Raw genomic sequence first — 56,975 nt, 5'->3', positions numbered from 1 at the left:
GCAGCAGCTTTCACGAGCTGCAAGGCGCGATAGAGATTGGATTTTCCAGCACCGTTTTCACCGACAAAGACCGTGACCTGCCCCAGATCAAACCGGACAGACCGAAGCGAGCGATAGCCTTTTGCCGAAAATGAAACGAGCCGCATGATTTCCTCAGCCTAGAGTGCATCCCGAAAAGTGCGAAGCGGTTTTCGGAACAAGATGCGCGCAAAAACAAAGAGATAGAGCATTTCCAATGATTCAATAAAAACCGGAAATGCTCTAGATAAACGAAAGGCGGCACAAGATGCGCCGCCTTTTCAAACTCAATCAAGCTGACGCGCTCAGAGCTTCGACATCTGCATTGCAAGTGCGAGATAGATCTGCTCGGCCAGTTCTTCAGCTGCACGCTTGGTCGCATCACGCTGCGCACGCAGGTTGGCGAATTCCTGACGCGGACGGTCGAAAGATGCACCAGCGGTACGTGTGCCGGAGACAAGAGGCTTGCCATCCTTGTCACGCAATACGTAGCTCGACGTAGCCTTCACGATACCAGCGGATGGACGGCCGGTACGGTCGGTCTGATCGCCGATATCGACACTCACGGCATTCAGCGTATTTGCGCTGAGACCAAGGCTGAGACGATAGCTCGGAGTCGCAGGTTCGCCAGCACCACCTCCCAAAAGGAAGATCAGGCGATTACGAACCTGTTGCTGGAACACATTGCCTGCCGGGTCGATGGCAATCGACGCGAGCTTGCTGCGCATATCGGGTGCAACACTGCCACCGATCGTGCCACCGGCACCACCTGACGAATAAAGCGGATGCACTGTACAGCCTGCAATCAGAACCGCTGCTCCAAGAGCAGCGATTGCGACACGAAAGGCCTTAAATGCTGAAATAAAGCGATCAGGCAACGACATTGACGATCCTTTGCGGAACCACGATGATCTTCTTCGGCGAGCCCCCTTCGAGCGCGGCCTTGACGAAGTCAAGTTCGAGCACCGCCTGCTGGATTGTAGCTTGATCAGCGTCGCGCGCGATTGTCAAATCCCCACGCTTCTTACCGTTGATCTGAACCGGCAGCACGATCTCGTTTTCCACGATCAGAGCCGCGTCGAACTTCGGCCATGCTGCGCGGGCGACCAGTGTTTCCTGACCGGCAATTTTGCCACCCAGTTCAATTGCACACTGTTCAGCCAGATGCGGCATCATTGGTGCAAGCATCATAACCAGCATTTCGGTCGCTTCACGCAATGCAGCTTTCAGCTCGCCGTCAGCCTTACCGGCTGCAACCTGTTGTAGTGGCGCTGCAAGTGTGTTGACCAGCTCGTAAAGACGGGCAACGGCACGGTTGAAGGCGAGCTTTTCGATGTCGTCACCAACAGCCTGTACAGTCTTATGCGCAGCCTTTGATACGGTGAGCGCATCGCCCTGTGTGCCAGCCTTCGGCGCTATATCCTTCAAGCCAGCGGCAGCTTCCGAAACCAGACGCCAGACGCGCTGTACGAAACGATGCGCGCCTTCGGCACCGGCTTCCGTCCAGATGACGTCGCGTTCCGGCGGGCTGTCTGACAGCATGAACCAGCGCGCAGTATCTGCGCCGTAAGACGAGATAATGTCGTCAGGATCGACCACATTCTTCTTCGACTTCGACATTTTTTCAATCGAACCGATTTCGACCGGTGCGCCGCCTTCGATGAGCGTTGCGACGCGCTTGCCGTCAACGTCTTCGATGCGGATATCGGCAGGTGCAACCCACTGACCATCGGCCTTATAGGTTTCATGCACCACCATGCCCTGCGTAAACAGGCCCTTGAATGGTTCATCAATACCGACATGACCTGCCACTTTCATGGCGCGGGTGAAGAAGCGCGAATAGAGCAGATGCAGGATCGCGTGCTCAACACCACCGATATACTGATCGACAGGCAACCAGCGATCAGCAATCGCACGATCTGTCGGCTCGTTTTCCCACGGCGCAGTGAAGCGCGTGTAATACCAGGACGAATCGACGAACGTATCCATCGTGTCCGTTTCGCGACGAGCTTCGCCACCGCATTTCGGGCACTTCACATGGCGCCAAGTCGCATGACGGTCGAGCGGATTGCCCGGACGGTCAAACTCGACATCATCCGGCAGCTTGACTGGAAGATCGGCACGCGGCACCGGATTGACGCCACAGCTTTCGCAATGGATCATCGGGATCGGGCAACCCCAGTAACGCTGACGCGAAATACCCCAGTCGCGGAGACGGAACTGAACTTTGCGTTCAGCCTGCGGGCGGCCATCGAGCTCGGTCTTTTCCAGACGCTCCGCCACTTCGGCAAAAGCTGCTTCAGGCGTCATGCCGTCGAGGAAGCGCGAATTGATCATCACGCCATCGTCGGTAAAGGCCGTTTCGCCCACACTGAAGCTCGCAGCGTCCTCGCCCTTTGGCAGAACAACCGGCGTCACTTTCAGCGAATATTTATTGGCAAAATCCAGATCGCGCTGATCATGTGCAGGGCAGCCGAAAACAGCGCCCGTGCCATATTCCATCAACACGAAATTGGCGATATAGAGCGGCAGTTCCCAATTCTCATCGAACGGGTGCTTGACCTTGATGCCGGTATCGAAGCCCTTCTTTTCAGCGGTTTCAAGCGCCGCGAGCGACGTGCCGTGCTGATGGCATTCATCAATGAAACCGGTGAGCGAAGCATTGTTTTCTGCAAGCTTCTTCGCCAGTGGGTGATCGGCAGAAATGGCCACGAAAGCCGCGCCGAACAGTGTGTCCGGACGGGTCGTGTAAACTTCAACTTCTGAGAAGCCAGCAGGTGCGGTCGACGCATTCAGCGCAAAACGAACCTGCAGGCCTTCCGACTTGCCGATCCAGTTCTTCTGCATGACGCGGACTTTTTCCGGCCACTGGTCAAGCGTGTCGAGACCCGCCAGCAGATCTTCGCTGAAATCGGTGATTTTGAAGAACCACTGTGTCAGCTCGCGCTGTTCGACCAGCGCACCAGAGCGCCAGCCACGACCATCCACCACCTGCTCATTGGCAAGCACCGTGTTGTCGACCGGGTCCCAATTGACCTTGGACGTCTTACGCGTCACCAGACCTTTTTCAAACAGATCGATGAACAGCATCTGCTGACGATGATAATATTCGACATCACAGGTCGCAAACTCACGCGACCAGTCGAGCGACAGGCCCATGGATTTCAGCTGACGCTTCATCGTGTCGATGTTCTGGTAGGTCCATTCCTTCGGATGCACCTTGTTCTGCATCGCCGCGTTTTCCGCAGGCATACCGAACGCATCCCAGCCCATCGGATGAAGCACGTTGAAACCCTTGGCGCGCTTGTAACGGGCAACAACGTCACCCATCGCATAGTTGCGCACATGACCCATGTGAATGCGCCCTGATGGATAAGGGAACATTTCTAGGACGTAGTACTTCTCGCGGGGATCGCTGTTGTCGGTTTCGAAAGTCTGGTTTTCTTCCCAGATTTTCTGCCAATGAGCTTCCGCCACACGCGGATTATAACGTTCGGATGCCATGAGCGTATTTACTCGTACGAAGGTGATGCAATAAGGAGAGTCGATATTTAATGGCGACCTTCACCACGTATTGGCGAGAGCGTCAACCTTTTGCGGACTTAAAAGCCTGAAAGCGAGAATTCCATGTCAGATATTGGGTCAGATATTGGTGCGAACCTGAACACGGTCAAGACCGCGATTGCCAATGCAGAAAAAGAAGCGCTGCGCAAAAAGGGCTCCGTAACACTGGTGGCGGTTTCAAAAACCTTCGAAGCCGATGAAATTCGCCCGGCACTTGATCTCGGCCAACGGATCTTTGGTGAAAACCGCGTTCAGGAAGCTCTAGCCAAGTGGCCCGGCTTACGTGAAGCCTATTCGGGCATCGAGCTGCATCTGATCGGACCGCTGCAATCCAACAAGGCAGCAGACGCCGTGGCCCTCTTCGACGTGATCGAAACCGTCGACCGCGAAAAGATCGCCGCCGCCTTAGCCGTCGAGATCAAAAAGCAGGGCAAAAGCCCGAAGCTCTATGTACAGGTCAATACCGGCCTTGAAGAACAAAAGGCTGGCATCCCGCCAAAAGAAGCAGTCAGCTTTGTCGAACGCTGCCGCACCGAACATGGCCTATCCATCGAAGGCCTGATGTGCATCCCGCCTGCAGATGAAAATCCGGGGCCGCATTTTGCACTGCTTGAAAAGCTTGCCCGCGCCGCAGGCGTTGAAAAGCTCTCCATGGGCATGTCGGGTGATTATGAAACCGCTATCGGTTTCGGCGCAACTTCAGTGCGCGTGGGGTCGGCGATTTTCGGCAGCAGAAGCTATTCGCCTTCTGCTTGAGGCCGTGGAGGCTGCCGGTGCGCACGCACCTTCTCAATAAGCTTGGTGTAAATCCAGGCCAGAATGATTGCGACCACGCACCCGAGCGCTATTTCGATGAGCCGCGATAGTGCGAGCAGAAGCTCTTCATTGCGCGTTTGAGCAAAGCGTCCCGCATCCATCACAATCACCACGGTTGCGGGCGCCAGACGCCAATTGACCGGATAACGGTCGATCATCAGGATCACGAAGACGGTTAATGCTGCTCCAAACAGACTGGCAACCGGCGAATATCCCACGAGCCAGATCGTGATCATACCGATCATGCATCCCACTGCCGTATTGATGGCGCGTGCTTGCGAAAGCGCAAGCGTGGTGCGGACATCGGGATCGGAAATGATGAGAACGGTAATCACCGCCCATATCGGGTGCACAATCCCCGCCCATTGCAATCCAAACCAGCAGATCAGACAGCCAAGCAATGTCTTGGAGGCGTAGAGCAGCGCTTTTTCCGGGTGAGAAAGATGCACAAACGCCATTTGATAAGCCTTAATCCTCGCTGAAATCAGACCATGATGCCGATCATAGAGGAGCTTCGGTCAATGCAAAAGCATCTCTCCCTGCAAATGTTTCCAGTCAGACGGACCAAGCAGCTTGCAGTGAACATAGACCACTGAATGCAGCGGACCGTCGATCTTCTCCTTCCAGAACTCGATGAAGTGGTGCAGCACGGGAAAATCTGGCGCAATATCATAATCCTGCCAGACAAAGAGCTGCAACAGATGCGGATGATCGGGCATGTGGTAGAAAAGCTTTGCCGTTGTCAGACCGTAACCGGCAAGCTGGAGCTCAAAAGCCGACTTCGCACCGAGGGCTGGCTTTGAATTAAAAGCGGATGTCGTCATAGCGATTTCCCCTTTTTATAGGGAGCCCATTGTGAACACTGAGAGGCTCCGACAATAATTATACTCGTCAAAAATAGTTTTTAAATAGTAAAAACAATATGTTAGCACCATATCGAGATGAGTGCTGCCACGTTGATCATATTTTTGTGCTGCGTCACTCTGGACCATAGTCGATCCCAATGTCTAATTTACGTTTAGCCAGACGGAATGTAGATGAGTCTGGCGATAGCTTCGCCCCGATGCGAGCTATCGATTACGGCGGGAGGATCGCCGTACAGCAAGGAGGATGACATGTCGGAAAAGCTTTACCCTGTTCTGCCGGGGGCAAAGAAGAACACGCTCATAGACAACGAGAAGTATCTCGAATGGTACAATGAGAGCGTGACCGACCCGGATGGATTCTGGGCCAAGCACGGCCGACGGATTGATTGGTTCAAACCCTTCACCAAAGTCAAGAACACCGATTTCAACGGCGATGTTTCGATCAAGTGGTATGAGGATGGCGTCACTAACGTCTCCTACAACTGTATCGACCGTCATCTGAAAAGCCGTGGCGATAAGGTTGCGATCATCTGGGAAGGTGACAATCCCTATATCGACAAGAAGATCACCTATCGCGAGCTGCATGAAAATGTCTGCCGCCTTGCCAATGTGCTGAAGAAGCACGGCGTCAAGAAGGGTGATCGCGTCACCATCTATCTGCCGATGATCCCGGAAGCAGCTTACGCAATGCTCGCCTGCGCACGTATTGGTGCGGTGCATTCCGTCGTCTTTGCTGGCTTCTCGCCGGAAGCACTGGCCGGTCGTATCGTTGACTGCGAATCCACTTTCGTCATCACGGCGGATGAAGGCGTGCGCGGCGGCAAGCCGGTCCCACTCAAAGAAAACACCGATACCGCTATCGACATCGCTGCCAAGCAATATGTGATGGTCAACAAGGTCCTGACTGTGCGCCGTACCGGCGGCAAGGTCAGCTGGGGACCGGGCCGCGATCTCTGGTATCATCAGGAAGTCGCAAGCGTCGAACCGACCTGCGAACCGGAACCAATGAACGCGGAAGATCCGCTGTTCATCCTCTACACTTCCGGCTCAACCGGCAAGCCAAAGGGTGTGCTGCACACCACCGGCGGCTATCTCGTCTACGCTTCGATGACCCATCAATATGTCTTCGACTATCATGATGGCGACATCTACTGGTGTACCGCGGATGTGGGCTGGGTCACAGGCCATTCCTATATCGTCTACGGACCGCTGGCCAACGGCGCCACCACACTGATGTTTGAAGGTGTGCCGAACTTCCCCGATCAGGGTCGTTTCTGGGAAGTGGTGGACAAGCACCACGTCAACATCTTCTACACCGCACCAACGGCGATCCGCGCATTGATGGGCGCTGGCGACGAATTCGTCACCCGCTCATCGCGTTCAACGCTGCGCCTTCTCGGCTCGGTCGGCGAACCGATCAACCCGGAAGCTTGGGAATGGTATTACAACGTGGTCGGCGATCAGCATTCGCCAATCGTTGATACATGGTGGCAGACGGAAACCGGCGGTATTCTGATCACGCCATTACCGGGCGCAACGGACCTCAAGCCAGGCTCTGCGACGCGTCCATTCTTTGGCGTGAAGCCGCAGCTGGTGGACAATGAAGGCGCGATTGTCGAAGGTGCGGCCGACGGCAATCTATGCATCATCGATAGCTGGCCGGGCCAGATGCGTACCCTTTACGGCGATCATAAGCGCTTCATCGAAGCCTACTTCTCGACCTATAAGGGCAAGTATTTCACCGGCGACGGCTGCCGCCGTGATGAAGACGGTTACTACTGGATCACAGGCCGCGTCGATGACGTGCTCAATATTTCCGGCCATCGTCTTGGCACAGCGGAAATCGAGTCGGCACTCGTCTCGCATCACTCGGTTTCGGAAGCCGCTGTTGTCGGCTACCCGCACCCGATCAAGGGACAGGGCATCTATTGCTATGTCACACTGATGACCGGCGAAGCTGTGCAAGACGAAGACGCTCTGCGCAAAGAGCTGGTAAGCCATGTGCGTAAGGAAATCGGCCCGATTGCAACGCCGGACAAAATCCAGTTCTCGCCGGGCCTGCCAAAGACCCGCTCCGGCAAGATCATGCGCCGTATCCTGCGAAAGATCGCTGAAGACGAGTTCGGCTCACTGGGCGATACGTCGACACTCGCCGATCCGGGCGTCGTGGACGATCTGATCGAAAACCGCCAGAACAAGAAATAATAAAAAGCCCCGGGAAACCGGGGCTTTTTCTTTATTACCGGAGGCTGTAAATGCGCCCTAGTTTGATGAGATTTTCGTTCCTGCATGCCGAAAATCGTGGTCTTCGAGAACCGGAGCGGAGTGTACTTTTGGGTACATGAGCACCGGAAGCGCAGAAGAACGCGATTTGCAGGCCGCAGAAACGGAAATATCCCAAACTTAGAAGTCGATGGTCCGCCCTTTAATCTCCCAGTCGCCAAAGCGCGCTGGATCTTTGCCGCCGCGACCGCCAATTTCACGCGGTAGCTTTTCGGCATTTTCACTCGCGCGGCGCTCTTCCGCTTCTTTCAGCGCGCGCTGGGCTGCCGGTGGCAAATCTTCAAACTTGCGTGGTTCGGCATTATCGTCGTTGGCGGGTTCGTTGAACTTATCGGTCATCTGTTTGCGATCCGTTATTAGAGCCCATTATTGAAGATCAGGCATTTCATACCCATCATATAGTTAAACCTGACGGGGAAGCAAAACCCCGATTAAGTAAACTGTTGCTGAACCGGAGACCTATACGCATGAATATGACGAAAACTGCCATGCTGATTGCTCTCATGACAGTCATGTTCATGAGCATCGGCTATTTGCTGGGCGGCGGCGGCGGCATGATGATCGCGCTGGTGGTCGCTGTTGCGATGAACCTGTTTGGCTACTGGAATTCCGACAAGATGGTTCTGCGCATGTACAACGCGCAGGAAGTCGATGAGCGTTCCGGCTCCGATTATTATCGCATGGTCAGAGGTCTTGCTGCCAATGCAGGCCTGCCGATGCCGAAGGTTTATATCATCCACGAAGACCAGCCCAATGCCTTTGCAACGGGCCGCAACCCGGAAAATGCTGCCGTTGCAGCCACGACCGGCCTTCTCAATCGACTGACACCGGAAGAAGTTGCGGGCGTGATGGCACATGAGCTGGCGCATGTTCAGAACCGCGATACGCTGACCATGACAATCGTGGCCACACTTGCCGGTGCCATTTCCATGCTCGGCAATTTTGCATTTTTCCTCGGTGGAAACCGCGAAAACGGTAATGGGATTATCGGTGTCATCGGTACAATTCTTGCAATGATCGTGGCTCCTTTTGCGGCGATGATCGTGCAGATGGCGGTGAGCCGTACCCGCGAATATGCTGCCGACCGTCGCGGTGCTGAAATCTGCGGCAACCCGCTCTGGCTCTCATCCGCCCTTGGCAAGATCGCCCGCGGCGCTAAGTCTGTTGTCAATGAAGAAGCCGAGCACAACCCGGCAACCGCCCATATGTTTATCATCAACCCGCTGAGCGGACGTGGTGCAGACAACCTCTTTTCTACTCACCCTGATACCGACAATCGTATTCAGGCGCTGGAGCAGATGGCAGCTGAAATGGGCATTCGTTCTGCTGGAATGACGCAGCGCAACACAGCCCCTGCACAAAACAGTGGTCCTTGGGGACAAACTAGTGGTAATGCAGACAAAAATAACAGTGGTGGTTCCGGTTCCAATTCTGGCTACCGAGGCCCGTGGTCGTAGAAACGCATCCCAAGCGTTAGATAAAGTAGAACAGCGTGAACGATAAGAAACCTGCGCCAAAGCGTGGAAATAACAAGCCGCAGACACATGACTACGTCGCAGACCGTGCCGAACAGCAACGGCCCGGTCTTGCCGCACGTCTCACTGCGGCCCGCCTGCTTGGCGCAGTGATTGAAAAGAACACATCGCTCGACGGTCTGACCGATAACAGCCATGGCCATCCGCAATATTTGGCACTTGAGCCACGCGACCGTTCGCTCGTTCGCGCTATTTTGGGCTCGGCGCTACGCAATCGCGGTAGCATTGATCGAGCAATCAACAAGCGTCTCGACCGCCCATTGCCAGAAAACGCGCATGCGCTCAAACACCTGTTGCATGTCGCTGTCGCGCAGATTTTCTATCTCAACCTGCCTGATCATTCAGCGGTTGATCTGGCCGTTGAAGCAGCGAATTATGACCCGCGTAATCGTAAATATGCAGGTCTGGTGAACGCTCTTCTGCGCCGTCTGTCGCGCAACAAAGAGCGTGCACTCGAGCACACATTGCAGCCCGAAAAAAATGTGCCGGAATGGTTTTCAAGAAGCCTTACCGATTCCTATGGCCCGAAAAAAACCACGGCCATTTTGACTATGCATGGCTATGAGCCACCAATCGATTTCACCGTTAAGGGTGATCCGAAGGAATGGGCAGAGAAACTCGGCGGTGTAGCCTTGCCTAACGGTTCTGTCCGTCTTGAAACGGTTGTGGGCAACCTCACCGACCTGCCCGGTTTTGCCGAGGGCGATTGGTGGGTACAGGATGCCGCCGCAAGCCTGCCAGCGCGTCTGATGGGCGACATCAAGGGCAAGCGCGTGGCAGATCTTTGTGCAGCCCCCGGCGGCAAGACAGCACAGCTTGTGCTTCAGGGTGCGGACGTGACAGCCCTTGATATGTCTGAAAACCGCCTCAAGCGCCTTGACGGCAATCTGGAACGTTTGGGCCTTAAAGCCCGCACGGTTGCTAGCAATATGATGGATTTTAAGCCGGATACGTTGTTTGATGCCGTGCTGCTGGATGCGCCCTGCTCATCCACCGGCACCGTGCGCCGTCACCCGGATGTGCCGTGGACCAAGACACCGCAAGATATTAAGAAGCTTGCGACCCTTCAGGCCAAAATGCTTGATAAGGCCATCACGCTTGTGAAACCCGGCGGCACAGTATTGTTCTCTAATTGCTCGCTGCATCCGCAGGAGGGCGAGGACATGGCCCGTAATGCGCTCAAAAATCCGGCCATTGAAGCCTATCCGATTACGCTTGAAGAATGCCCCGGTCTTGAAGGTTTGATCACCAAAGAAGGCTTCCTGCGGTCGACCCCTGCCGATCTGCCCGCTGAAAATTTTGATGGCAATCCGAATATGGCAGGCATGGACGGCTTTTTCGCCGCTCGTTTCAGACGTAAGGCCTAAAGCATGTCGCGGAAAAGTGGGAACCGCCTTCGCGGGGAAATTAGTCCACTGGACTAATTTCTGATCCCGCTTCGATCCGATAACGACATGCGTACAAACAACGACTTAAAGCGCGTCTCTTGAATATGATAAATTGCGACGCGCTTTAATCAGTTAGCAACTGCTGATTAAAATCGATGAATTTGGCATAATGGGTGCCCTGCGCCCATTATGGTTAACACTCGATTCACCATTATCGACGATTCTAAGAATGCATGATTCCGAAATCTGGAAACCGGCATTTCGATACATCATGCCATGAAAGGACGGACCTGCCTTTATCGGGTCCATTGCGAATGAATTTTAATACGGAGAACGAGAGGGTGGCAGTCGCGTTGAGCGAAACCCCGCATCTTTGGGGACTGGCCGTTGCACAGGCTTGGCGCAGGTTCAGCCGCCGTCTGCGCATGGGTCCGCTTTTTCGCTGGCGTTTCACCGGCTTCACACCGGAGCGCATCCTCATTGCACCTCCTGATCTTCGCGTTGCCGACCCGCAGCTGGCCCAAGAGTTCTATCACGGCCGTTTCGCACTGGCCGGTCGCCTCGTCGAAACCGGCGGCATGTCGCCCTTTGCAGTAGAGCCGCCTACTCCTGAATGGGAAGCAGCCCTTCAGGGCTTTGGCTGGCTGCGTCACTTGAAAAGCGCCAATAGCGAGCTTGCCACCGCCAATGCGCGTGCGCTCGTTGACGATTGGATGCGCCTTTATGGCAAACGCATCGGTGGCCTTGCCTGGTCGCCGGAAGTAACGGCGCAGCGCATCATCGCCTGGCTGCAACATTCCAACCTCATTCTCTCTGGCGCAGAGCTGCCTGCCTACCGCAAATTCATGCGTTCGCTTGCCATGCAGGTGCGTTACCTGCGCACCGTCGCCTCCGCCATGGATGACGGCGAAGAACGTCTGCGTGCGCGCATTGCGCTTGCCTTTGCAGCACTCGCCTTGCCGGTTTCACCACCGACCGCCCGCGCCGCCCGTCGCAATCTCGAGTATGAGCTGAAGCGCCAGATCCTGCCTGATGGCGGGCATATCTCGCGCAACCCGGTTACGATCCTTGAACTGCTGGCCGATCTTCTGCCGCTGCGTCAGACCTATGCCAATGGCACGGAATCCCCGCCAAAGGCATTGATCGAAGCTGTCGAGCGCATGTTGCCGGCGCTGCGTTTCTTCCGGCATCAGGATGGCAGCCTAGCGCTTTTCAATGGCGTTGGACCAACACTGTCCGAGCGCATCATTTCTGTTTTGCGTCATGATGAAACCGCAGGCTCACCGCTGACCCACGCGCCTTACTCGGGCTATGAACGCCTGTCGATGGGTGCGACGACCATTATCGCCGATACCGGTCTTCCGCCGCCTGTAACGGCGTCGCGCGATGCCCATGCGGGCTGTCTCGCCTTTGAAATGTCTTCGGGCCGTCAGCGCTATATCGTCAATTCCGGTGTCGACCGTTACGGCCCACCGGAATTTCGTCCGTTGGGTCGCTCGACGGCTGCGCACTCGACTGCCACCATCAATGACACATCATCCTGCCGTTTCAGCCTGAATGCAGGCCTCTCCAACATGATCGGCACGCCGATTATTGCAGGCCCGACAAAAGTTCAGCGCGACCGTGTGGAAGACCTTGGACGTCAAGGCTTTGTCGCAAGCCATGATGGCTATGCCCGCCTTTTCGGTATTTACCATGAGCGCCGCGTTGTGCTCTCGCATAATGGCAGCGTCATTCAGGGTGCCGACCGTTTCTATCGCGGCGATGCCAAGGCTTTGAAAGCCAATGGTCGCGACAATGTCGCGGTGCGCTTTCATATCCACCCATCGGTGGATATCTCGTTTGATGAAAACGGCCTGATTATCCTCAGTGCCCCACATGACGACACATGGGCCTTTTCCTGTTTTGAAGTTGCTCCGCAATTGGAAGACAGCATCTTCTTTGCCGGCTTCCGCGGACCTGTGACATCAAAGCAGATCGTCCTTTCGTTCCCGGCTTCTGAACTGCCGGAAGTGAACTGGCAATTCAGCCGCGTTGCGATTGGAAGTTACGCCTAATCAACAAAGCCCCGATTGCTGGCTTTTAGGGTATGATTCGTGTCTCAGCTGTGCTAACTCGCCATCGTCCCACCCTTCCTGAACGCAAAACGCTTCAGCAACGAAGAGACCGTTTCCTATGGCTGTCAGCTCCAAGCATATTCCCGCTCCCGATCTTCATCGGGTGCGCCGCGCCCTCCTTTCCGTGTCCGACAAGACCGGCCTCATCGATTTCGCCAAGGCACTTCATGCCCATGGCGTTGAAATCCTCTCGACCGGCGGCACCGCCAAGTCGATTGCCGCAGAAGGCATTCCTGTAAAGGACGTTTCGGAAGTCACCGGCTTCCCGGAAATCATGGACGGACGCGTAAAGACGCTGCACCCATCGGTTCACGGCGGCCTGCTTGCAGTGCGCAACGACCCTGAACACGTTGCTGCAATGGAAGCCCACGGCATTGGCGGCATCGATCTGGCCGTCATCAATCTCTACCCATTTGAAGAAGTCCGCTTCAAGGGCGGCGACTACGACACCACTGTTGAGAATATCGACATTGGTGGCCCAGCCATGATCCGCGCTTCGGCAAAGAATCATGCCTATGTCGCAACCGTTGTCGATCCGGCCGACTATGCAGACGTTGTAGCCGAGCTCGAAAAGAACGAAGGCTCGCTACCGATTTCTTTCCGCAAAAAGCTCGCAGCCAAGGCGTTCTCACGTACTGCCGCTTATGATGCAGCCATTTCAAACTGGTTTGCCGAAGCAATCGGTGAGGAAACCCCGACCTATCGCTCGGTTGCAGGCAAGCTGCACTCTGTCATGCGCTATGGTGAAAACCCGCATCAGACGGCTGGTTTTTATCTGACCGGCGAACAGCGTCCGGGTGTGGCCACAGCAACGCAGCTTCAAGGCAAGCAGCTTTCCTATAACAACATCAACGACACCGATGCAGCTTTTGAGCTCGTAGCTGAGTTTGACCCAGCCCGCACCGCAGCCGTTGCCATCATCAAGCACGCCAATCCTTGCGGTGTCGCCGAAGCTGCAACTATCACCGAAGCTTATCTCAAGGCACTGGCCTGCGATCCTGTTTCGGCCTTTGGCGGTATTGTTGCGCTCAACAAGACACTTGATGAAGCCGCCGCTGAAGAAATCGTCAAAATCTTCACCGAAGTCATCATCGCGCCCGACGCCACTGAAGGCGCACAGGCCATCGTTGCAGCCAAGAAAAACCTGCGTCTGCTGGTAACGGGCGGTCTGCCTGATCCGCGCGCCAAGGGCATTGCAGCGAAAACCGTTGCAGGCGGCCTGCTGGTCCAGTCGCGCGACAACGGCGTTGTCGATGATCTTGACCTTAAAGTTGTCACCAAGCGGAGCCCAAGCGAAGCCGAACTCAACGATATGAAGTTCGCTTTCCGCGTTGGTAAGCATGTGAAGTCGAACGCAATCGTCTACGTCAAGGATGGCGCAACGGTTGGCATCGGCGCAGGCCAGATGAGCCGCGTCGACTCGGCCCGTATCGCAGCGCGTAAGGCAGAAGATGCAGCAGAAGCTGCCGGTCTTGCCGAGCCGCTGACCAAGGGCTGTGTTGTAGCGTCCGACGCGTTTTTCCCGTTTGCTGACGGTCTGCTGTCCGCTGTTCAGGCAGGCGCCACGGCGGTTATCCAGCCGGGCGGCTCGATGCGTGACGATGAAGTCATTGCTGCAGCTGACGAGCATGGCATTGCCATGGTGATGACCGGAATGCGTCACTTCCGTCACTAGAGCGCCGTGCGCCCTTCCGGGCGCACAAAGGTCGCTCTAATACAGCAATCTATATTGAACCCGAAAGCCCCGGCAACACTATGTTGCCGGGGCTTTTTCTTTGAGAACTTCATAAATAGGATGGATTTTCGCAAACGAAAGTGTACCCTATTAATTAGCCTGCAAATCTTATCAAAGAGGCGGGATAATCGCTCTAAAATACCCCTATTGCTTTCGTTTGATATTCATATTATTTCGATTAAGTTCATTTAACGCATAAATGAAATAAAGGATGTCAGCGAAAAAGCATTGGGAGTGCTGCAATACGGGCCTGAATTATGTTGAAGTGGCCACCTGCTCAAAAAGAGCAAAGTGGTTTTTGGAGAGACGCATATATTCATTCGAGATTAGCGAAAATGGGTTGCAACGGACATACATATTCGCATCCTGACAAGATCTCTGCCATTCGAGCGGGAGGAGCATAGTAAATGACACAGTTCGTCGGTTCAATCGATCAGGGAACCACCAGTTCACGTTTTATCATTTTTGACCGGAACGGCGATATTGTCGCCATGGATCAGCGCGAACACGAGCAGATCTATCCCAAGGCTGGCTGGGTTGAGCACAATGCCAATGAAATCTGGCGCAACACGCAGCATGTTATCGGCGAAACACTGAAGAAAGCGAAGCTCAAGGCTTCCGATATTGCATCCGTCGGCATTACCAATCAGCGCGAAACAACGCTGCTGTGGGACAGGAAGACCGGCGCACCGCTTTACAATGCCATTGTCTGGATGGACACACGCACGGACGAACTGGTCGATCATTTTGTCAAAGATGGTGGCGCAGATCGCCTGCGCGATAAGACCGGACTGCCGATTTCGACTTACTTCTCAGGCCTTAAACTGCGCTGGATACTCGATAATGTTCCCGGGGCGCGCGAAAAGGCAGAAGCAGGTGATGCGCTGTTCGGCACGATGGATAGCTGGCTTGTCTGGAATCTCACCGGCGGCGCAAAAGGCGGCATTCACATCACCGATGTAACCAACGCGTCACGCACGCAGTTGATGGACTTGTCTACGCTCAAATGGGACGAGGAAATCTTGCAGCTGTTCGGTATTCCCGCAGCTTGCCTGCCGGAAATTCGTTCTTCCAGCGACGTCTATGGCGAGATTACCCTGCCCGCGCTTGTCAGTGTGAAGCTTGCAGGCATTCTGGGCGATCAGCAGGCAGCCCTTTTCGGTCAGGCCTGCCTTGAGCCGGGCGAAGCCAAGAACACCTATGGCACCGGCTGCTTCATGCTGATGAATACTGGCGAAAAGCTGGTTCCATCCACCTATGGGCTTCTAACGACTGTTGCCTATCAGCTTGGTGAGCAAAAGCCGGTCTATGCGCTGGAAGGGTCTATCGCAATCACCGGCGCACTGGTGCAATGGCTGCGCGATAATCTTGGCATTATCAAAACCAGCGCTGACATTGAAACACTGGCGCGCACAGTCGAAGACAATGGCGATGTCTATTTCGTCCCGGCCTTCTCCGGCCTTTACGCACCACATTGGGAAGATTCCGCACGCGGCGTCATTGCTGGTCTGACGCGCTTTGCCAATAAAGGTCACATTGCCCGCGCCGCCCTTGAAGCAAGCGCCTATCAGGTGCGCGAAGTGCTGGAAGCCATGGTCAAGGATTCAGGTGTAGAGATTACTGAACTGCGTGCCGATGGTGGCATGACCATCAACGAGCTGCTCATGCAGTTCCAGTCCGACATTCTGAATGTTCCGGTCGTGCGTCCGAAGATCATCGAAACCACAGCCCTTGGTGCCGCTTATGCGGCTGGGCTTGCCGTGGGCTATTGGAAGTCGACAAACGACATTATTGAGAACTGGCAGGTCGGCCAGCGCTGGCATCCAAAGATGACGGCAAAGGAACGCACCGGCCTGTTCAACGCGTGGGAGAAGGCCGTGCAGCGGTCTCTCAACTGGGTTGATTAAAACTAAAGCATGTCGCGGAAAAGTGGGAACCGGTTTTCCGATAACGACATGCGTAAAAACAATGAGTTAGAGCGAGCGTTGTGGATACAATTAACCGCGACACGCTCTAAGGCTCTCGTAACAGACCGAACTTGAAAACGATCAATGATTATCGACAGCCGGTGAGCACATCCGCTCACCGGGCGGCTTTTTAGTACCTAAATTATTCCCTCGGAGTAGATGATGAGTAATGGTTTTATCGGTGAATTTCTCGGCACGATGGTGCTTATCCTGTTGGGCGATGGCGTGGTTGCAAACGTGCTTCTTGCAAAATCCAAAGGCCAGAATTCCGGCTGGATCGTCATTACCGCAGGCTGGGGCTTTGCGGTTCTCTGTGGTGTGATGGTTGCCGTTGCGGCTGGCAGTGCGGGTCATCTGAACCCCGCCGTGACGCTTGCTTTTTATGCGGCCGGTACTTTTCCGGCGGCTGAAGTAGCTCCCTACATTGCGGCGCAGATGCTTGGTGCTTTCGCAGGTGCAGTGCTTGTCTATCTCGCCTACCTGCCTCACTGGAAGCCAACGGAAGACAAAAGCCTCAAGCTCGGCGTCTTCTGCACCGGACCTGCCATCCGCAACATACCAGCCAATTGCCTGACGGAAATAATCGGCACATTTGTGCTGGTCTTTGTGGTCATTGCCATTGGTGCAAAGGCTGTTGGTGCAACAGGCGTCCTTGGACCACTGATGGTCGGCCTGCTTGTCTGGGCGCTTGGTGTTTCACTGGGCGGCCCCACCGGCTATGCGATCAATCCGGCACGCGATCTCGGACCACGCATCGCCCACGCATTGCTGCCTATTCCGGGCAAAGGCGGCTCGGACTGGTCCTATGCCTGGGTACCCGTAGCAGCGCCGATCATCGGTGGCTTTCTCGCGATCACATGCGCTAAAGCTGCTGGCATGATGTAATGATTGAGCGATGAAATCAGCGCGCCGGGATGCGCGCTGACTTTCCTTATCGATCCGCTGGATAAGGTGTTCTTGCGGCAAGCAGAATGCCAATCGCAAAGAAGAGCACCAGCACCGACATCCCTATTGCGGCTGAATGCGTGATCGCGGTCATTGTTGCCACGAGGAAGGGGCCGACAAAGCTCGTTGCCCGCCCTGCCAAGGCATAGATACCGAAATAACGGCCTGATTCTTCAGGCCTGATGCTGCGGGCAAACCACGACCGGGAGGACGCCTGCACAGGGCCGAAGGCAGCGCCCAGCATGACGCCGTAAACCAGGAAGGCATGTTCCGCAGGGGTCGCGAACAAACCTTGAGCCGGCAAATATTCCAGTGGCATGATGCCGAACATCAGATAATCGCGCCCTGTCGATACAATCCCAACGGACGCCAGCAACAAAAGCCACAGTGAAATCATAACAATGACTTTGGAGCCAAAACGCGTATCCATGCGGCTTGCAACAAGGCAGCTGAAAATCGCCATGACATTGGTGATCATGCCGAACAGGCCGATCTCAGTGATCGACCACTGAAACATGGAGGCGGCATAGCCTGCACCCAGTGCAATGATTGCATTAACGCCATCCTGATAGACCATCCGCGCGATGAGAAATCGTGCGATCCCGGGGCGTTTACGAACCTCACTTAATGTCGCTTTGAGCTCAGACAGACCTTTGCCCAGCGCCTGTCGCAAGGGCTTTCCGCGCGCCTGATCAGGCGTAAAAAGAAACATCGGCAGAATAAATATCAGATACCAGAGCGCGGAGATCGGCCCGGTTATACGGGCATCTTCCCCTTGCACAGGATCAAGCCCGAACAAGGGTTTCATACCGATAATCGTTTTGCCGGTTTCAGGTGAAGCCGCGAGGCAAAAGACCACAAAGATCAAAACGATCATGCCACCGAGATAGCCGAGGCCCCAGGCCAGATTGGAAACGCGTCCAATCTCTTCGCGCGGCACCAGACGCGGCATCATTGAATCGTTGAAGACGATGGAAAACTCTGCCGAAACCATTGCAATGCTGAAGGCAAGCAGAACCCAGAACAGGTTAGCGCCAGGCACTGCCAACCAGAGCGTCATCAGACTGACGATCTTTAGTACGGCAAAGAACCCGATCCACGGCTTGCGAGACCCTGTCTGATCGGCAATCGAACCGAGAATGGGAGAAAGAATTGCGATAGCGAAGCCTGCGGCAGCAAAACCGTAACCCCAGGCGATCTGCCCGGCTTCTGCAGTCTCGGCCATGCGTGAAATGAAGTAAGGACCAAAGATAAACGTGATCACAACTGTAAAAAACGGCTGTGCCGCCCAGTCGAAAAATATCCAGCCCCATACGCCGCGTCGCGAGGCATAACCTCCCGCGCTTAAAGGTTGATCGCTCAACAAATTGCTCCTCGCCCCCGGTGTTAAAAAGCTATTCGGTCATAAATAAGCCAGACCTTATACTGCGGTATCACCACCGACAATAAACAAAAAAGGGCGACCTAAGTCGCCCCTTTAAATCAGAGTTGTCGAACCCTTACTGGGTTAAATCAGACATCAGCCCTGCGGCAACAGCCAGACGCGAAACGGTGAGATCGCCGCCTTCGGTCAGAGCAACCATACGGTTTCTGATCTGGTCGATGCGCGCTGCATCTTCTGCAAACCATGCCGCCGCCGGATCCTTGTCCTTGCCGTGCTTTTTCAGTGCTGCAATCGTGATGCCACGCGCTGCCTGCGTGATCGTATCGCTCGCACGCGATAGTGCCAGACCGTCATAATAGTCGGTGACTGGAATCGTGCGTGCTGCTTCTTCGATACGACCAATGCGGAAGGCTTCCGATACACCGAAATAAGCCTTGGCGGTTGCAACCAGATCGGCAGAAGCCAGATGGGCGATCAATGCGATGTCCGGCATGATGCCTGCAAGCTGCAGATTGGCCAGACGCTGAGCAAGCTTCTCAGGCGCACCCTTTTCAACAAAGGTCGCCTTGTCGGCCTGCACTGCATCAATCAAGTAGTCCGGCATCAGACTATCGAAGCGTGGCTCAAGAGCCGAGCGGGCCGTGGTGATGGTGTTCACCAGTTCTGTCAGATTTGCACGCGTGGTGTCGTTGCGCAGAACCCAGGCGGTCGTCGCAAGCAGCATCTCGCCAACGAGATGATAGAACTGGTTCTGCACATCGCCCGCCACCTTGTTATCGAGCGCATCGATAGCGTCATAGATCGCATTGATCTCAAAGCCATCGCGCACCGCCACATAAGCGCGGACGATATCGGCAGGCGACTTGCCTGTCGTATCGGCCAAACGGCTGATGAAGGTGATGCCGCCACGATTGATGATATCGTTAGCCAGCAAAGTAGCGACGATTTCACGCTTCAGGCGGTGATTGGAAATTTCGTCAGCATAGGTTTTCACCATACGCTTCGGGAAGTAACCAAACAACAGCTGCTCGAAATACGGCTCGTCTGGAAGCCTGCTTGCCACCAGATCATCCGACAGTGACAGCTTGGCATAGGCGAGCAGAACCGCGAGTTCCGGACGCGTCAGCGGCTGTCCTGATTTCTGACGATCATTAAGCACTGCGTCCGATGGCAGATACTCGACCTTGCGATCCAGCAGCTTGCGCGCTTCAAGCTCGGCCATGAAGCGAGCCTGATAAGGCAGCTCCGTGAGGCCCTGACGTTCGCTCAATGAAAGTGCGAGCGGCTGCAGATAATTGTTGCGCAGCACCAGTTCCGACACATCGTCGGTCATGCTCACCAGCAGCTTGTCGCGTGCAGGACGCTTGAGCTTGCCCGAACGCATGGCAGCAGCCAATGCAATCTTGATGTTGACCTCAACGTCGGAGCAGTTGACGCCTGCAGAGTTGTCGATGGCATCGGTATTGCTGCGGCCACCAGTCAGTGCATATTCGATGCGTCCGCGCTGCGTGACACCGAGATTTGCCCCCTCGCCGACAACCTTCGCCCGAACTTCCGAGCCTGTGATACGGATTGCATCATTGGCACGATCACCAACCTGCGCATCCGTTTCAGCACCGGCTCGGATATAGGTACCGATACCGCCGAACCACAGAAGATCAACTTCCGCCTTCAGGATCGCCGTCATAATTTCCTGCGGCGAAGCAGTGGTTTTGCCAAGGCCAATAGCCTTTGCCGCTTCTGCCGACAGCGTAATCGTCTTCTGACTGCGGCTATAAACGCCACCGCCCGACGAGATTTTAGAGCGATCGTAATCCTGCCAGCTCGAACGCGGCAGTTCGAACAGACGTTTGCGCTCTGCAAAGCCGTCAGCTGGAACAGGGCTTGGATCAATGAAGATATCGCGGTGGTCGAAGGCTGCAACCAGCTTGATCTGCTCCGACAGGAGCATACCGTTACCGAACACGTCGCCCGACATATCGCCAACACCTGCAACCGTGAACGGCTCGGTCTGGATATCCTTGTCGAACTCACGGAAATGCCGCTTCACGGCTTCCCATGCACCACGCGCGGTGATCGCCATACCTTTGTGATCGTAACCGGCGGAACCGCCCGATGCGAAAGCATCATCGAGCCAGAAGTCATGTGCCTGGCTGATCGCATTTGCCGTATCGGAGAAGGTTGCAGTGCCCTTATCGGCAGCAACAACGAAATACGGATCGTCATTGTCGTGACGCACCACTTCCGCAGGCGGCACAACATCATTGTCATGAATATTGTCAGTGACCGACAGAAGCGTGGAAATGAAGACCTTATAGGCATCTCGACCGGCTTCAAACACGGCATTGCGATCGCCGCCGACCGGCAGACGTTTCGGATAGAAGCCGCCCTTGGCACCAACCGGCACAATCACCGCATTCTTGACCTGCTGTGCTTTCACGAGACCCAGGACTTCTGTGCGATAATCCTGTGCGCGATCCGACCAGCGCAGACCGCCACGCGCTACAGCGCCAAAGCGTAGGTGTACGCCTTCCACTTCCGGGCCATAGACGAAAATCTCGCGATACGGACGCGGATCAGGCAGACCTTCGACAAGCCGTGGATTAAGCTTGAACGCGAATGTCACGCGTGGCTTGCCTTCAGCATCCGGCTGATAGGCATTGGTACGCAACGTTGCTTCGATCAGGTTGCGGAAACGACGCAGAATCTGGTCATCATCGATGCTTGGAACGCCGAGAAGTGCCGTTTCGATACCGTCGACCAGCTTCTTTTCAGCAGCGTCGCGACGCTTGGCCGATGGGTTGAAGCGCAGATCAAACAGCGAATAAAGATCACTGGCGATTTCCGGATAGCGGTTGAGTGCTGCGGCAATGAAACCTTGCGAATAGGCAATACCTGCCTGTTGCAGATAGCGACCATAAGAACGCAGGATCATGATCTGGCGTGCGCTCAGGCGTGCGGTCTGCACCAGAGCGTTATAACCGTCATTGTCAGCGAGAGCGTCCCAGACATTGCGGAACACATCTTCCAGCATCTCACCATCATCGGACAGATCAACCGGCGCGCCATAGGCGTTCACGAGCTGCATGTCATGCACGTAAACGGCAGCACCATCTTTGCCTGCTTGCGGCAGATCGATGGTCTGCTCGCTAACAACGCGGAAGCCCATGTTTTCAAGAAGCGGAACGCGCTGTGACAGCACAACCGGCGCGCCATGATGGTAGAGCTTGAGCGAAACCGCATCCGGACCATCGGTGCGATAACGATAGAAGTCCACGAAAAGCGGGGCTTCTGCACTCAGGCCAGCAATGCGTTCTGCATCGACCAGCGCTTCCGGAGCCGTGAAGATTTCGCGATAGGATTGCGGGAAGCTCGAAGCCAAAGCGATGGTCTTTGCGTCTGCGCTATCCGAGCTTTCACGCACAGCGTCTTCCCATGTGCGAACGATCGAACGCACTTCTTCTTCCAGCGCATCGCGATCCACATGCGGCGTGGAACGTTCATGACGACGGATGACGAACTGAACGCGCGTCAGACCATTCTGCAGGAAGACTGGATGGAATTCGAAGCTGTCGCCGCTATAAATCTCGACAAGATAACGACCAATCTTCTCACGCACGACAGAGTCGTAACGGTCACGCGGGATATAGACCAGCACGGTGGCAAAGCGGCCAAAGCGGTCAAGACGCGGGATTGCACGAACGCGTGGGCGCTCGCCAAGAGCCAGGATCAGTTCGGCATTGGCTGTGAGGCTTTCCGCATCGATCTGGAAAAGTTCATCACGCGGATATTCTTCCAGCACATTCACAAGCGCCTTTCCGGAATGGTCTTCACGGTTGAAGCCAAGGTGCTTGATAACCGTATCAGCCTTGGAACGGATGAACGGAATACCGGCAACCGAGCTGATATAGGCAACAGATGTGAACAGACCAACGAGACGCAGCTCGCCAATCGCGTCGCCATTCGGCCCAAAAATCTTCACGCCAACATAGTCGAGGTAAGAGCGGCGATGCACCAGTGATAGCGAATTGGCCTTGGTGACGATCAGCGGTTCGCTGCTATCGAGGAACTCTGTAACCTCGCGCGGCGTAACCGTGTCATCGTCGTCCTTGCGCAGAACGCGGACTTCGCTGTCATTGAGGATGCCGAGTGTTTCCTTGACCGGAACCAGCTCACGCTTTTCGCCCTTGCCCTTGAAGGTCAGCTCGCGCATTCCGAGGAAAATGAAGCGATCATCACGCAACCATTCGAGGAAAGCGATTGCCTCCGGCATGGCTGGATCAAGCGTCAGTTCCTGAACGCGCTTATAATCAGCGATGGCGTCATCAAGGCGCCTCAGCATCGGTTTCCAGTCGCTGACAGCAGCGCGAACCTGTCCAAGCACGCGTTTGATAGCGGCGGTCAAATCGGCTTTGGCCTGCTTGTCGAGGGCTGGCAGATGGATCTGCACAAGGCTGACGCGCTCAACGCCCTTGGCGGGTGCGAGCTGCGAAGCTTCGCCCAGAATTGTAAGGCCGTCCTTTTCCCGCTCGATATCGAGAACCGGGTGAACAACCATGAAAATCTGGCTGACATGATCGTTCAACTCACCCATGATCGAGTCGAGCAGGAACGGCATGTTGTCGTTGACGATGGTAATTACGCTGACGGGGCGGCCATGGCGTTCGATGCTGTTATCGACGCTGATGATGCTCTTGCCCTTGCGATAAGATTCAAGCGCTTCATAGCCGTACTGGGCAGATTTATCGAGCGCTGCAGCATCGTAAGCCGCAAGATCTTCGGGCGGTGCCCATTCGAAGAGAAGCTGCGAAAAGGCGATGAGCGCCTTCGACTGTCCTCCCTTCTTCTCCTCCTTGCTTGCCTTGGAACCTTTAACTTTGCTCGACCGATCCTGCTTTGCAGTCACGTCGGATACTCCTGTCATGATGGCAATGCGCGCCAAACTAGCAGATTAGGCACCCGTTTCGATGACAAATCGTTGAAAACAACCAAATATTTCCGTGAAAGCCAGAAAACTCGCATCTAATCCATTTAATTTGGAACAAAACTTCGAAAACCCTTCGGGAAATTTCGAAATATGCCGTTTGGCTTTCCGGAAATGGTCATGCGAGCTTTACGTAAGCGTCATAAAAGCTAAATTTCGCCACAAATGAGCGGCGAATCTGCCGCGCAATTCAACCGATCAAAGCTCGATCAGATGGTCGTCCAGTTCATTGATATTGTGCTCGCCCGCGGGGAAATGATTTTCCAACAAAGCCCCCGCCTGACCAATTGCCAGCACGAAACCTTCGGCCACTTCCGCACGCGAAGCATGATGCGTCAGTGTGGCAACAATGCCGTTCCATTCTTCCTGCTCGACCCGAGCATGAATGCCTGCATCGGCAATCACCTCCGCATAATGTTCAGCCATGGAAACAAACAGCAGAATACCGGTGCGGTGTTCAGTGATGTGGACATTGCGCGCCAGAAACTGCTGTAGCGCATTGAGATGCGCGCGCTTGTAGCGAATGCGGCGCGGCACCAGCAGAAGACGGATTGACGGCAAAAACCGCAGAACCAGCATCGCTGTGATGAATGAAGCCAGCACGGCCAAACCGAACATCGGCAGGCGAATATCAAACCAGTACCAATGCGCAAGAAACGCTGCAATCACCGATGCGATAAGGATGCCGCAGGTCGCAACAAAACCCGCCGCAAAGAAATAATCATCGCTGGTGCGTGCCAGAACCGCGTAGATTTCACCGCTCGTATTGGTTTCAGCAGCACGGATCGCCTCGGCAATGCGCTTGTGATCCTGATCGCTGATAAGGTTTTTGCCTCGCACAGAATTCTCCCCTACCAGCTACCCGAAGCGCCGCCGCCACCCGACGAACCACCGCCGCCAGAAAACCCGCCGCCACCGCTGCTGCCCGATGACCATCCGCCACCACCGCCGGAAAAGCCACCGCCGCCGCCGGAACCGCCACGGGAATTAAAATCCATCACCATGCCAAGCCAGCGATATTTTCCCGGACCGATCTTTTGGCCAAAAATCGGTGTCAGGATTGCCATGCCGAAGCCGCCGAAGAAGATCAGGGCCCAGAAGGTAATGAAAACGACGAAAACCCAATCGATGTCATCGGAACCGGAACTCGTCTGAACATTCCGCTTGGCACGCGCTTCAAGTTCGGCAGCATCGCCGGACAGCACAGACAGAATGCCATCGACACCCTGCACGATACCGTTTGAATAATTGCCGGTGCGGAATTCCGGAATGATCGTGCCATTGATGATGACGCTCGAAAGCGCATCCGTCATCGTGCCTTCAAGCCCGTAACCGACCTCGATACGCACCTTGCGATCATTGGGTGCCACAACCAGCAGAATACCGTTGTTTTCCTGCTTCTGACCAAGCGCCCAGGCACGGAACAAGCGATTGGAATAGCTTTCAATGTCCTCGCCATTGAGGCTTGGAACAGTCACCACGACCACCTGATCGGATGACTTTGCTTCAAAATCCGCGAGTTTCTGGGTGAGCTGCTGCCGCTCAGCCGGATCAATGATCCCCGCCGCATCAACGACACGTCCCGTCAGCACCTGTGCCGGCTGTGCTGCATCCTGCGCATTCGCGCCAACCGCAACAAAACTCGCAAACAGAAAAAACAGAAAAGCCGCAAGCAGTCGTGGCCCATTCAGGCCACGAACGACCGCCTCACGAAAGGGAAGCAACGCTGCCACGGAACGCCCGATCAGTTGTTGAAGTTGACCTGGGGCGCCGACTGGCTTGCAGCATCTGCAGTGAATGTCTGCATTGGCACGGCATCACGATACCAGATCCATGTCCAGATCATCGTCGGCATGGTGCGGATCGCCGTATTATAGACGCGGACCGCTTCGATATAATCGCGGCGTGCTACGGCAATGCGGTTTTCCGTGCCTTCAAGCTGCGACTGCAGTGCAAGGAAGTTCTGGTTGGCCTTGAGGTCCGGATAACGCTCCACCACCACCATCAAGCGCGAAAGCGCACTGGTGAGGTTGGCCTGATTGTCCTGAAACTGCTTGAAGAGCTCTGGATTATTGAGCGTCTCGGGCGTGATCTGCACCTGCGTTGCCTTGGCACGCGCGTCGATGACAGCCTGCAGAGTTTCTTTTTCGTGGGCAGCATAGCCCTTCACAGTCTCAACCAGGTTGGGAACGAGATCGGCACGGCGCTGATACTGGTTCTGCACTTCGCTCCACGCAGCCTTGGCTTTTTCCTCATTGGTGGGAATGGTGTTGAAACCGCAAGCCGAAAGCAGCGGCACAAGCATCACAAGACCCAGAGCAATGAAAATACGGCGAACCGATGCTGGGAACGAGAAAGAACGGATAGCGGTCACAGCCGACATAGTGTTCTCCTGAAAAAGGCGCCTTCGCAGCGCCAGAGACAATCATGGTTGCCCGCATATGCGTGTTCACGAAAATGCGAGCCGTCAAATCAATAAGATAAAGCAATTTCTCGCATCGTCCAGCCCGTTTGCCAAGATGATCGGAGCATCGTCCTGGACGAAACAAACTGACGCTCTTCTATCATGTTGACTCTATCAACATTCAGTATATTGATAGAGTCAACATAACAGGCGACGTGCAAAGGCAGATGCGGGTATGACACTCAATCAAAATCGGGACGATATTAGCAAGCTGCGCGCTTTCAACCGCGTCTATACGCGTCGCTTAGGCCTGCTCAACGCCCATCTCGACAAAAGTCCGTTCACGCTCACTGAAGCGCGCATTCTCTACGAGATCGCACATCGGGCCATGCCGACTGCCGCAGACGTCATGCGCGTTCTCGAGCTTGATCGTGGTCAGCTCAGCAGAACGCTGAAACGATTTGCTGAACGTGGCTTGCTGGAAACATCGCAGCATCCCGATGGTGGCCGTAGCCGTCCGATTGAACTGACCGACGCAGGGCGAAAAGCCTATTCGGCACTCGAAAGCAACACCTGCAAGGCTGTCGGTGGGCTACTCGACGAACTGCTTCCGGACCAGCGCACCAATCTGATGGCTGCCGCAGGCACCATCATGCGCATATTTGATGAGGATCACCGTCCGGAAGCGAAGCTACGAGACTTGCAGGCTGGCGACCTCGGCTGGATCATCCATAGGCAAGCTGTGCTTTACAGCAAAGAATATGGCTGGAACCACGAGTATGAAGCACTCGTCGCCCGTATTCTTGCCGACTACATTGAATCCTTTGACCCAACACATGATGGAGCCTGGGTGGCTGAACTCGATGGTCGCATCATTGGCTCGGTCTTTCTGGTGCGTGGAGACCGGCCAAAACTTGGCAAACTGCGTTTGCTATATGTCGAGCAGGAAGCACGCGGAACAGGTGTCGGGGCGAAGCTGGTAAATGCTTGTATTGAACGCGCCCGCGCAGTCGGTGACGATCAACTCACCTTATGGACGAATAGCGTTTTGACCACAGCCCGGCGTCTCTATGAGCGAGCCGGATTTAAGCTGATCGATGAAGCACCGCACCATTCGTTCGGCGTTGATCTGATCGGACAGACCTGGGAAATGGATCTGAAATAAAATCAGGCAGACCTTTAATCAGAACATAAAAAAGCGGCGGATTGCTCCGCCGCTTTTTCCATTCGCAATGTGCGAAAGATTATTCGCTTGCAGCTTCTTCAGCTGGAGCAGCTGCTGCGGCAGCAGCGGCTTCTGCTTCAGCTGCAGCCTTTGCAGCTGCATCTTCTTCAGCCTGCTTGGCAAGAGCGAGACGCTCCTGAGCCTTCTTACCTGGCAGACCCTTGGTCAGGTTGCTGCGTTCTTCACGCTTTGCAAGACCGGCCTGATCGAGGAAGCGAAGAACGCGATCGGTTGGCTGTGCGCCCTGTGCAATCCAATGCTGGATGCGGTCAGCGTCGAGCTTTACGCGTTCAGCGTCTTTAGCAAGCATTGGGTTCCATGCACCAACGGTTTCGATGAAACGGCCGTCGCGTGGGCTGCGAGCGTCAGCAACAACAACGTGGTAGTAAGGACGCTTCTTGGAGCCAGCGCGGGCGAGACGGATCTTAAGAGCCATTTTTTCTTTCCTTTAGACAATAGTTCTGCCCTGACGGGCAATCGGTTGAACCGCTTTTACGGTGTTCAGTTTCCGCTGTGATTGGCAGCGGCATGCTCATGGTGCCGAATGACTTCCTTCACGATGAAGTTCAGGAATTTTTCGGCAAAATCGGGATCGAGATGGGCATCAACTGCGAGACCACGAAGGCGCTCGACCTGACGCTTCTCACGCGCCGGGTCAGCAGCAGCAAGGCCGCGCTCAGCTTTCAGGACACCCACAGCCTTGGTGCAGCGAAAGCGCTCCGCAAGCATGTGGATCAGTGCTGCATCGATGTTATCGATGGACGCACGCAGTGCGAGAAGTTCAGCAGGTACAGTGTTCTGTTCGTCAGCCATCTTACTCACTTCTTCTTCGGCAAACCGGGAAGACCGCCGCCAAGACCTGGAAGCTTAGGTCCACCTAAACCGGGCAGACCACCACCGGGAAGCCCCGGCAGACCACCACCCTTGGTGAGACCAGCTGCTTCTGCCTGTTTGGCAAGCGCTTCAAGCTGCTTTGGGTCCATTTTGGATAGATCAGGCATACCGCCCATACCACCAAGGCCCATCTTGTTGGCAAGGCCGCCCATCATCTGCTTCATCATTCCGCCCTTGCCCTTGCCCATGACTTTCATCATGTCGGCCATCTGACGGTGCATCTTGAGAAGCTTGTTGATGTCGGCAGCATTGGTGCCGGAACCCTTGGCAATGCGCTGCTTGCGGCTGTGCTTGAGAAGGTCGGGATTGGCGCGCTCAGCCTTGGTCATCGAGCCGATGATGGCGAGCTGACGATCAAATACCTTATCGTCAAGACCGGCTGCTGCAGCCTTGTCCTTCATTCCACCCATGCCGGGCATCATGCCCATGATACTGCCCATACCACCGAGCTTTTTCATCTGGCCCAGCTGGTCAGCAAGATCGTTGAGATCGAACTTGCCTGACTGCATCTTCTTGGCCATCGCAGCGGCTTTTTCCGCGTCGATGTTTTCGGCAGCCTTTTCGACGAGCGAAACAATGTCGCCCATGCCCAGAATTCGGTCGGCAATACGCTTTGGATAGAACTCCTCAAGCGCATCCATTTTTTCGCCGGTGGCGATCAGCTTGATCGGCTTGCCGGTGATGGCGCGCATCGAAAGGGCTGCACCGCCACGACCATCGCCATCCATACGGGTGAGAACGATACCGGTAATACCCACGCGTTCATCAAAATTGCGCGCGAGATTAACGGCGTCCTGACCGGTGAGGCTGTCAGCAACGAGCAGGATTTCATGCGGATTGGCGGCCTTGCGGATATCCGCCATTTCCACCATCAGCGGCTCGTCGATATGCGTACGACCAGCAGTATCGAGGATAACCACATCATGACCGCCGAGCTTTGCAGCCTGAACGGCGCGCTTGGCGATTTCAACCGGCGACTGGCCAGCGATGACTGGCAATGTATCGACAGAGGTCTGGATGCCAAGCTGGCGAAGCTGTTCCTGTGCTGCCGGACGACGCGTATCGAGCGACGCCATAAGCACCTTCTTGCGCTGACGTTCGGTCAGACGCTTGGAGATCTTACCGGTTGTCGTCGTCTTACCTGAGCCCTGCAGACCCACCATCATAATGACGACAGGTGCCGGTGCGTTGAGGTCAATCGAAACGCCTTCAGTGCCGAGCATTTCGATAAGTTCGTCATGGACGATCTTAACGACCATCTGGCCGGGCTTGATGCTTTTCAGAATTTCTGCGCCGACTGCCTTCTCACGAACGCGATCGGTAAACGAGCGAACCACTTCCAGCGAAACGTCGGCTTCAATAAGCGCACGACGCACTTCACGCAGCGCAGCCGTCACGTCGCTTTCAGAAAGAGCGCCGCGTCCGGTAAGGCCGTTCAGAATGGAGCCAAGACGCTCCTGAAGTGATTCAAACATCGAGTTTCCTTTTAATCCGAGAGGAGGCGTAAGGCTTCGTCAGGGATACATCGTTCTTTGATCAGACCAGTTCAAGAAGCAACCAAAGCGATACAGCACCCGAGGGCGCATCGCGCTGTCGGATGTGGACCTCCGGGATCTCTTTATACCAAATGGGTCCCGGTCGGTGGCTCGCGTTCTGAAGATCGCGGATAGATTGGGTGTGGCTTTAGGGGCTTGAGCCTGCAATGTCAAGCAAAAGGCGGGAAACGGCGCTTTGTAACCGGTAATCTGCCTCTTAAACCACGACATATCGCCCCGATTTACCAAAACTTGAAGAATACGTGGAAAAAGGACTATAAGCGCGCCGCTGCGTTGCAGGCCTTCCGTCTCATTGCAGCATGACATTCGGTGTAAAGAATGGCAAATTCGCGCCGAGGTAGAATCAACTCCGAAGGAGAAACGAATGGCATTGGTTGCCAAGGGCCGGTCTTGGACCGCAGCAGCAGTTCTTGCAGTGGGTATGATGACGGGTGCAGGTGTTGCCGAGGCAGCCCAGTGCGGCAACAATGCCGCCGGCTATAGTGCCTGGCTTCAGCAGACGTTGAAGGAAGCACCAGGCCGCGGCGTCGGCAAGCGTGCGCTTGATGCGCTGGGCAAAACCAAATACGCTCAGGCCACTATCAATGCTGACCGCAATCAGAAGAGCTTCAAGCTCTCCTTCGAGCAGTTCATGCAGAAGCGCGGCGCAAACACGATCATCCAGCGCGGCAAATCGATCAAGAAGCAGAATGCAGCGCTCTTCGCCAATATCGAAAAGCGTTATGGCGTTCCAGCTGGCCCGCTGATCGCGATCTGGGGCATGGAAACCGGCTTCGGCGCATATCTGGGCAAGCAGCATACGCTTTCCGCAGTTGCAACGCTGGCCTATGACTGCCGCCGCAGCGATTACTTCACCGAACAGCTCTACGCAGCACTCAAGCTCATTGACCGTGAGGATCTTGATCCAAACGCAGTCGGCGCAATGCACGGCGAAATCGGCCAGACGCAGTTCCTGCCAGTCAACGTCCTGAAATATGGCGTGGATGGTGATGGCAGCGGTCATATCGACATGGCCCGCTCGAAGGCTGACGCACTATATTCGACCGCCAACTTCCTCGTCGGCCACGGCTGGCGTCGTGGTGCTGGCTACCAGCCGGGTGAAGCCAATTATGGCGCAATCCAGGGCTGGAATGCTGCACAGGTCTACCAGCGCGCTATTGCCGTCATGGGCAAGGCAATCGACGAATAATCATACTTATGGCGAAGCGAGAACATTGTTTCGCCATAAAATGAACAGAGAAAAGCCCCCGAAATTCGGGGCTTTTTTCGTCTTATGCTGCTGTTTCCGGTGCTTCTATCACCGAACCTTCAGGTCTTTTGAAGTCACCTGTCTGCTGATCCATCACCCAAAGCTCGCCGGTCGAAATATCGAACCATGCACCATAAAGGGTGAGCTTGCCCTTCTTCTCAAGAATATCGACACATGGGAATGTGCGCAGATTGTTGATCGAGTAGCGGATCGAAATACGCTCCAGCGCGGTCTGACGTTCGGTCGGTGTCATCAGCTGGTTGCCGCTGACGGTTTCTGCCGCTGGCGCAATCAGGCTCATCCACTTACCGATAAAGTCGCTTGGTGAAAGCGGCGCGCTTTGCGTATCAAGCGCTGCTTTAATACCGCCGCATCGGCCATGGCCCATGACAACAATATTCTTCACCTTGAGGCTCTGCACTGCAAATTCGAGTGCCGCAGAAGCCGCATGGAATTCACCATCCGGCTCATAAGGTGGAATAAGATTGGCAACATTGCGCAATACGAAGATTTCGCCCGGTGCCGCGTTGAAAATTGTTTCCGGAGCGGCGCGGGAATCGCAGCAGGCAATGACCAGAGTTTCTGGTGCCTGACCTTTTTCAGCGAGTTCCTTATAACGTGCCGTTTCAGACGCGAAATGCTCGCTCATAAAGGTTTGGTAACCGGCGAGGAGTGTATCTGGAATATCAGCCATGACTTTCCATTATCCCTATCGAAAACGCAGAGCAATCAAAAACGTGAGGCCGCAACTTGCGACCCGTTGCCACTTACAGCGGTTCCAGTTAAGACTGAATCGTTGGAACCGCTGTAACTATTTGTTTTTACGCATTATCCGACGCAAAACCGGTTCCCACTTTTGGCTCGGAAATGCTATAATCCAACTCTTATGCACGCAATCCCTTGGTTGGATGCACCAATCGTCGGGTTTGGACCATCGCCATCGGCGTTGCGAGGCTTGAGGCGTCCGCTTCAAGCATCAGCTCATCGGCACCCCGTTTCGCTGAACGGGCCATGATCTCGAATACTGCCGCCGTCGTTCTTTGCAGCGCCTTTTCTTCTGAAAAGCCAGCAAGCCTGCGCGCCAGAAACACCGCTGATGTCAGATCGCCAAGGCCATTGGTCGGCCCATCGACACAACGATGTTCCGCCATCAGCGCAAGGGTTGGTGTGAGCAGAATATTGCCGATGCTGCCCGCCATCAATGGAAATGCAGATGTCACCAACATGGTTGCTGGCCCCGTATCAAGTGCTGCTTCCATCAATGCCTTGTTGTCCTCAAGCTCAACCCCCGTCAGCCATGACAGCTCAAAACGATTGGGCGTTGCAATATCGGCAAGCGGCATCAGGTGATCGCGGATACCAATCGCTGTCGCCTCCGGCACGTAAAGACCTTTCTGATCGCCAATCACCGGATCGCAAAGGTAAAGCGCGTTGGGATTGCGCTCCTTCACCTTTTTAACCAGTCCCGCCACGGCTTTCGCCTGTTCAGGGTTGCCCAGATAGCCGGTGAGGATAGCGCCCACTTCGCCAAGCCATGGCGCGCGCTCAAGATCCTGCATCAGTGTTGAAAATTCCTGCGCGGGCGGCACAATACGCCCTGCAGGACCATGGCCCGGATGCCATGGCAATACCACCGTCGGCACGGCCCAAACGGGAAACCCGAGCGTTTCCAGAGCGAATACGGCGGCACGGTTTCCGACAGAACCGCGCACGACATGGCTCGAGATGACAATAACGGTTGTCGCGTCCGAAGCCGCAGAAAGCGTCATGTTAAACCTGGCTTTGCATGAGATAAGAAATGAGCCAGACGATAATCGCCAGCGTGATGATGAGTCCAAGTCCGCGTCCGATGCGGGTGGCCCAGAGTTCGATAGGATCGTTCTCCGGTGCATCATTGGCAGCAAGATGGCTTGCAGTGCGGGAAAGCCCACGACGCACAATGCCCTCGGGGCCGGTCTGCTCCCGCTCCAGTCGTTCAAGAATGCGTTGAGCCTCGTCCTGACGCTCGCGCCCCGGACTGCCGCCCTCGCCTATGCCCGCCTGATGGCGCTCACCCATAATCTGCCTGCCCTCAAGAAAAGACTCGTTTCCCGGAGACCCGAACCGGGACAGGACACAGCATCACGCCCGGATTGCAGTTCTGCAAGCAGAATATTGTCTGATCAGCCTAGTTTCACGATGAGCTTACCGAAATTGCCACCTTCCAGCATGGAAATGAAAGCCTTGGGAGCATTCTCAAGCCCCTCAACGATATCCTCGCGATAACGCACATGGCCGTCAGCAATCCATTTTGCCATTTCATGATAAAAGGCCGGGCGCTGATCGGCAAAATCACGTTGAATGAATCCGCGAATAGTCAGGCTTTTTGTCAGAATATCGCGCATAAGCAACGGCAACCGATCCGGCCCGTCAAAAGCACCACTCTGATTATATTGCGCGATCAGCCCACAGACAGGCACTCTCGCAAACTGGTTGAGCAGCGGCAGAACGGCGTCAAACACCTTGCCACCCACATTCTCGAAGTACACATCAATGCCCTTTGGGCAGGCTAAAGCCAGTTCCTGCGCGAAATTATCCGAGCGATGATCGAGGGCTACATCAAACCCAAACTCGTCGATCAGCGCTTTGCATTTGTCCGCCCCGCCCGCAATACCGACCGCCCGCGCACCTTTAAGCTTGGCAATCTGCCCAACCGCAGAACCAACCGGGCCAGTCGCGGCGGCTACCACAACTGTTTCGCCCGCTTTGGGCTGGCCGATTGTCAGCAAGCCGGAATAGGCGGTGAAGCCCGGCATTCCCATGACACCGAGCGCCGTCGTGACAGGCACCTGCTGGGGATCGAGCTTGCGCAACGTGGAAGCATCGGCAACCGCATAGCTCTGCCAGCCGGAATGCGAGAGAACAAAATCGCCGGGAAGAAAGCCCGCGCTTTTACTTTCCACCACTTCACCGACTGTTCCCCCTTCCATGACAGCACCGATATCAACGGGTGCCGCATAGGATTTGGCCGCACTCATTCGCCCGCGCATATAAGGATCGAGCGAGAGATAGCGGATTTTCAGCAGAACTTCGCCCTCGCCCGGCTGCGGGATCGCGGCCTCATCAAGCCGAAAATTCTCTGCCGTGGGCCGTCCATCGGGACGCGATGCAAGGACGATACGGTGGTTGATTTTTCCGCTCATGTGGCACTCCTGCAAAACTCGGGCTGATGACTACGCCTGCAACATAGATCAATCGCACAGACCTTCAAACGACCGCATGGAAATCTTCATGCTTGTTTTAAACGGAGAGATGGAAACTCCGTTCCCTCCCTGTCAACGCATTGAAAAAGAAAACCCCGCCTCATGGCGGGGGCACCGTGGGGCGGGGTTTCTCACTTGGCGGGAGGTATTTGACGTCACGCACCCAAAGCGGAGCGAGGACACGCAACATGAAGAAGCGTCTGGCGTTACTTCATCGTTGGGATAACGAATTCCGCACCATCCTTAACGCCATGCCGCGTGCCCGCAGCAAGGCGAGGACACGCAACATAAAGAAGCGTCTGGCGTTACTTCATCGTTGGGATAACGAATTCCGCACCATCCTTAACGCCAGACGGCCAGCGCGAGGTGACTGTCTTGGTCTTGGTGTAGAAGCGGAATGCATCCGGGCCGTGCTGGTTGAGATCGCCGAAGCCCGAAGCCTTCCAGCCACCAAAGGTGTAGTAAGCAATCGGAACCGGAATTGGCACATTGATACCGACCATGCCGACCTGAACGCGGCTGGCAAAATCGCGGGCTGCATCACCGTCACGGGTGAAGATAGCAACGCCATTGCCATATTCATGCTCATTCGGCAGTGCGAGGGCTTCTTCGTAGTTCTTGGCGCGAACAACCGAGAGGACCGGACCGAAGATTTCTTCCTTATAGATGCGCATATCTGACGTGACATTGTCGAACAGACAGCCACCCATATAGAAGCCGTTTTCATAGCCCTGCATCTTGAAGCCACGGCCATCAACGACGAGCTTTGCACCTTCCTCGACACCAAGATCGACATAGCCACGAATGCGGTCGAGAGCGGCCTTGGTGACAACCGGGCCATAATCGGCCGAATTATCAGTCGACGGGCCAATCTTCAGGGATTCAACGCGTGGGATCAGCTTTTCCATCAGACGGTTTGCGGTATCTTCACCAACCGGAACAGCAACCGAGATCGCCATGCAGCGTTCGCCCGCCGAACCGTAACCAGCACCAATCAGCGCATCCACGGTCTGATCCATATCGGCATCAGGCATGATCAGCATGTGGTTCTTGGCGCCGCCAAAGCACTGGACACGCTTGCCGTTCGAGCAGCCGCGACCATAGATATATTGTGCAATGGGTGTCGAGCCGACAAAGCCGATTGCCTGCACGTCCTTATCATCGAGCAGCGCATCAACCGCATCCTTGTCGCCGTTGACGACGTTGAAAATGCCAGCCGGAAGACCTGCTTCCATGAACAGTTCGGCCAGACGCATCGGCACGCCCGGATCGCGTTCAGATGGCTTCAGCACGAAGGCATTGCCGCAGGCAATCGCCGGGCCAGCTTTCCAGAGCGGGATCATGGCAGGGAAGTTGAACGGCGTGATACCGGCAACAACACCAAGCGGCTGACGCATCGAATAGGTGTCGATGCCCGTACCTGCATTGTCGGTGAATTCGCCCTTCAGCATATGCGCCGAGCCGAGGCAGACTTCCACGACTTCCAGACCACGCTGAATGTCGCCTTTGGCGTCAGCAATCGTCTTGCCGTGCTCGCGGGCCAGCAGTTCTGCAAGGCTGTCATATTCAGCTTCGACGAGTTCAAGGAACTTGCGCAGAATGCGAACGCGGCGCTGCGGGTTGGTTGCAGCCCATGCTGGCTGAGCCGCCTTGGCGTTTTCGACCGCTGCACGTACTTCATCTTTCGTGGCGAGTGCCACAGTGCCCTGAACCGTGCCGTCAAGCGGCTGAAAAATATCAGCCGTACGACCGCTTTTGCCGGCTACATGCTTGCCGCCAATGAAATGTCCTACATTGCGCATGAAAACGCCTCCCGTTGCTTATGCTTGTGGTTATCCCTTCAGGCAGCAAAAGAGCTACCATCCTAACGCCTATCCTGACTCTGCAAATTCATGATTGCAAGTCACTGAAAAGCGTATCCGTTGTGCATTTTTTATAGTACAAAATCGCATGATGCCAAAAGATGTGAAGCCGCTTTCGGTATCGTGCGGAGATACAATGCCATGAACTGGGATGATATTCGGATATTTCTGGCCGTTGCGCGTTCGGGGCAAATTCTGGGAGCGGCCAAAAGATTAGGCATCAACCACACCACGGTGGCACGTCGCCTGACAGCGCTTGAAGCCGCACTCTCGACAACACTTCTGACACGCCGCACCAATGGCTCGACACTGACGCAGGCGGGTGAAGAGTTTCTTCTGGCGGCTGAACGTATGGAAGCGGAAATGCTTTCAGCCCGTGCGCAGGTTGGCAATGCCGATGTTGCTGTGTCCGGCACGGTGCGTATCGGCGCCCCTGATGGTTTTGGCGTGAATTTTCTCGCCCCCAGACTGGCACGGCTCACACAGCAATACCCAGACCTGACTATTCAGCTGGTGCCGGTGCCGCGCTCGTTTTCGTTGTCACGGCGCGAGGCGGATATCGCCATCACTGTGGAACGCCCCGAGCAAGGCAGGCTGATTGCCCGAAGGCTGGTGGATTATACGCTCGGTCTTTATGCCCATCGCAGCTATCTCGAAGAGCATGGCACGCCGCAAACGACTGAAGAACTGAGTGGCCACAGACTGATTGGCTATGTTGAAGACCTCGTGGTCAACCCGTCGCTTGCCTACGCCGCAGAAATCAGCCGTGACTGGAAACCGGATTTCGAAGTATCGAGTGCGCTGGGTCAGGTGGAAGCCGTGCGGGCCGGTGCTGGCATCGGCATTCTTCATGCATTCATCGCACGCGCCGATCCCGATCTCGTGCCGCTCTTTCCAGATCGCACAATCCGCCGTGCCTATTGGCTCACATATCATGAATCGGCACGCACACTTCGCCGCGTGACGGCCGTTTCAGCGCTGATTTCGGAACTGGTCGAGAACGAGAAATCGCTGTTTAGCTAAAGCATTTCCAGCAAAAATGTGAACCGGTTTTGCGTTCGGAAATGCGATAAAAACAAGCCGCTCTATCGCGCTTTCCAGTAGATCACCATCACGACAACAATCATGATTGCCGGAATAAACAGCGCATCAAGACCAATGAAATAATGCGCCAGACCACCGCAGACAGCGCCAACCATCAGCGAGAACCAGACCGCGAAATGCTGCAACCAGCGCCAGCGCGGAACCTCGCCACGCAATGATCCGGCAAGATCAGCGGCAGAATTGAACAACGTGCCTGTCACGTAAGTCACGCCAAGCCGTGCAGAACCGATGGGCTGCACGGCCGCATTCTGTGCGCCCATGGCGGCTGCAAGCAGCAGCACAGGATGGACCAGCGCAAGCCCTTCGCGGCGCAAGATACTTACCAGCAGCAACACAATCACAACGCTCGCCATCACCGCGAGGCTTCCGTCCTTGCGATAGGCTCTTACCGCCAGCGTGCCAAAAAACGCGCCGACGAAGAACAGAGCGATCAATGCAGCCGGCAGCCATATGACGACGTTGCCCATCACGTCGGGCTGACCAGCGATGGCAATGCCAAGCTGCGTGGTGTTGCCACTCATGAAGGATGCGAAAAAGCCTCCCAGTTCAAGAAAGGCAATTGCATCAACGAAACCTGCCGAGGCCGTAAGAGCCAGCCCCAGCGACAGCTGAGAATTCGGTGTCATGTGTCAGGACTTTGAAAAGGAACAGCCCGGTCTTTAGCGCATCCTTCCCGAAAAGTGTGAAACGGTTTTCGGGAAGGATGCGCGCTACAACAAATATTGAGACGCGCCGATCTGATTTAATCAGATCGAAACGCGCTCAAAAAAACCGGGCCACTACAAAAAATGAAATACGCGATCAAACGCGTTTGACGATCCGCAGAATAATCAGAAGTATCGCCGCGCCAATGAAGGCATTGATGATCGCGGCGATAATACCGCCGCCAACCGAGAAGCCCAGACGAGGCAGCAACCAGCCCGCAAAGAAGGCACCGATCACGCCAACGATGATATTGCCGATGAGGCCGAAACCACCACCCTGCACCACCTTGCCAGCAAGCCAACCGGCAATCAGACCAACGAAAAGGAATACAAGAAGACTCATACCGTCCATAAGCAATTCTCCCTCTCAGAACGCGCCCGCGACGCGTCTGAGACGAGTTGACATTATGTTGCCCCGCTAGACAAGGGGGCTGACGAATTATGGCGCGAGATGCCGGAAAGCGCTCACGACCTCTTCATAGACCTTGCGCTTGAAAGGCACGATCAATTCAGGAAGCTCCTGCATTGGCTTCCACGCCCATTCCTCAAACTCTGCCGTATGACCGCCGGGCGGCGGATTGATTGCAATCTCGCTCTCATCGCCTTCAAAGCGATAGGCGAACCATTTCTGGGTCTGACCGCGATATTTGCCCTTGAGCGCCTGTCCGACAAGACGCGCTGGCAGATCGTAATTGATCCAGTTCGGCGCTTCTTCAAGCAGCGACACCGACTTCATGCCGGTTTCTTCGTAAAGCTCGCGCAACGACGCAACTGCAGGATCTTCGCCCTTATCGATACCGCCCTGCGGCATCTGCCAGAGCTGTGTTGCGCCATCCATTTCGTCGCCCGGAATAACAATGCGTCGCCCGGCCCAGACAAGACCGGCCTTGTTGAGAACCATCAACCCCACGCAAGGGCGATAGGGCAAGCTTTCAGGATCGACGGGGCCTTTGTGCTTCGACATGATATCTCCGTGAATCGCAAATGTTTTCACAACTGATATGCGGCAGAACATACAGTTTCAATGTTATTGAACTGCGACAAAAGAAAACGCGGGAGCCTGAACTCCCGCGTTTGATGTTTCCATCGCCTTCATAGGCAGATCAGTTCAGAACGCTCTTCTTCGGATCTGGTGGGAAGGCAGCATTGGCCTCTTCACCGCGCAGAAGCTTCAGCGCTTCATTGAGCTGAACGTCATCCTTGGTCTCAAGCGGCACATAAGCGGCCGAACCCGAACCGGCATCGTCTTCCTCATTGCCCTTGATGTGGCCTTTGAGTTCAGACTCACCACGAACGACATCTTCACCACGCAGTTCTGGTGGCAGCGGCTGTTCAACCTTGATGTCTGGCGTGATGCCCTTGCCCTGGATCGACTTGCCCGATGGCGTGTAATAGAGCGCTGTCGTCAGACGCAGCGATCCGTTTTCGCCAAGCGGGATAATGGTCTGGACAGAGCCCTTGCCGAAGGACTGTGTGCCAAGCACGGTCGCACGGCGATGATCCTGCAGCGCACCTGCTACGATTTCCGACGCACTGGCCGAACCGCCATTGATGAGCACGATCACCGGCTTGCCATCAGCCAGATCACCCTTGCGCGCATCGAAGCGCGTCACATCCTGCGGATCACGACCACGGGTCGAAACGATTTCGCCCTTGTCGAGGAAGGTATCGGAAACAGCGACAGCCTGATCGAGCAGACCACCCGGGTTGAGGCGCAGGTCAAGCACATAGCCCTTGAGCTTATCGCCCGGGAGCTTTTCCTGAATGTCCTTGATCGCCTTCTTGAGGTCATCAGAAGTCTGTTCGGTGAAGGAAATCACACGCAAATAGCCGACATCATTCTCGACGCGAGAACGAACGGCCTTAACCTTGATCACAGCACGGTCGATCTTGAGCGTGATCGGCTTGTCTGCGCCCTGACGAATAAGTGTCAGCTCGATTGGCGAACCAACTTCACCGCGCATCTTTTCAACCGCATCGCTGAGGCTGAGGCCACGAACTTCCTGACCATCGATCTTACTGATCAGATCGCCTGCGAGGACACCAGCTTTGGAGGCTGGCGTATCATCGATTGGCGCAATGACCTTAACCAGATCGTTGTCCATGGTGACTTCAATACCAAGACCGCCGAACTCACCCTTGGTCTGCACGCGCATATCCTGCGCTGCTTCCGGGTTGAGGTAGGATGAATGCGGGTCAAGCGACGTCAACATGCCGTTGATGGCGCTTTCCGTCAGCTTCTTGTCATCTGGCGGCGTCACATATTGCTGGCGCACGCGCTCAAAAATATCACCGAAGAGAGCCAGGTCCTTATAGACATCGCTATCTTTCCCCGCTGCGGCAAAAGCAGTGGAGGCAGGCGCGCCCTGAACCATCACCATGGCTGACGCCCCCATCAGGGCCCCGGCGAACAGCAGCGACAGTTTACGTATCATTTTGTGTCCTTCCAGAAAGCCGCTCGGACCACCACGGGGCCGGATCAACGGGTTTTCCATCTTTTCGAAACTCAATGTAAAGCAATGGCGCGCCATTGCCCACCTCAATCGGTGCAACACTTGCGAGAAGTTTTTCACCCATTGCGCCGACAGGTTCACCCGCCAACACAAACTGACCTTGCGCCACATCGATTCGGCCCATGCCAGCCATCACGATATGATATCCGCCGCCAGCGTCCAGGATCAAGAGCTGCCCATAAGATCTGAATGTACCTGCGTATAGTACAACGCCATCGGAAGGTGACGTAATCGTGGCAGCGGGCAAGGTTTCAACCACCTGCCCCATCATGTTGCCACCGACACCGTCTTTTTCGTTAAAATGCCGGAGTGTCTTGCCTGCAGCAGGCAATCCAAGCTTTCCTTGCAGCGATGCAAAATCAATCTGCGCGTGCAGACGGTTCTCGTCAGGCGTTGCTTCTCCAGCCTTTTCCTGCGCTTTTGCAAGGCGATCAGCTTCCGCTTTGCGTGCAGCCTCGGCAGCATCGCGCACACCAGCCATCTGCTCATCCAGCCCGTCAATCAGCTCTTTGAGACTGCCTGCCCTGTCAGCAAGTTCTTCCGAACGCTTGCGCTGCGATAAGATTTCCTGCTCGGATTGGGCCTGCAACTTCTTCTTTTCTTCAAGAAGAAGTGATTGACGCTTTTGCTCTTCGGCCTGTGCTGTGCGTGTTTCCTTGAGCTTGTCCTGCTCTTGAGCGATGGAGGCGACCACGCGCTGCATATCTTTCAGATCGCCGGTCAGCTCTTCCACCTGCTCGCGCATTTCCGGCACAACAGCCCCAAGCAGCACAGCACTGCGCACCGATGCCAACGCATCATCGGGCCGCACGAGAATAGCGGGCGGCGGGTTCAAACCCATGCGCTGCAATGCAGCTAGCACCTCTGCCAAAACGCTTCGGCGCGCGCGCAAAGAATTGCGAATGCCGTCTTCCTGCTCGCGCAAGGAAACCAGCTTGTCGGCACTATCGGCAATATCCTGCTGCAACTTCTTGTCCGTCTTTGCAGACTGGATAAGCGCTGCCGTAATCGTTGCCTGATCTTTCTTAAGGTTGGCTACCTCGTCTTCGAGCTGTTTAAGCTTGTCGCTTGATACAGAGAGTTCGGTGCTGAGCTGCTCATATTCACTTGCCGCCTTGTCGCGCTGCTGCTGGATTCCTTCTTGCGCAAAAGCCAGCGTTGCGCCTGACATAAGTGCAGTCGCAACAAGGCCAGCCCGCATCAAGGCAGACAGCAAAGACTTTTTTGAAAGGCGAAAAGGACTCATGGCGCGCTATATCAGAAAGAAACAAGGCCAAAACTAGCCGCAGAGCATTAAGGAATTGTTAGCCATAGTAGCGCCGACGATAATTTCAGTGCTAGGCAGAATATGCCGTCAGTTTCATTATGGGCCGAATATATGGAAGCGGGATCTGCATAGATGACTTCAGAAGTTCGCGTAGGGGCTTCCGACTGGCGCCAGGGGCGCGGTTATATTCATACCTATATCTGCGAGAAAATCGCTTCAACGACGGTTGGAAATCGTTGCGATATCCTCATGATACTCCACGAATTGGGGCTGGAAGTTACCGGACAGACCATCGACAGCGTAAGCGTTATCAACCCGCTAACGGGTAATCGCTTTACGCTGAGAGGTAATATCTACCATGAGAATTGGACCCGCACAGTCTCGTAAATAACCAGCAGTAAATCTCGCTCACGGCGCCAGATCAGGATAGCTCTGTACATATTCGTGCATTTCACGCCGATAACGCCAGACAGCGCGTGCGCGGTGTTTCCAGAGGTCGCGGCGTGGCTGTTTCCATGGCTTTTCCGGACCATGGAAATGCACGATGATATCCGGCACGGATTTGCTTTCTTCAGCATCGCCACCAAGTCGGGCAATGTGGCGCCGTTGCCTCGCGGCCTGTCTCCACGACGAATTATAAGCCGGGTTGAGCAAATGCACGCGATCCCGAAAGACATTGTTGAGATGGTCCTGATCGCCCAGCGGGCAGGCAGAAGCACGAACCAGATCATGCATGGCCCGGTGCAGTTCAGGCTCTGCGCGGATGGCATCGGTATCAAGCAGAAGAACACCGGAATTGAAGTAGCGCGATATATCGCTTTGCTGCATCAGTCCCTGCAACTCACGGACACGGGGCATACATTTTTCGCGCACCTTGAGATTGCGGGCAGACCATTTCGCCACAACGCAATCGCGCACCGCGCCAACCGGACATCCATTGAGATTAAGCGCGAAAAGTGGGGCGACGTCGCCCACTACCTGCGTATCGCCATCAATATAGAGAACACGACCTGAAATTCTGGTCGGAATATGCAGACGCCCCATTGATGCGGCAGAGATATAGGCCGTTGGCCCTTTTGCCCCGTCCAAATCATCCTGGGTAAGAGCAAGGCAATTCAGCGAGACTGCAGGGTTTTTGGAAGCGACCCGATGCACGGCCTCCCAATCCTCGTCCCTTAATCCGTCACCCCAGAAATGGATGATACCCGGGACAGACAAGTGGCGCAGAACGCCCCACATCGCCACCAGAGTTGGCTTGAGAAAGCCACGATCAGTCACGAATGCGATCTGCGGCAGCGTTTTATTCGTCGATGAAAGCGACATGCAATTCTTCAAATGATGCACAAGGCAGTTACAAAACCCGACCCGGCGCATCAACTATTGGAAGAACATGAAATAATTAGGATCGGTGATAAGGATGTCCTGCAAGAATTGTTGCGGCCCGATATAATTGCTCAGCAATCAATATGCGGGCTATCTGGTGCGGCCATGTCAGCTCTCCCAGAGCCAGAACCAGATCGGCGCGCGAACGCAAAGCAGGATCGTGCCCATCCGGGCCGCCAATGGCGACAATCAGCTGGCGCTTGCCATCATCACGCATACGGCCGATGCGTTCAGCAAAAACTTCCGAACCGAGCGCCTTGCCGCGCTCGTCGAGCAGGATAAGAGCAGCACCATTATCCAGTGCTTCATTGATGCGCTGTGCTTCTTCGGCCTTGCGCAGTTCAGCCGTCTGTCCACGACTTTCGGGGATTTCGCTCACACCGGCGAATTCAAGCCCAAGCGGCGGCCCCGCCTTGGAAAAACGGTCGAAATAGCGCTCGACCAACTCCCGCTCGGGGCCGGCTTTCATCCGGCCCACGGCCATAACACTCACACGCATCACGTCCTCTTTACGACTTAGAGCACATTTCGATCAGATCGGCGCTCTAACTCTTTCTTTTAACGCGCATCTCTATCCGAAAACCGTTTCACACGTTTCGGATGCGCTCAAATCAGTGCACCGTTCCCGATGCGCGCTGATCTTCGAAATCGTCGTTGATCCAGATTTTTTCCAGATTGTAGAAATCACGGATTTCCGGACGGAAAATATGGACGACGATATCGCCTGTATCGATGAGAACCCAATCACCGCCCTCGAGTCCTTCGACCCGCATATCCTTGCAGCCCATTTCACGAAGGGCCTGCAAAAGATGGTCAGCGACAGCCGTCACATGACGATGCGAACGACCAGACGCGACGATCATATAATCGCCGATCGAAGATCTTCCGCGGATGTCGATGGGGATAATGGATTCTGCTTTGGAGTTTTCGAGACTGGCCAAAGCCGCGTCGAAGGCCTGGGACACGAAAGCTGTTTCGTTCATCCCGACCGGTGAAGGCGCGTGGTGAGCCTTCTTCTCAATTGCTGTTCTCAGTGTAGTTCCTTTCCGACAAGAACAACGCAGTACGGCATTCATAAGCACCGTACATACCTAAGATAGGCAGAGTCCCTGTATTCTTTCAAGAGTCTTGAATGGCTTACACCATTCACTTTTTCAATTTCTGTTTGCGGAGTGCGGTCGATGAGAGCGAAGATCGCGGTCCGTGAATGAAGGTCCAGGCCGGTGGTGTACGCCGCGCAAGGAGCGGGGCGTAATGTTCATCTAGCCGGCTATCGGAAAATGTTTGCGCCATGCGTGACGATAAATAAGCCAAGGTCGAACCTGGCCTGTCGATGACTGCAATCGGGAAATTCTGCGCAATCTCCCGCCAGCGCTGCCAGCGATGGAAGGAAGCGAGATTGTCCGCCCCCATAACCCAGACGAAATGCACACCGGGATTGGCCTTGCGGATCAGCGCCAGAGTGTCTGCTGTGTAACGCACGTCAAACGCGGCTTCCAGCGCCGTCACCTTGATGCGCGGATCGCTTGCCACATGCTCGCTGAGCTCCAGACGTTCAGCAAGTGGGGCAAGTTCGCGCTTATCCTTCAGCGGATTGCCGGGCGTCACCATCCACCAGAGCTGATCAAGCTTCAGCCGCCGAATGGCGATTTCAGCGACCAGCGCATGACCACCATGCGGTGGGTTGAACGAGCCGCCAAACAGGCCGACCGTCATGCCCTTTTCGACATGCGGCATACGCAAATATTGCGCATCAACGTCCGGATAACGCGCCTTTAATGCGGAAAGCCCGAAGCCGAACTTCATCAGCCTCTAACCTGTCCGTTCCCACGAACACGATATTTGAAAGAGGTCAGTTGTTCGACACCAACCGGTCCGCGCGCATGCATCTTGCCGGTAGCAATGCCAATTTCCGCCCCCATGCCGAACTCGCCACCATCTGCAAACTGCGTCGAGGCATTGTGCAGAAGAATGGCAGAGTCGATCTCGTTGAAGAAGCGCGCAACAACATCCGCATCCTCAGCCACAACAGCTTCTGTGTGGTGGGAGGAGTAACGGTTGATATGCTCAATCGCACCCGAGACACCATCAACCAGCGCCACCGAAATGATCGCATCCAGATATTCGGTCGACCAGTCTTCTTCTGTAGCAGGAGTGGCGGTTGCATAAAGTGCTATGACTTCATCGCTGCCGCGAATTTCGCAGCCCTTTGCAGCCAGATCTTCAAGAACCGGCACCAGATGCGTTTGAGCTACCGCGCGATCCACAAGCAAGGTTTCGGTCGCACCGCAAATGCCGGTGCGGCGCATCTTTGCGTTCACAGCAATCGCACGCGCCATATCGAAATCAGCGGACTTGTCGATATAGAGATGACAAATGCCTTCAAGATGCGCGAAAACCGGCACACGCGCTTCCGATTGCACGCGCGCAACGAGGCTTTTGCCGCCCCGTGGCACGATCACATCAATCGCGCCATTCAGACCTTTGAGCATTTCACCAACTGCCGCACGGTCAGTAACCGGAACGATCTGGATAGCATCGGCAGGTAATTGCGCTGCCTCCAGTCCCGCAACCAGTGCCTTGTGAATAGCAGCCGATGAATGCGCGGAATCTGAACCACCACGCAAGATGACCGCATTGCCAGCCTTAAGGCATAGCGCGCCAGCATCTGCGGTCACATTGGGACGGCTTTCATAGATCACGCCGATGACACCCAATGGTGTACGAACGCGCTCGATATGGAGACCATTCGGACGATCCCACTCGGCAATCACTTCACCGACTGGATCATTTAATTCAGCAATAGCGCGAATGCCGTCGGCAATTGCCTGAATACGACTGTCATCGAGTGTCAGCCGATCAACAAACGAAGCTGCCATCCCGCTTTCCGCAGCATTGGCAAGATCGAGCTTGTTGGCTTCAAGAATGGCATCTTTGCTTGCGAGAATGCTATCTGCAGCAGCAAGCAGGGCTTTGTTTTTCTGTTGAGGCGAAGCGATGGAAAGCGGAGCCGCTGCCTGTCTGGCTTTACGACCAACTTCTGCCATGATGGCTGCGATGTCAGTTCCGGCGTCCACTTTGTTCAACATCCTCTTCCCCTTATGCTTCTTCCGTCTCGCTAGTGGTCACACCCCGTACCACCAGATCATTGCGATGGATCATTGCAGCGCGCGCATCATAGCCAAGAATGGCGCTGATCTCATCGCTTTTGTGCCCGGCAATTTTGCGCGCATCTTCCGCATCATAAGCAATCAGACCGCGCGCGATTTCACGGCCGTCCTCGTTGAGAACCGCAACCGTGTCGCCACGCTCAAACTGGCCTTCAATCTTTTTCACACCCGCAGGCAAAAGCGACTTGCCCGATTTCAGCGCCTTGGCTGCACCAGCATCGACACGCAAACGACCAGCAGGTTCGAGATTGCCGGAAATCCACGTCTTCCATGCATTTACCGGCGCACGCGCTGGCTCAAACAATGTCGCGCGTTCGCCCCGATCAATAGCCGAAAGCGGCCCCATACGTATACCAGAGGTGATAATCATCGCAGTGCCTGCCGCATTGGCTATCTTGCCGGCGTCAAGTTTGGTCTTCATGCCACCGCGTGAAAGCTCTGATGCCGCAGCACCCGCCATCGCCTCAATCTGAGGTGTGATTGTTGTAACGAGCGGCAGAAACTGTGCGTTCGGGTCTTTATGCGGCGGTGCCGTGTAAAGGCCGTCAATATCCGAAAGCAGAATAAGAAGGTCTGCACCCATCATGGTTGCAACACGGGCTGCGAGACGATCATTATCGCCATAACGGATTTCAGTCGTCGCAACCGTATCATTCTCGTTGATGATCGGCACTGCTCCGAGCTTCAGAAGCGTTTCAATCGTTGCGCGTGCATTGAGATAACGGCGACGCTCTTCCGTATCCGAAAGGGTCACGAGAATCTGACCCGACTTGATGTCGTGGCCACCGAGCACGTCGGCATAGGCTTTTGCGAGCGCGATCTGTCCGGCGGCTGCTGCTGCCTGACTTTCTTCAAGCTTAAGCGATTTCTTGGGCAGACCAAGAACCGTGCGTCCAAGCGCAATAGCGCCGGATGAAACAACCAGAACTTCGACGCCCGCATGATGGAGCGCCGCAATGTCCTGCCCCAGGCTCTCAAGCCAATTTTGCTTGAGACCAGTTGAGCGATCCACCAGAAGGGCTGATCCGATTTTGATAACGATGCGGCGATAGTCTTTGAGTTGTTTCAACATGCCTTCATTCCCTCGCCGCATTCTCAAGCGCATCCCGAAAAGCGTGAAGCGGTTTTCGGACAAGATGCGCGACCAAATAAAACCCTATGCTTATTCGTCTTCAGCAGTACCGGCTTCAACGGCCCGGCTCTGATCAATAACCGCAGCCAGCTGGCGTAGCGCATCGTTCAAGCCTTCATGGCTGACCGCTGAAAGCAGCAGCGGATCGCGCCCGCAAGCCTTCTTCAGCGCCTTCACCTTTTCCTTGCGTGCATCCGGATCAAGCGTATCGATCTGCGACAGCGCCACGATTTCCGTCTTGTCAGCAAGGCCATGTTCATAGGCCTCCAGTTCACCGCGAATGACGGTGTAAGCCTTCGCAACATCTTCTTCCTGCGCCGACACCAGATGCAGAAGCACGCGGGTACGCTCGACGTGGCCCAGGAAGCGATCGCCAAGGCCAATGCCTTCACTAGCGCCTTCAATCAGGCCCGGAATGTCAGCGATGACAAATTCACGCGCATCGACGCGCGCGACACCGAGGTTGGGGTGCAGCGTCGTGAAAGGATAATCGGCAATCTTAGGCTTTGCAGCCGTCACACTTGCCAGAAAGGTCGATTTACCTGCATTCGGCAGGCCGACCAGACCAGCATCAGCAATCAGCTTGAGCCGCAGCCAAAGTGTACGCTCAATGCCGTCCTGACCAGGATTGGCGCGACGCGGCGCGCGATTGGTCGAGGTCGTGAAATGCAGATTGCCAAAGCCGCCATTACCACCCTTGGCCAGACGATAACGCTGGCCAATTTCGGTGATGTCACAGATCAGCGTTTCATCATCTTCTTCAAAAATCTGCGTGCCAACCGGCACTTTGAGGATGACATCATCGCCCTTGCCGCCGGTCATGTTGCGGCCCATGCCATGCATACCGGTCTTGGCCCGGAAGTGTTGCTGATAGCGATAATCAATCAGCGTGTTGAGGCCATTGACGGCTTCCACCCAGACGTCGCCACCGCGCCCGCCATCACCGCCATCAGGGCCACCGAATTCAAGAAACTTCTCGCGGCGGAACGACACGGCCCCCGCCCCGCCATTACCGGAGCGGATATAGATCTTGGCCTGATCGAGAAATTTCATTGAACCTTACCTCTTACGACGCAATAGAACTTGACTTGGGTGCGTCTTAAACTTTGGGATTGCGCGCAATCTCGCGCAATCCGATTTGCAATTACAGCAAAACCCGTGTCCTGCAAACAGCAGAAACATAAGGTTTTCAGCCTAAATTCAGTTTCCACGCAGGATCACTGAAATCAATATAGAGCAGTTCCTGATCCAGATACTGACCCTGCACATAAAGCGACTTCGGCTCAACACCATAGGATTTGAAACCAAGCCCATAATAGATGCGCTTCGCAGGCTCATTGGTTGCCACGACTTTCGCATCCAGTATCACGACGTGCTCAGCCGCGTGTTCGATAATCTGCCCAACAAGCGCCCTGCCAAGTCGCAAGCCACGCGCTTCCGGCGCGACATAGACACTGACCAGAGTGCCACGATGGCGCTCGGACCTGCGTTCATGGCGGAACAAGCCGGCGATACCCATCAGGTTTTCACCATCAAAGGCGCCGAAAATGACATTGCCGTTCACTTGCTCCAGACGGCGTGCAAACACGCTGTCGGAATAGGCATTTTCCTCTTCAAAGGTCGACCCGAAAGCTTGCGGCGCAAGCTGCAATGCAGACAGGCGGATCGCGCGAAACCGGTGCAGGTCTCCCTTATCCAGTGCGCGGACAACAACCCTTTCACGGGCGACAGCGTAAATATCGTTCATTATATTCCCCGATGATTATCGGTCCTGCGATTTTCACACAGGACCTTTTTTATTATGACTGCCAGCTTCTCAGGCCGATCCAGGTCCGCCGGTCAAGGACATAGCGCTCGACAGGGACATTCCCGGCAGCAAGTGAATCCGCCATGCCCATGCTGCTGAACTGAAAGCCGCACTTATGAATCACGCGACGCGAACCGCCATTGCTAGCGTGACACGAAACATGCAACCGCTCGATTGGCGTGGCCCGGAAAGCCAGATCGATCAATGCGTGGGCAGCGTCCGTGGCAAAACCATGCCCCCAATAGGGCTCACCCAGCCAATAGCCGATCTCCAGGCCTTCGCCGTGGCTATGCGGGTGGATGCCACAACAACCCATAAAGATACCGGTTTCAGCTTGGGTGATTGCGTAAATGCAATTGCCCATCTCGCCTTTTCGCACGCGCTCGACAAAATCCACGGCATTTTCGCGGGTGTATGGATGAGGCATACGGGCGAGCATAGTCGAGACGCGGGCGTTATTGGCAAGATAGGAAATTGCATCCACGTCTTCGGTATGTGGCGGGCGGAGAACCAGCCTGTCCGTGACGAGGACGGGGCAATCTAACTGATCTGCTAATCCAGGCGAGAGATCAGCATAACTGGCCTCCCGCTCGCTACAGCTCTCGTAATATTCTTCTTCTAAAACTTCGACGACCATTTGTCTGTCCTCCAGATGCAAAAAGGGAAGATGGTTGTCCCATCTTCCCTTCGATCTTTAGGCTGGTCGCCATATATACCGGGTCCAATGGGACGCCGGTATTTATGAGTGCCCGGCTTACTCTGCTGCTTCCGCGATCGGGTTTACCGATACGTAGGTGCGGCCGTTGGCTTTCGTGCGGAAAGCAACGGAACCGTTGGTGGTAGCAAAAATGGTGTGGTCTTTACCGAGGCCAACATTGGCGCCCGGATGCCACTTCGTGCCACGTTGGCGCACGATGATGTTGCCAGAAACGACAGCTTCGCCGCCGAACTTCTTCACGCCAAGGCGCTTCGACTCTGAATCGCGACCGTTACGCGACGAACCACCAGCTTTTTTGTGTGCCATTGGATTTCTCCTTTAATCTCTTCTACTTACTCAGCCGACTCGGCCTTGGCTGCAGCCTTCTTAGGCGCTGCCTTCTTTGGCTTTGCGACTTCGCCTTCAGCGGCGTCTGCCTTAGGAGCCTTCTTCTCAGCGGCCTTCTTCGATGGCTTTGCGCCGTCGGTAAGGATCTCCGAGATACGGATCGTCGTCTGTTCCTGACGATGACCGCGGGTGCGCTTCGAATTCTGACGGCGACGCTTCTTGAACGCGATAACCTTGCGTGCACGGCCCTGTTCAACGACTTCAGCCGTTACGAGAGCGCCAGCTACGGTTGGAGCACCGATCGTCGTGCCAACCAGCAGAACTTCTGCGAATTCTACGATGTCGCCAGCTTCGCCAGCAACTTTTTCGATCTTGATCAGGTCATTTGCGGCAACGCGGTACTGCTTGCCACCGGTCTTAATGACTGCGAACATTTGTTGTCCTTTCGGTTGTTCGGTCCGGCTCTCATTTCCACGACATTTGCGCCGAAGTGATGGGCCGTCTTTTTATCAGTCGGTTGGTGAGTGGGCTTTGTGCCCTTGATTACAACTCCGGAAACCCGAAATTTCGCAATCAAAACAATAGGCGCGGATTACTCCACGCCTGAAGTCTGGTGCTTATAGGTGTGAAGCAGCAGAAAAGTCAAGAATTTTCACAACAGAATGCAAATTAGCTCTTGTCTAATCGTCTTTGGCTCGTTATTGAGCCGCTACACACTTAGCATTCGCTTTAGATGCTTATCAACGGCGCGATTTTATGGATCGCTTCACCCGTGGTGCACAATGCGGAGAGGTGGCTGAGTGGTCGAAAGTACCGCACTCGAAATGCGGCGTGGGGGTAACTCCACCGTGGGTTCGAATCCCACCCTCTCCGCCATTTTATCTATTGAAACGAGATCGCACTGAGCATCGCTGATTGACGTCAGCTCTTCGCTGCGCGGCCCACAATCATCAACTGCTGGGCCACGCCTGAGACGAAGTAACTCTTGCGGATTGAAGAGCCGCTAAAGGTTCTTCTGAGCAAACCGATCAAATGCCTTCAGGAACTCACCGAGGAACTTGGCCGTATCAGGCACCAGCTTGCCGCTTTCATCCAGCAGCTTGTCAACATGTGCGAGATAAGCCTCTGGCTGCTGCAAAGTCGGCATATCCAGAAATACCAACGACTGGCGAAGATGATGATTGGCACCGAAGGCTGAAATATTGCCCGGCGAGCCGCTGATGATCGCAGCAGGCTTTCCACTCCAGACACTCTGGCCATATGGACGTGAACCGACATCGAGCGCGTTCTTCAAGCCCCCCGGCACAGACCGGTTATATTCCGGCGTTACGAACAACACGGCATTGGCCTTGTTCACCTCAGCACGGAAACGTTTCCAGGCAGCGGGTGGGGCGTCGGTATCCAGATCCGGATTATAGAGCGGTAAGTCGCCGATCTCGACAATCGTCAATGCCATGTCGTCTGGTGTTACTGCATTCAAGCCGAGCGCAACCTTGTGATTGAAAGAATCTTTTCTCAAGCTCCCAACCAGAACAGCTACATTCACTTTCGTCATAGCAATTTCCTCTTTGAAATCGAACAAGCCTCACTTGCAAAGGAAGTAAGAGACAAAGCCAAGAGGTCAACTCGCCTGACACAGAATGATCTTGCTGAGTGCTTCCGGCCACCGCTTCTCAGCAATGGCCAGTCCGTGCTAGAAGGCCGTCATGAGTGTGTTGTCAGATGTTTCTCCCGTTTATAATCCGCCGTTAGAGCCATATGTTTCGATCATCCATCGCGACGACGATATTCTGGTTCTGGATAAGCCAAGCGGACTGTTATCCGTGCCCGGACGTCATCCGGCGCTTTCTGACAGCCTGGCCACACGCGTCCAAAAGCAGTTTCCAAAAGCTTTGATGATCAATCGTCTGGACAAGGACACGTCCGGTCTCGTGCTCATGTCGCTCAATCGCAAAGCCCACGCCGCTATTGCTGCGCAGTTTGAAGCGCGCACGACAGAAAAGCGCTACATTGCCGAGGTTTGGGGGCGGGTGGAACAAGACGAGGGACTGATCGATCTGCCAATGGCAATTGATCCGGACAATAAACCGCGTCATCGTGTCGATTTTGATAATGGCAAGTCAGCCCAGACACGCTGGCAGGTGCAGGAACGTCATGCAAACAGCACGAGGATGCAGTTGTTTCCCTTGACCGGTCGTACTCATCAATTGCGCGTTCACATGAAAGCGCTGGGGCATGTTATTCTTGGCGATGAGTTTTATGCCGAAGGTGAGGCACTTGGCGCAGCAGACCGCTTGCTTCTTCATGCAGAAGAAGTCGCTTTCCATCACCCGGATGGTCGGCATGTGCAATTCACAGCCCCTTGCCCTTTCTAACAATGGCTATGTTTCGGAAATACACATGTCGCAGAAAATAGACACATCGGAACTGGTTGTTGATTTTGTCGGCGGTGCCGTCGGGCATCGCTTTCGCTCCGGTGAGGGACGCGGACAGGCTCTGGCAAAGGCGGCGGGTCTTGCGAGTGGAATCACGCCAGACATTGTGGATGCAACAGCCGGTCTTGGCCGCGACGCTTTTCTGCTCGCCGCACTGGGGGCGAAGGTAACGCTTATAGAGCGATCAGAGAAAATGCACAGGCTGCTGGCTGAAGGGCTGGGGCGCGCTGCAGCTGAAGGCGGTCAATATGCGGAAACCGTGGCGCGCATGACGCTATTACATGGCGATTCCTGCCTGCTGATACCGGAATTGAAGCCAATGGTCGTTCTGGTTGACCCCATGCATCCACCGCGAGGCAATACGGCTCTGGTCAAAAAGGAAATGCGTCAGATCCGCGAGATTGTCGGCACCGACGCAGACTCTGAGAAGCTGATGCTTGTGGCTCTTGAACACGCGGTAAACCGTGTCGTGCTGAAATGGCCGCTGCGCGCTGAGCCCATGGCAGGGCTACGCAAGCCCTCCCATCAGATTCTCGGTAAAAGCACCCGCTACGATGTCTTCGTGAAAGCAAAGATCGTGACTGATTAGATCAGTGCCCTCAACTTGTTTAGATGCACGCGTTAAAGCATTTCCAATTTTCATTAAATGTTGGAACTGCTCTATCTATTTTGCGCGCATCTTGTTCTGCAAAACCGCTTCGCACTTTTCGGAATGCGCATTACGCTCTAATTCGAGCACTTCACACCATAAGACAGGACCGATGGCGTATCGCCTACCGTTGTGACAGACAGGCTGTGGCCGGCATTCTTATAGGAGAAGCCGCAATAGCCGAAGCCGGTTCCTGAGCAGCCATCAACCTCGCTGATACCCATCTCTCGCAAACCCCTCGATATGATGTCCAGCTCATCCTTGCTTTCTTCTGGCTGCCAGCCTTGTTCAATGAGCATGATACGCGCCAGACTAATCGGCAGTCGATAAATATTGGGAACCGTCACTTGGCCTGAACAGAATTTCTCTTCGCCCGGTAGTGCGGTGACAATGATACCTTTGCCACCAACCAGCTTCACATCAGCAACCGGCTGCTGTACCCAGTCGCCATCCCAAATGCGTATGCCTTCACCGTTCTGTTCGACACGCCCCAGACTGAGGGCTGCATTTTTGGCGGCATACGCAAGTGCAACAAGTTTGCCGTCTTCATAAAAGGCAAGATTACCTTCTTTCAACAAGCACGATCCGCTCGTTCCTTGTTCCATATCGGCCACGAAACTGACAGCCTGCAACGCGCCAATCTTCGCTTCCCCGGTCACGGTCCAGCCCCGCTCTCCCACCGCACGCGCCTCGGCACTTGTCGTTTTGGTGTCCTGGTTATCACAAGAAGCGGCGTCTCCGCTTTTCTTTGGTGCCTTTGGCAGCTCTGCAAGCCGCACAATATCAACGCCGCTGACTTGTGAAACAGGAATGACCTTATCCAGAGATGTTGGATGAGTAGTATCCGATTGAGCATTCGCTGAGCCAGCCAACACCAAGGTCATGCCAGCAACGAGAAAACGTGAAATCATGTCACACCATTCCGAAAATCTATGTTCTTGCGAGCAAAACGGTTCATCGGATGAAACGGTGCCCTGCCTGATTCTGGTACAAGATAGCAGCCAAACGACAGTTTCAAAGCCAGAACATTGTTTTTGCTATATCTTCATCGAAAAGAGACTGGATCGTCCAAGATAGCGATTTGTGTTGTTTGAGACTTGGAAGCATTATCAAGCGAACTAGATAGTCGCGTAACCATGAAGTAATACAGTCCAACATGATTGAGGCCGGATGAAAAAGACCATTGATCTGACAACCGCGCCCATCAATCAAGCACTGTTGCTGTTCGCTCTGCCAACGCTCGGCTCGTCAATCCTGCAATCGGCCAACGGCTCCATCGATACAATCTGGATCGGTCAGTTGCTGGGAACAGACGCTCTCGCAGCGACAACAAACGGCAATCTGGTAATGTTTCTGCTGACCGCCTTTGTCTTCGGCTTCGGCATGGCCTCGACGATTCTGATCGGCCAGTCCTTTGGGCGGCGGGATATCGAAACGGCACGCGCCATCACAGGTACGACACTCGGAGCCTTCATTCCTGTCAGCATTATTGTGGCTGTAGTCGGCTGGTTCCTCGCACCTTACGTCCTTGGCCTGCTCGGCACTCCGGAAACGATTGAACCGCTGGCACGCGCCTTCCTGCAAGTAACTTTCGTCGCGATGCCTGCCATTCTCATGCAGACAATCCTGATGATGGCGCTACGCGGCAGCGGTGATTCCATAACCCCGTTGATATTTATGGGCCTCGCCGTCATCCTTGATATAGCGCTTAACCCGCTGCTCATTCTCGGGATAGGCCCAATTCCCGCGCTTGGCATATCAGGCTCGGCACTCGCCACAGCAGTAGCGAATTATATCAGTCTCGCGGCCATGCTCATCTATGTCTATCGCAAGGATTTGCCTTTGCGTCTCAAGGGACAGGAGCTTTGGCTTCTGGTGCCGGACCTCAAGGTCTTGAAGCTGATTTTCAGCAAAGGTCTTCCGATGGGTATTCAGATGATCGTGGTCTCGAGTGCCATGCTGACGATGATGCGGTTGGTCAATCAGGAAGGCGTTAATACGACCGCAGCCTTCGGCGCAACACAACAATTATGGACCTATGTTCAGATGCCGGCTATGGCGCTTGGCGCAGCGGTGAGTGCGATGGCTGCGCAGAATATAGGCGCTGGCAAATGGGATCGCGTCAACAGCATCGCACGGATCGGCGTCTTCTACGCTATTCTGATGACTGGCATTTTGGTTGTTGTGCTGCTCATTGCCGACAAGCAGGCCATGCAGATATTCCTGGGCTCTGACAGCCCTGCCATCCCGATCGGTCAGCACATCGGCAAGATCGCAACCTGGGGCTTTATCGCCTTTGGCGTTTCCATGGTTCTGTTTGGCACCGTGCGGGCGAATGGACAAGTTATCTGGCCACTTATCATTCTGTTTGTTTCAATGTACCCGGTGCGGCTTGGTGTTGCCGTCGGCATGAGAGACTGGCTCGGACCGGATGCCCTGTGGCTCAGCTTCCCTGTTGCCATGATTTCGACGATGCTTATGGCTGGCGCGCTTTATCTTCATGGCGGATGGCGTAAGAACCAGTCAATGCATGTCGATAAGTTTGAGCAGGAGGGCACGGCTGCGGCCACAGCCCAGACAGCAGAAGCCGCCCCTTCATCGAACGCGCTGACACCGAACCCACCGCACGTTCCTGAGAATAGTTAGAGCTGCCACACCGTTGGTTGCGTCGATTGTGTGCAAGCACAGCTCAATTCATCGCTTCGGAATCAAAAAGCCCGGCGACATTTTGCCACCGGGCTTTGAGTGTTTAGAGCGCGTTTCGATCCGATCGGCGCTCTAATTTCTGTTTTAACGCGCATCGTTGTCCGAAAGCCGTTTCACACCTTTCGGGATTCGCTTTAGATCAGGCCTTCTTCATTGAGAGCCTTCTGTACGGCAGAACGCGCCATGACGCGTTCGCGCAGAGCAAGAGCCTTCGGATAGGCGGTCAGATCGACCTTCAACATAAGGCCCCAACCAATGATGACGGATACATAGGCATCGGGTTGGGTAAAATCGGCCCCAAGCCAGAAGTCGTGGTCGCTCGAAAGCATCGCTTCAAGCTGACCCATGCGACGATTGATGGAGGCAACCACTGTGGTCTTTGCTTCCTCCGTCAAATTGGGCGCGAACAGACCGCCGAACGCTGTATGCAGATCACCGCAAAAGCCGAGCGCTTCCTGCAAACGAGCACGTTCAATCGTGCCATAGGCAGGCTTGAAGGCCGCAACATCAGAGTGATCGCCGATATACTGCAGGATTGCCGCGTTCTGCGTAATCACGACACCAGGCTCAACCTCGATAGCAGGTACTGCACCGCGCGGATTGATTTTCAGGTAGTCGGCATCACTCGCTGTTTTCTTTTCCTTGAGATCGACCACTTCCAGATCATAGGAAAAGCCTGCTTCGCTGAGCACGATGTGGGGTGCTAATGAACATGCGCCGGGTTTGTAATAGAGCTTCATCACAGTCTCCGTTGAGATGGTTTCGCTTGGGCTTCTATCAGTTTGCTACGGGGCGACAAAATTCTTTGCTATCACGATATTGGGATATGGATTTGCTGGCGTGGTGGCTTTGTTGGATGACTTTGCCCTTTAGCCTTCTTCATCATCTATCAGAAGCGTCAAAAGCCCGGCTGCTTATGCACCGGGCTTTTTGATTTTATTTGGGTATTAGAGATTTGGTTGGGTGTGATGCTTTTTGCCGTTTGTCGGGTCATCGATAGCGGATGGATTACTATGCTCCTCACGG

At 54.9% G+C, this 56,975-nt stretch carries 53 protein-coding genes and 1 tRNA gene (1 of these 54 running past the window's edge); 16 read left to right on the top strand and 38 right to left on the bottom strand.

What is annotated here, in order from left to right:
* The 3 genes from ABWV94_RS18265 to leuS all read right to left on the bottom strand — a co-directional run.
* Positions 1-146 carry the 5' portion of an AAA family ATPase gene (locus ABWV94_RS18265; RefSeq protein ID WP_200637331.1) on the bottom strand. It extends 949 nt beyond the left edge of the window, so 146 of the gene's 1,095 nt are visible here — the first part of the coding sequence; its start codon is at positions 144-146; the stop codon falls past the left edge of the window.
* 177 nt (positions 147-323) lie between these two features.
* Positions 324-902 carry an LPS assembly lipoprotein LptE gene (gene lptE, locus ABWV94_RS18260; RefSeq protein ID WP_007876836.1) on the bottom strand — a complete coding sequence of 193 codons (579 nt, stop codon included), beginning with the start codon at positions 900-902 and terminating at the stop codon, positions 324-326.
* Positions 889-3,522, bottom strand: a complete 2,634-nt coding sequence (leuS, locus tag ABWV94_RS18255; RefSeq protein ID WP_113497846.1) for a leucine--tRNA ligase — start codon at positions 3,520-3,522, stop codon at positions 889-891. Before leuS ends, lptE begins: the two co-directional genes overlap by 14 nt.
* A gap of 123 nt (positions 3,523-3,645) precedes the next feature.
* Between leuS and ABWV94_RS18250 the strand changes: the two genes are divergently transcribed.
* Positions 3,646-4,338: a YggS family pyridoxal phosphate-dependent enzyme gene (locus ABWV94_RS18250; protein WP_007876840.1), complete on the top strand. Its 693-nt coding sequence runs from the start codon at positions 3,646-3,648 to the stop codon at positions 4,336-4,338.
* Here the strand turns inward: ABWV94_RS18250 and ABWV94_RS18245 are convergent.
* Positions 4,320-4,856 (bottom strand): FUSC family protein, encoded by a 537-nt coding sequence (locus tag ABWV94_RS18245; protein WP_113497847.1) that lies wholly within the window; start codon positions 4,854-4,856, stop codon positions 4,320-4,322. The genes ABWV94_RS18250 and ABWV94_RS18245 overlap by 19 nt on opposite strands.
* Positions 4,857-4,916: 60 nt before the next feature.
* Positions 4,917-5,222: an usg protein gene (locus tag ABWV94_RS18240; RefSeq protein ID WP_007876843.1), complete on the bottom strand. Its 306-nt coding sequence runs from the start codon at positions 5,220-5,222 to the stop codon at positions 4,917-4,919.
* 291 nt (positions 5,223-5,513) lie between these two features.
* Here ABWV94_RS18240 and acs point away from each other — a divergent pair, with 291 nt between their 5' ends.
* Positions 5,514-7,469, top strand: a complete 1,956-nt coding sequence (gene acs, locus ABWV94_RS18235) for an acetate--CoA ligase (RefSeq protein WP_079212318.1) — start codon at positions 5,514-5,516, stop codon at positions 7,467-7,469.
* Between the two features lie 198 nt (positions 7,470-7,667).
* Here acs and ABWV94_RS18230 read toward each other — a convergent pair whose 3' ends face one another.
* Positions 7,668-7,886, bottom strand: a complete 219-nt coding sequence (locus ABWV94_RS18230; RefSeq protein WP_007876846.1) for a DUF1674 domain-containing protein — start codon at positions 7,884-7,886, stop codon at positions 7,668-7,670.
* 128 nt (positions 7,887-8,014) lie between these two features.
* Here ABWV94_RS18230 and htpX point away from each other — a divergent pair, with 128 nt between their 5' ends.
* From htpX to ABWV94_RS18200, 6 genes are all read left to right on the top strand, one after another.
* The gene (gene htpX, locus ABWV94_RS18225; protein ID WP_007876847.1) at positions 8,015-9,004 is read left to right on the top strand and encodes a zinc metalloprotease HtpX; all 990 of its coding nucleotides are present in this window, start codon (positions 8,015-8,017) and stop codon (positions 9,002-9,004) included.
* Between the two features lie 35 nt (positions 9,005-9,039).
* Complete coding sequence (locus ABWV94_RS18220; RefSeq protein ID WP_105518955.1) at positions 9,040-10,449, top strand: RsmB/NOP family class I SAM-dependent RNA methyltransferase; 1,410 nt, start codon at positions 9,040-9,042, stop codon at positions 10,447-10,449.
* 362 nt (positions 10,450-10,811) lie between these two features.
* Positions 10,812-12,527, top strand: a complete 1,716-nt coding sequence (locus tag ABWV94_RS18215; RefSeq protein ID WP_167377099.1) for a heparinase II/III family protein — start codon at positions 10,812-10,814, stop codon at positions 12,525-12,527.
* A 118-nt stretch (positions 12,528-12,645) separates the two neighbouring features.
* Complete coding sequence (gene purH, locus ABWV94_RS18210) at positions 12,646-14,262, top strand: bifunctional phosphoribosylaminoimidazolecarboxamide formyltransferase/IMP cyclohydrolase (RefSeq protein ID WP_112808214.1); 1,617 nt, start codon at positions 12,646-12,648, stop codon at positions 14,260-14,262.
* A 467-nt stretch (positions 14,263-14,729) separates the two neighbouring features.
* The gene (gene glpK, locus ABWV94_RS18205) at positions 14,730-16,229 is read left to right on the top strand and encodes a glycerol kinase GlpK (RefSeq protein WP_079212321.1); all 1,500 of its coding nucleotides are present in this window, start codon (positions 14,730-14,732) and stop codon (positions 16,227-16,229) included.
* 222 nt (positions 16,230-16,451) lie between these two features.
* Positions 16,452-17,174 (top strand): MIP/aquaporin family protein, encoded by a 723-nt coding sequence (locus tag ABWV94_RS18200; protein ID WP_112808216.1) that lies wholly within the window; start codon positions 16,452-16,454, stop codon positions 17,172-17,174.
* Between the two features lie 46 nt (positions 17,175-17,220).
* Here ABWV94_RS18200 and ABWV94_RS18195 read toward each other — a convergent pair whose 3' ends face one another.
* The 5 genes from ABWV94_RS18195 to ABWV94_RS18175 form a co-directional block, all read right to left on the bottom strand.
* Positions 17,221-18,597, bottom strand: a complete 1,377-nt coding sequence (locus ABWV94_RS18195; RefSeq protein ID WP_353414875.1) for an MFS transporter — start codon at positions 18,595-18,597, stop codon at positions 17,221-17,223.
* A 136-nt stretch (positions 18,598-18,733) separates the two neighbouring features.
* Positions 18,734-23,524 (bottom strand): NAD-glutamate dehydrogenase, encoded by a 4,791-nt coding sequence (locus ABWV94_RS18190; RefSeq protein ID WP_064321104.1) that lies wholly within the window; start codon positions 23,522-23,524, stop codon positions 18,734-18,736.
* A gap of 276 nt (positions 23,525-23,800) precedes the next feature.
* Entirely contained in the window at positions 23,801-24,442 is a 642-nt protein-coding gene (locus tag ABWV94_RS18185) for a TPM domain-containing protein (protein ID WP_079212324.1), read from the bottom strand.
* Positions 24,443-24,453: 11 nt separating this feature from the next.
* The gene (locus tag ABWV94_RS18180) at positions 24,454-25,263 is read right to left on the bottom strand and encodes a TPM domain-containing protein (RefSeq protein ID WP_085982974.1); all 810 of its coding nucleotides are present in this window, start codon (positions 25,261-25,263) and stop codon (positions 24,454-24,456) included.
* An 83-nt stretch (positions 25,264-25,346) separates the two neighbouring features.
* The gene (locus ABWV94_RS18175; protein ID WP_064321106.1) at positions 25,347-25,985 is read right to left on the bottom strand and encodes a LemA family protein; all 639 of its coding nucleotides are present in this window, start codon (positions 25,983-25,985) and stop codon (positions 25,347-25,349) included.
* 256 nt (positions 25,986-26,241) lie between these two features.
* On the opposite strand from ABWV94_RS18175, the gene ABWV94_RS18170 reads away from it, so the two are divergent.
* The gene (locus ABWV94_RS18170; protein ID WP_113499957.1) at positions 26,242-27,171 is read left to right on the top strand and encodes a bifunctional helix-turn-helix transcriptional regulator/GNAT family N-acetyltransferase; all 930 of its coding nucleotides are present in this window, start codon (positions 26,242-26,244) and stop codon (positions 27,169-27,171) included.
* A gap of 79 nt (positions 27,172-27,250) precedes the next feature.
* Here the strand turns inward: ABWV94_RS18170 and rpsP are convergent, their stop codons facing one another.
* The 3 genes from rpsP to ffh all read right to left on the bottom strand — a co-directional run bounded on the left by rpsP (position 27,251) and on the right by ffh (position 29,600).
* Entirely contained in the window at positions 27,251-27,667 is a 417-nt protein-coding gene (gene rpsP, locus ABWV94_RS18165) for a 30S ribosomal protein S16 (protein ID WP_064321108.1), read from the bottom strand.
* Between the two features lie 65 nt (positions 27,668-27,732).
* Positions 27,733-28,044, bottom strand: a complete 312-nt coding sequence (locus tag ABWV94_RS18160; RefSeq protein WP_007876888.1) for a chorismate mutase — start codon at positions 28,042-28,044, stop codon at positions 27,733-27,735.
* A 5-nt stretch (positions 28,045-28,049) separates the two neighbouring features.
* Positions 28,050-29,600: a signal recognition particle protein gene (ffh, locus tag ABWV94_RS18155; RefSeq protein ID WP_113499959.1), complete on the bottom strand. Its 1,551-nt coding sequence runs from the start codon at positions 29,598-29,600 to the stop codon at positions 28,050-28,052.
* A 445-nt stretch (positions 29,601-30,045) separates the two neighbouring features.
* Between ffh and ABWV94_RS18150 the strand changes: the two genes are divergently transcribed.
* Positions 30,046-30,870: a lytic murein transglycosylase gene (locus tag ABWV94_RS18150; RefSeq protein ID WP_007876893.1), complete on the top strand. Its 825-nt coding sequence runs from the start codon at positions 30,046-30,048 to the stop codon at positions 30,868-30,870.
* Positions 30,871-30,952: 82 nt separating this feature from the next.
* Here ABWV94_RS18150 and ABWV94_RS18145 read toward each other — a convergent pair whose 3' ends face one another.
* From ABWV94_RS18145 to ABWV94_RS18125, 5 genes are all read right to left on the bottom strand, one after another.
* Entirely contained in the window at positions 30,953-31,624 is a 672-nt protein-coding gene (locus ABWV94_RS18145; protein ID WP_079212330.1) for a carbonic anhydrase, read from the bottom strand.
* Between the two features lie 190 nt (positions 31,625-31,814).
* Positions 31,815-32,699, bottom strand: a complete 885-nt coding sequence (gene pdxY, locus ABWV94_RS18140; protein ID WP_353414871.1) for a pyridoxal kinase PdxY — start codon at positions 32,697-32,699, stop codon at positions 31,815-31,817.
* Between the two features lies 1 nt (position 32,700).
* The gene (locus ABWV94_RS18135) at positions 32,701-32,988 is read right to left on the bottom strand and encodes a hypothetical protein (RefSeq protein WP_064321112.1); all 288 of its coding nucleotides are present in this window, start codon (positions 32,986-32,988) and stop codon (positions 32,701-32,703) included.
* Between the two features lie 104 nt (positions 32,989-33,092).
* The gene (curA, locus tag ABWV94_RS18130) at positions 33,093-34,112 is read right to left on the bottom strand and encodes an NADPH-dependent curcumin/dihydrocurcumin reductase (RefSeq protein ID WP_079212332.1); all 1,020 of its coding nucleotides are present in this window, start codon (positions 34,110-34,112) and stop codon (positions 33,093-33,095) included.
* A 365-nt stretch (positions 34,113-34,477) separates the two neighbouring features.
* Positions 34,478-35,974: a CoA-acylating methylmalonate-semialdehyde dehydrogenase gene (locus tag ABWV94_RS18125; protein ID WP_064321115.1), complete on the bottom strand. Its 1,497-nt coding sequence runs from the start codon at positions 35,972-35,974 to the stop codon at positions 34,478-34,480.
* Positions 35,975-36,175: 201 nt separating this feature from the next.
* On the opposite strand from ABWV94_RS18125, the gene ABWV94_RS18120 reads away from it, so the two are divergent.
* On the top strand, positions 36,176-37,057 hold the full coding sequence (locus ABWV94_RS18120) for a LysR family transcriptional regulator (RefSeq protein ID WP_007876908.1): 882 nt from the start codon (positions 36,176-36,178) through the stop codon (positions 37,055-37,057).
* A gap of 62 nt (positions 37,058-37,119) precedes the next feature.
* Here the strand turns inward: ABWV94_RS18120 and ABWV94_RS18115 are convergent, their stop codons facing one another.
* From ABWV94_RS18115 to ABWV94_RS18095, 5 genes are all read right to left on the bottom strand, one after another.
* The gene (locus tag ABWV94_RS18115; RefSeq protein ID WP_007876910.1) at positions 37,120-37,764 is read right to left on the bottom strand and encodes a YoaK family protein; all 645 of its coding nucleotides are present in this window, start codon (positions 37,762-37,764) and stop codon (positions 37,120-37,122) included.
* A gap of 175 nt (positions 37,765-37,939) precedes the next feature.
* A complete protein-coding gene (locus ABWV94_RS18110) occupies positions 37,940-38,194 on the bottom strand; it encodes a GlsB/YeaQ/YmgE family stress response membrane protein (protein WP_007876912.1) in 255 nt (84 codons plus the stop codon).
* Between the two features lie 87 nt (positions 38,195-38,281).
* Positions 38,282-38,806 (bottom strand): RNA pyrophosphohydrolase, encoded by a 525-nt coding sequence (locus tag ABWV94_RS18105; protein WP_064321117.1) that lies wholly within the window; start codon positions 38,804-38,806, stop codon positions 38,282-38,284.
* 139 nt (positions 38,807-38,945) lie between these two features.
* A complete protein-coding gene (locus ABWV94_RS18100; protein ID WP_007876924.1) occupies positions 38,946-40,277 on the bottom strand; it encodes a S41 family peptidase in 1,332 nt (443 codons plus the stop codon).
* A complete protein-coding gene (locus ABWV94_RS18095; protein ID WP_408913749.1) occupies positions 40,267-41,526 on the bottom strand; it encodes a murein hydrolase activator EnvC family protein in 1,260 nt (419 codons plus the stop codon). The genes ABWV94_RS18100 and ABWV94_RS18095 overlap by 11 nt, the downstream gene beginning before the upstream one ends.
* Positions 41,527-41,754: 228 nt before the next feature.
* On the opposite strand from ABWV94_RS18095, the gene ABWV94_RS18090 reads away from it, so the two are divergent.
* Positions 41,755-42,009: a hypothetical protein gene (locus ABWV94_RS18090; protein WP_113500013.1), complete on the top strand. Its 255-nt coding sequence runs from the start codon at positions 41,755-41,757 to the stop codon at positions 42,007-42,009.
* Positions 42,010-42,030: 21 nt separating this feature from the next.
* Here ABWV94_RS18090 and ABWV94_RS18085 read toward each other — a convergent pair whose 3' ends face one another.
* The 11 genes from ABWV94_RS18085 to rplU all read right to left on the bottom strand — a co-directional run bounded on the left by ABWV94_RS18085 (position 42,031) and on the right by rplU (position 50,593).
* Complete coding sequence (locus ABWV94_RS18085; protein ID WP_084479816.1) at positions 42,031-42,945, bottom strand: glycosyltransferase family 8 protein; 915 nt, start codon at positions 42,943-42,945, stop codon at positions 42,031-42,033.
* A gap of 76 nt (positions 42,946-43,021) precedes the next feature.
* The gene (rlmH, locus tag ABWV94_RS18080; protein WP_007876931.1) at positions 43,022-43,504 is read right to left on the bottom strand and encodes a 23S rRNA (pseudouridine(1915)-N(3))-methyltransferase RlmH; all 483 of its coding nucleotides are present in this window, start codon (positions 43,502-43,504) and stop codon (positions 43,022-43,024) included.
* 112 nt (positions 43,505-43,616) lie between these two features.
* On the bottom strand, positions 43,617-43,988 hold the full coding sequence (gene rsfS, locus ABWV94_RS18075) for a ribosome silencing factor (RefSeq protein WP_007876933.1): 372 nt from the start codon (positions 43,986-43,988) through the stop codon (positions 43,617-43,619).
* A 163-nt stretch (positions 43,989-44,151) separates the two neighbouring features.
* Entirely contained in the window at positions 44,152-44,811 is a 660-nt protein-coding gene (locus ABWV94_RS18070) for a nicotinate-nucleotide adenylyltransferase (RefSeq protein ID WP_113158657.1), read from the bottom strand.
* A complete protein-coding gene (locus tag ABWV94_RS18065; RefSeq protein ID WP_113158658.1) occupies positions 44,811-46,094 on the bottom strand; it encodes a glutamate-5-semialdehyde dehydrogenase in 1,284 nt (427 codons plus the stop codon). Before ABWV94_RS18065 ends, ABWV94_RS18070 begins: the two co-directional genes overlap by 1 nt.
* Before the next feature lie 10 nt (positions 46,095-46,104).
* Positions 46,105-47,247: a glutamate 5-kinase gene (proB, locus tag ABWV94_RS18060; protein ID WP_113158659.1), complete on the bottom strand. Its 1,143-nt coding sequence runs from the start codon at positions 47,245-47,247 to the stop codon at positions 46,105-46,107.
* A gap of 90 nt (positions 47,248-47,337) precedes the next feature.
* Positions 47,338-48,360 carry a GTPase ObgE gene (gene obgE / locus ABWV94_RS18055; RefSeq protein ID WP_007876941.1) on the bottom strand — a complete coding sequence of 341 codons (1,023 nt, stop codon included), beginning with the start codon at positions 48,358-48,360 and terminating at the stop codon, positions 47,338-47,340.
* A gap of 136 nt (positions 48,361-48,496) precedes the next feature.
* Entirely contained in the window at positions 48,497-49,054 is a 558-nt protein-coding gene (locus tag ABWV94_RS18050) for a GNAT family N-acetyltransferase (RefSeq protein ID WP_079212338.1), read from the bottom strand.
* A 52-nt stretch (positions 49,055-49,106) separates the two neighbouring features.
* Positions 49,107-49,751, bottom strand: coding sequence for a GNAT family N-acetyltransferase (locus tag ABWV94_RS18045; RefSeq protein ID WP_079212339.1), 645 nt, complete (start codon positions 49,749-49,751; stop codon positions 49,107-49,109).
* A 117-nt stretch (positions 49,752-49,868) separates the two neighbouring features.
* Positions 49,869-50,138 carry a 50S ribosomal protein L27 gene (gene rpmA, locus ABWV94_RS18040; RefSeq protein ID WP_007876947.1) on the bottom strand — a complete coding sequence of 90 codons (270 nt, stop codon included), beginning with the start codon at positions 50,136-50,138 and terminating at the stop codon, positions 49,869-49,871.
* 26 nt (positions 50,139-50,164) lie between these two features.
* Entirely contained in the window at positions 50,165-50,593 is a 429-nt protein-coding gene (gene rplU, locus ABWV94_RS18035) for a 50S ribosomal protein L21 (protein ID WP_007876949.1), read from the bottom strand.
* 352 nt (positions 50,594-50,945) lie between these two features.
* On the opposite strand from rplU, the gene ABWV94_RS18030 reads away from it, so the two are divergent.
* Positions 50,946-51,035 (top strand) — tRNA-Ser (locus ABWV94_RS18030).
* Positions 51,036-51,162: 127 nt separating this feature from the next.
* On the opposite strand, the gene ABWV94_RS18025 is transcribed toward ABWV94_RS18030, so the two are convergent.
* Positions 51,163-51,714, bottom strand: a complete 552-nt coding sequence (locus ABWV94_RS18025; RefSeq protein WP_079212616.1) for an NADPH-dependent FMN reductase — start codon at positions 51,712-51,714, stop codon at positions 51,163-51,165.
* 151 nt (positions 51,715-51,865) lie between these two features.
* On the opposite strand from ABWV94_RS18025, the gene ABWV94_RS18020 reads away from it, so the two are divergent.
* A complete protein-coding gene (locus ABWV94_RS18020) occupies positions 51,866-52,534 on the top strand; it encodes a pseudouridine synthase (RefSeq protein WP_113500011.1) in 669 nt (222 codons plus the stop codon).
* Positions 52,535-52,559: 25 nt separating this feature from the next.
* Positions 52,560-53,183: a class I SAM-dependent methyltransferase gene (locus ABWV94_RS18015; RefSeq protein WP_353414864.1), complete on the top strand. Its 624-nt coding sequence runs from the start codon at positions 52,560-52,562 to the stop codon at positions 53,181-53,183.
* Positions 53,184-53,320: 137 nt separating this feature from the next.
* Here ABWV94_RS18015 and ABWV94_RS18010 read toward each other — a convergent pair whose 3' ends face one another.
* The gene (locus tag ABWV94_RS18010; protein WP_113500009.1) at positions 53,321-54,154 is read right to left on the bottom strand and encodes a hypothetical protein; all 834 of its coding nucleotides are present in this window, start codon (positions 54,152-54,154) and stop codon (positions 53,321-53,323) included.
* A 259-nt stretch (positions 54,155-54,413) separates the two neighbouring features.
* Here ABWV94_RS18010 and ABWV94_RS18005 point away from each other — a divergent pair, with 259 nt between their 5' ends.
* Positions 54,414-55,889: an MATE family efflux transporter gene (locus tag ABWV94_RS18005; protein WP_353414861.1), complete on the top strand. Its 1,476-nt coding sequence runs from the start codon at positions 54,414-54,416 to the stop codon at positions 55,887-55,889.
* Positions 55,890-56,083: 194 nt separating this feature from the next.
* On the opposite strand, the gene gst is transcribed toward ABWV94_RS18005, so the two are convergent.
* Positions 56,084-56,689: a glutathione transferase gene (gene gst, locus ABWV94_RS18000; RefSeq protein WP_353414859.1), complete on the bottom strand. Its 606-nt coding sequence runs from the start codon at positions 56,687-56,689 to the stop codon at positions 56,084-56,086.
* Between the last annotated feature and the right edge of the window lie 286 nt (positions 56,690-56,975).

It is taken from the genome of Brucella sp. NBRC 12953 (genome assembly GCF_040369775.1).
GTDB classification, from domain to species: domain Bacteria; phylum Pseudomonadota; class Alphaproteobacteria; order Rhizobiales; family Rhizobiaceae; genus Brucella; species Brucella pseudogrignonensis.
This window is presented reverse-complemented; position numbering and strand designations above follow the sequence as displayed.

What these genes read in the sequence shown, in the direction of transcription:
- lptE (WP_007876836.1), bottom strand. Translation starts at nt 902, where the DNA reads ATGTCGTTGCCTGATCGCTTTATTTCAGCATTTAAGGCCTTTCGTGTC.
- leuS (WP_113497846.1), bottom strand. Translation starts at nt 3,522, where the DNA reads ATGGCATCCGAACGTTATAATCCGCGTGTGGCGGAAGCTCATTGGCAG.
- ABWV94_RS18250 (WP_007876840.1), top strand. Translation starts at nt 3,646, where the DNA reads ATGTCAGATATTGGGTCAGATATTGGTGCGAACCTGAACACGGTCAAG.
- ABWV94_RS18245 (WP_113497847.1), bottom strand. Translation starts at nt 4,856, where the DNA reads ATGGCGTTTGTGCATCTTTCTCACCCGGAAAAAGCGCTGCTCTACGCC.
- ABWV94_RS18240 (WP_007876843.1), bottom strand. Translation starts at nt 5,222, where the DNA reads ATGACGACATCCGCTTTTAATTCAAAGCCAGCCCTCGGTGCGAAGTCG.
- acs (WP_079212318.1), top strand. Translation starts at nt 5,514, where the DNA reads ATGTCGGAAAAGCTTTACCCTGTTCTGCCGGGGGCAAAGAAGAACACG.
- ABWV94_RS18230 (WP_007876846.1), bottom strand. Translation starts at nt 7,886, where the DNA reads ATGACCGATAAGTTCAACGAACCCGCCAACGACGATAATGCCGAACCA.
- htpX (WP_007876847.1), top strand. Translation starts at nt 8,015, where the DNA reads ATGAATATGACGAAAACTGCCATGCTGATTGCTCTCATGACAGTCATG.
- purH (WP_112808214.1), top strand. Translation starts at nt 12,646, where the DNA reads ATGGCTGTCAGCTCCAAGCATATTCCCGCTCCCGATCTTCATCGGGTG.
- glpK (WP_079212321.1), top strand. Translation starts at nt 14,730, where the DNA reads ATGACACAGTTCGTCGGTTCAATCGATCAGGGAACCACCAGTTCACGT.
- ABWV94_RS18200 (WP_112808216.1), top strand. Translation starts at nt 16,452, where the DNA reads ATGAGTAATGGTTTTATCGGTGAATTTCTCGGCACGATGGTGCTTATC.
- ABWV94_RS18175 (WP_064321106.1), bottom strand. Translation starts at nt 25,985, where the DNA reads ATGTCGGCTGTGACCGCTATCCGTTCTTTCTCGTTCCCAGCATCGGTT.
- ABWV94_RS18170 (WP_113499957.1), top strand. Translation starts at nt 26,242, where the DNA reads ATGACACTCAATCAAAATCGGGACGATATTAGCAAGCTGCGCGCTTTC.
- rpsP (WP_064321108.1), bottom strand. Translation starts at nt 27,667, where the DNA reads ATGGCTCTTAAGATCCGTCTCGCCCGCGCTGGCTCCAAGAAGCGTCCT.
- ABWV94_RS18160 (WP_007876888.1), bottom strand. Translation starts at nt 28,044, where the DNA reads ATGGCTGACGAACAGAACACTGTACCTGCTGAACTTCTCGCACTGCGT.
- ffh (WP_113499959.1), bottom strand. Translation starts at nt 29,600, where the DNA reads ATGTTTGAATCACTTCAGGAGCGTCTTGGCTCCATTCTGAACGGCCTT.
- ABWV94_RS18150 (WP_007876893.1), top strand. Translation starts at nt 30,046, where the DNA reads ATGGCATTGGTTGCCAAGGGCCGGTCTTGGACCGCAGCAGCAGTTCTT.
- ABWV94_RS18145 (WP_079212330.1), bottom strand. Translation starts at nt 31,624, where the DNA reads ATGGCTGATATTCCAGATACACTCCTCGCCGGTTACCAAACCTTTATG.
- pdxY (WP_353414871.1), bottom strand. Translation starts at nt 32,699, where the DNA reads ATGACGCTTTCTGCGGCTTCGGACGCGACAACCGTTATTGTCATCTCG.
- ABWV94_RS18135 (WP_064321112.1), bottom strand. Translation starts at nt 32,988, where the DNA reads ATGGGTGAGCGCCATCAGGCGGGCATAGGCGAGGGCGGCAGTCCGGGG.
- curA (WP_079212332.1), bottom strand. Translation starts at nt 34,112, where the DNA reads ATGAGCGGAAAAATCAACCACCGTATCGTCCTTGCATCGCGTCCCGAT.
- ABWV94_RS18125 (WP_064321115.1), bottom strand. Translation starts at nt 35,974, where the DNA reads ATGCGCAATGTAGGACATTTCATTGGCGGCAAGCATGTAGCCGGCAAA.
- ABWV94_RS18120 (WP_007876908.1), top strand. Translation starts at nt 36,176, where the DNA reads ATGAACTGGGATGATATTCGGATATTTCTGGCCGTTGCGCGTTCGGGG.
- ABWV94_RS18115 (WP_007876910.1), bottom strand. Translation starts at nt 37,764, where the DNA reads ATGACACCGAATTCTCAGCTGTCGCTGGGGCTGGCTCTTACGGCCTCG.
- ABWV94_RS18110 (WP_007876912.1), bottom strand. Translation starts at nt 38,194, where the DNA reads ATGGACGGTATGAGTCTTCTTGTATTCCTTTTCGTTGGTCTGATTGCC.
- ABWV94_RS18105 (WP_064321117.1), bottom strand. Translation starts at nt 38,806, where the DNA reads ATGTCGAAGCACAAAGGCCCCGTCGATCCTGAAAGCTTGCCCTATCGC.
- ABWV94_RS18100 (WP_007876924.1), bottom strand. Translation starts at nt 40,277, where the DNA reads ATGATACGTAAACTGTCGCTGCTGTTCGCCGGGGCCCTGATGGGGGCG.
- ABWV94_RS18095 (WP_408913749.1), bottom strand. Translation starts at nt 41,526, where the DNA reads ATGTCAGGCGCAACGCTGGCTTTTGCGCAAGAAGGAATCCAGCAGCAG.
- ABWV94_RS18090 (WP_113500013.1), top strand. Translation starts at nt 41,755, where the DNA reads ATGACTTCAGAAGTTCGCGTAGGGGCTTCCGACTGGCGCCAGGGGCGC.
- ABWV94_RS18085 (WP_084479816.1), bottom strand. Translation starts at nt 42,945, where the DNA reads ATGTCGCTTTCATCGACGAATAAAACGCTGCCGCAGATCGCATTCGTG.
- rlmH (WP_007876931.1), bottom strand. Translation starts at nt 43,504, where the DNA reads ATGCGTGTGAGTGTTATGGCCGTGGGCCGGATGAAAGCCGGCCCCGAG.
- rsfS (WP_007876933.1), bottom strand. Translation starts at nt 43,988, where the DNA reads ATGAACGAAACAGCTTTCGTGTCCCAGGCCTTCGACGCGGCTTTGGCC.
- ABWV94_RS18070 (WP_113158657.1), bottom strand. Translation starts at nt 44,811, where the DNA reads ATGAAGTTCGGCTTCGGGCTTTCCGCATTAAAGGCGCGTTATCCGGAC.
- ABWV94_RS18065 (WP_113158658.1), bottom strand. Translation starts at nt 46,094, where the DNA reads ATGTTGAACAAAGTGGACGCCGGAACTGACATCGCAGCCATCATGGCA.
- proB (WP_113158659.1), bottom strand. Translation starts at nt 47,247, where the DNA reads ATGTTGAAACAACTCAAAGACTATCGCCGCATCGTTATCAAAATCGGA.
- obgE (WP_007876941.1), bottom strand. Translation starts at nt 48,360, where the DNA reads ATGAAATTTCTCGATCAGGCCAAGATCTATATCCGCTCCGGTAATGGC.
- ABWV94_RS18050 (WP_079212338.1), bottom strand. Translation starts at nt 49,054, where the DNA reads ATGAACGATATTTACGCTGTCGCCCGTGAAAGGGTTGTTGTCCGCGCA.
- ABWV94_RS18045 (WP_079212339.1), bottom strand. Translation starts at nt 49,751, where the DNA reads ATGGTCGTCGAAGTTTTAGAAGAAGAATATTACGAGAGCTGTAGCGAG.
- rpmA (WP_007876947.1), bottom strand. Translation starts at nt 50,138, where the DNA reads ATGGCACACAAAAAAGCTGGTGGTTCGTCGCGTAACGGTCGCGATTCA.
- rplU (WP_007876949.1), bottom strand. Translation starts at nt 50,593, where the DNA reads ATGTTCGCAGTCATTAAGACCGGTGGCAAGCAGTACCGCGTTGCCGCA.
- ABWV94_RS18025 (WP_079212616.1), bottom strand. Translation starts at nt 51,714, where the DNA reads ATGACGAAAGTGAATGTAGCTGTTCTGGTTGGGAGCTTGAGAAAAGAT.
- ABWV94_RS18020 (WP_113500011.1), top strand. Translation starts at nt 51,866, where the DNA reads ATGAGTGTGTTGTCAGATGTTTCTCCCGTTTATAATCCGCCGTTAGAG.
- ABWV94_RS18015 (WP_353414864.1), top strand. Translation starts at nt 52,560, where the DNA reads ATGTCGCAGAAAATAGACACATCGGAACTGGTTGTTGATTTTGTCGGC.
- ABWV94_RS18010 (WP_113500009.1), bottom strand. Translation starts at nt 54,154, where the DNA reads ATGATTTCACGTTTTCTCGTTGCTGGCATGACCTTGGTGTTGGCTGGC.
- ABWV94_RS18005 (WP_353414861.1), top strand. Translation starts at nt 54,414, where the DNA reads ATGAAAAAGACCATTGATCTGACAACCGCGCCCATCAATCAAGCACTG.
- gst (WP_353414859.1), bottom strand. Translation starts at nt 56,689, where the DNA reads ATGAAGCTCTATTACAAACCCGGCGCATGTTCATTAGCACCCCACATC.